52 protein-coding genes, 1 tRNA gene and 1 pseudogene (2 of these 54 running past the window's edge) are annotated in these 55908 nt (G+C 69.7%); 28 read left to right on the forward strand and 26 right to left on the reverse strand.

The genetic code is table 11. The annotated features are described in order from the left end of the window. Positions 1–1156 carry the 3' portion of a hypothetical protein gene (locus tag ACGFJ2_RS29855; protein WP_393473793.1) on the forward strand. It extends 140 nt beyond the left edge of the window, so the window shows 1156 of its 1296 coding nt (coding positions 141–1296); its start codon lies off the left edge, out of view; it ends in the stop codon at positions 1154–1156. Then, entirely contained in the window at positions 1153–2028 is an 876-nt protein-coding gene (locus tag ACGFJ2_RS29860; protein WP_393473796.1) for a Gfo/Idh/MocA family protein, read from the forward strand. The genes ACGFJ2_RS29855 and ACGFJ2_RS29860 overlap by 4 nt, the downstream gene beginning before the upstream one ends. On the opposite strand, the gene ACGFJ2_RS29865 is transcribed toward ACGFJ2_RS29860, so the two are convergent. The 4 genes from ACGFJ2_RS29865 to ACGFJ2_RS29880 form a co-directional block, all read right to left on the reverse strand. After that, a complete protein-coding gene (locus ACGFJ2_RS29865) occupies positions 2025–3092 on the reverse strand; it encodes an acyltransferase family protein (protein ID WP_393473799.1) in 1068 nt (355 codons plus the stop codon). The two genes, ACGFJ2_RS29860 and ACGFJ2_RS29865, sit on opposite strands and share 4 nt — an antisense overlap. A 73-nt stretch (positions 3093–3165) precedes the next feature. Beyond that, entirely contained in the window at positions 3166–4212 is a 1047-nt protein-coding gene (locus ACGFJ2_RS29870) for a 2-oxoacid:ferredoxin oxidoreductase subunit beta (protein WP_393473802.1), read from the reverse strand. Then, positions 4205–6049 carry a 2-oxoacid:acceptor oxidoreductase subunit alpha gene (locus ACGFJ2_RS29875; protein WP_393473805.1) on the reverse strand — a complete coding sequence of 615 codons (1845 nt, stop codon included), beginning with the start codon at positions 6047–6049 and terminating at the stop codon, positions 4205–4207. The genes ACGFJ2_RS29870 and ACGFJ2_RS29875 overlap by 8 nt, the downstream gene beginning before the upstream one ends. Positions 6050–6294: 245 nt before the next feature. Then, positions 6295–7779 carry a polysaccharide deacetylase family protein gene (locus ACGFJ2_RS29880; protein WP_393473808.1) on the reverse strand — a complete coding sequence of 495 codons (1485 nt, stop codon included), beginning with the start codon at positions 7777–7779 and terminating at the stop codon, positions 6295–6297. A gap of 85 nt (positions 7780–7864) precedes the next feature. Here ACGFJ2_RS29880 and ACGFJ2_RS29885 point away from each other — a divergent pair, with 85 nt between their 5' ends. The 5 genes from ACGFJ2_RS29885 (at position 7865) to ACGFJ2_RS29905 (ending at position 11498) form a co-directional block, all read left to right on the forward strand. Beyond that, positions 7865–8236 (forward strand): NADH-quinone oxidoreductase subunit A, encoded by a 372-nt coding sequence (locus ACGFJ2_RS29885; protein ID WP_357954877.1) that lies wholly within the window; start codon positions 7865–7867, stop codon positions 8234–8236. A gap of 88 nt (positions 8237–8324) precedes the next feature. Beyond that, positions 8325–8834, forward strand: a complete 510-nt coding sequence (locus ACGFJ2_RS29890) for an NADH-quinone oxidoreductase subunit B (RefSeq protein WP_393474000.1) — start codon at positions 8325–8327, stop codon at positions 8832–8834. Beyond that, on the forward strand, positions 8831–9364 hold the full coding sequence (locus tag ACGFJ2_RS29895) for an NADH-quinone oxidoreductase subunit C (protein WP_357954879.1): 534 nt from the start codon (positions 8831–8833) through the stop codon (positions 9362–9364). The genes ACGFJ2_RS29890 and ACGFJ2_RS29895 overlap by 4 nt, the downstream gene beginning before the upstream one ends. After that, positions 9357–10298 (forward strand): NADH-quinone oxidoreductase subunit H, encoded by a 942-nt coding sequence (locus ACGFJ2_RS29900; RefSeq protein ID WP_393473813.1) that lies wholly within the window; start codon positions 9357–9359, stop codon positions 10296–10298. The genes ACGFJ2_RS29895 and ACGFJ2_RS29900 overlap by 8 nt, the downstream gene beginning before the upstream one ends. 231 nt (positions 10299–10529) lie before the next feature. After that, the gene (locus ACGFJ2_RS29905) at positions 10530–11498 is read left to right on the forward strand and encodes a hypothetical protein (RefSeq protein ID WP_393473816.1); all 969 of its coding nucleotides are present in this window, start codon (positions 10530–10532) and stop codon (positions 11496–11498) included. A 100-nt stretch (positions 11499–11598) separates the two neighbouring features. Here the strand turns inward: ACGFJ2_RS29905 and ACGFJ2_RS29910 are convergent, their stop codons facing one another. Next, positions 11599–12798 carry a protein kinase gene (locus ACGFJ2_RS29910; RefSeq protein ID WP_358180609.1) on the reverse strand — a complete coding sequence of 400 codons (1200 nt, stop codon included), beginning with the start codon at positions 12796–12798 and terminating at the stop codon, positions 11599–11601. 208 nt (positions 12799–13006) lie between these two features. Between ACGFJ2_RS29910 and ACGFJ2_RS29915 the strand changes: the two genes are divergently transcribed. The 7 genes and pseudogenes from ACGFJ2_RS29915 to htpX all read left to right on the forward strand — a co-directional run bounded on the left by ACGFJ2_RS29915 (position 13007) and on the right by htpX (position 21433). Continuing rightward, positions 13007–13858, forward strand: a complete 852-nt coding sequence (locus ACGFJ2_RS29915; protein ID WP_393473819.1) for a 4Fe-4S binding protein — start codon at positions 13007–13009, stop codon at positions 13856–13858. Further along, the gene (locus ACGFJ2_RS29920) at positions 13855–14418 is read left to right on the forward strand and encodes an NADH-quinone oxidoreductase subunit J (protein WP_357954888.1); all 564 of its coding nucleotides are present in this window, start codon (positions 13855–13857) and stop codon (positions 14416–14418) included. The genes ACGFJ2_RS29915 and ACGFJ2_RS29920 overlap by 4 nt, the downstream gene beginning before the upstream one ends. Beyond that, positions 14418–14702, forward strand: a pseudogene (nuoK, locus tag ACGFJ2_RS29925) (NADH-quinone oxidoreductase subunit NuoK); the annotation flags it as partial. The gene ACGFJ2_RS29920 and the pseudogene nuoK, both read left to right, overlap by 1 nt. 239 nt (positions 14703–14941) lie before the next feature. Further along, a complete protein-coding gene (locus tag ACGFJ2_RS29930; RefSeq protein ID WP_393473822.1) occupies positions 14942–16849 on the forward strand; it encodes an NADH-quinone oxidoreductase subunit L in 1908 nt (635 codons plus the stop codon). After that, positions 16849–18576: a NuoM family protein gene (locus ACGFJ2_RS29935; protein ID WP_393474003.1), complete on the forward strand. Its 1728-nt coding sequence runs from the start codon at positions 16849–16851 to the stop codon at positions 18574–18576. The genes ACGFJ2_RS29930 and ACGFJ2_RS29935 overlap by 1 nt, the downstream gene beginning before the upstream one ends. Beyond that, the gene (locus tag ACGFJ2_RS29940) at positions 18573–20246 is read left to right on the forward strand and encodes an NADH-quinone oxidoreductase subunit N (RefSeq protein ID WP_393473825.1); all 1674 of its coding nucleotides are present in this window, start codon (positions 18573–18575) and stop codon (positions 20244–20246) included. The genes ACGFJ2_RS29935 and ACGFJ2_RS29940 overlap by 4 nt, the downstream gene beginning before the upstream one ends. Before the next feature lie 335 nt (positions 20247–20581). Then, on the forward strand, positions 20582–21433 hold the full coding sequence (htpX, locus tag ACGFJ2_RS29945) for a zinc metalloprotease HtpX (RefSeq protein WP_357954895.1): 852 nt from the start codon (positions 20582–20584) through the stop codon (positions 21431–21433). A 91-nt stretch (positions 21434–21524) separates the two neighbouring features. Here htpX and ACGFJ2_RS29950 read toward each other — a convergent pair whose 3' ends face one another. The 4 genes from ACGFJ2_RS29950 to ACGFJ2_RS29965 are packed head-to-tail and all read right to left on the reverse strand — an operon-like array spanning position 21525 to position 24064. Beyond that, a complete protein-coding gene (locus ACGFJ2_RS29950) occupies positions 21525–21734 on the reverse strand; it encodes a ferredoxin (RefSeq protein ID WP_393474006.1) in 210 nt (69 codons plus the stop codon). A 13-nt stretch (positions 21735–21747) separates the two neighbouring features. Further along, the gene (locus ACGFJ2_RS29955; protein ID WP_393473828.1) at positions 21748–22950 is read right to left on the reverse strand and encodes a cytochrome P450; all 1203 of its coding nucleotides are present in this window, start codon (positions 22948–22950) and stop codon (positions 21748–21750) included. Between the two features lie 54 nt (positions 22951–23004). Further along, positions 23005–23469, reverse strand: coding sequence for an NUDIX domain-containing protein (locus ACGFJ2_RS29960; protein ID WP_357954899.1), 465 nt, complete (start codon positions 23467–23469; stop codon positions 23005–23007). Positions 23470–23518: 49 nt separating this feature from the next. Continuing rightward, positions 23519–24064, reverse strand: a complete 546-nt coding sequence (locus ACGFJ2_RS29965) for a helix-turn-helix domain-containing protein (RefSeq protein WP_393473831.1) — start codon at positions 24062–24064, stop codon at positions 23519–23521. A gap of 60 nt (positions 24065–24124) precedes the next feature. Here ACGFJ2_RS29965 and ACGFJ2_RS29970 point away from each other — a divergent pair, with 60 nt between their 5' ends. Together ACGFJ2_RS29970 and ACGFJ2_RS29975 are read left to right on the forward strand one after the other, a co-directional pair. Continuing rightward, positions 24125–25414: an alpha/beta fold hydrolase gene (locus tag ACGFJ2_RS29970; RefSeq protein ID WP_393474009.1), complete on the forward strand. Its 1290-nt coding sequence runs from the start codon at positions 24125–24127 to the stop codon at positions 25412–25414. After that, positions 25411–26664: a serine hydrolase gene (locus ACGFJ2_RS29975; RefSeq protein ID WP_393473834.1), complete on the forward strand. Its 1254-nt coding sequence runs from the start codon at positions 25411–25413 to the stop codon at positions 26662–26664. Before ACGFJ2_RS29970 ends, ACGFJ2_RS29975 begins: the two co-directional genes overlap by 4 nt. 146 nt (positions 26665–26810) lie before the next feature. On the opposite strand, the gene ACGFJ2_RS29980 is transcribed toward ACGFJ2_RS29975, so the two are convergent. Then, positions 26811–27635 (reverse strand): glycerophosphodiester phosphodiesterase family protein, encoded by an 825-nt coding sequence (locus ACGFJ2_RS29980; RefSeq protein WP_358180629.1) that lies wholly within the window; start codon positions 27633–27635, stop codon positions 26811–26813. Between the two features lie 333 nt (positions 27636–27968). Continuing rightward, the gene (locus ACGFJ2_RS29985) at positions 27969–28466 is read right to left on the reverse strand and encodes a YajQ family cyclic di-GMP-binding protein (protein ID WP_357954907.1); all 498 of its coding nucleotides are present in this window, start codon (positions 28464–28466) and stop codon (positions 27969–27971) included. A gap of 651 nt (positions 28467–29117) precedes the next feature. Between ACGFJ2_RS29985 and ACGFJ2_RS29990 the strand changes: the two genes are divergently transcribed. Next, positions 29118–29199, forward strand: a tRNA-Tyr gene (locus tag ACGFJ2_RS29990). 454 nt (positions 29200–29653) lie between these two features. Here ACGFJ2_RS29990 and ACGFJ2_RS29995 read toward each other — a convergent pair. The 9 genes from ACGFJ2_RS29995 to ACGFJ2_RS30035 form a co-directional block, all read right to left on the reverse strand. Continuing rightward, the gene (locus tag ACGFJ2_RS29995) at positions 29654–30004 is read right to left on the reverse strand and encodes a hypothetical protein (RefSeq protein WP_393473837.1); all 351 of its coding nucleotides are present in this window, start codon (positions 30002–30004) and stop codon (positions 29654–29656) included. Further along, on the reverse strand, positions 30001–31560 hold the full coding sequence (locus ACGFJ2_RS30000; protein ID WP_393473840.1) for a Na+/H+ antiporter: 1560 nt from the start codon (positions 31558–31560) through the stop codon (positions 30001–30003). Before ACGFJ2_RS30000 ends, ACGFJ2_RS29995 begins: the two co-directional genes overlap by 4 nt. A 166-nt stretch (positions 31561–31726) precedes the next feature. Continuing rightward, positions 31727–32047: an Atu4866 domain-containing protein gene (locus tag ACGFJ2_RS30005; protein ID WP_358204391.1), complete on the reverse strand. Its 321-nt coding sequence runs from the start codon at positions 32045–32047 to the stop codon at positions 31727–31729. Between the two features lie 157 nt (positions 32048–32204). Further along, positions 32205–33581: an amidohydrolase family protein gene (locus ACGFJ2_RS30010; RefSeq protein ID WP_393473843.1), complete on the reverse strand. Its 1377-nt coding sequence runs from the start codon at positions 33579–33581 to the stop codon at positions 32205–32207. A 25-nt stretch (positions 33582–33606) separates the two neighbouring features. Continuing rightward, positions 33607–34176, reverse strand: coding sequence for a flavin reductase family protein (locus ACGFJ2_RS30015; RefSeq protein ID WP_358204401.1), 570 nt, complete (start codon positions 34174–34176; stop codon positions 33607–33609). Between the two features lie 70 nt (positions 34177–34246). Continuing rightward, positions 34247–35029, reverse strand: a complete 783-nt coding sequence (locus ACGFJ2_RS30020; RefSeq protein ID WP_358204408.1) for an SDR family oxidoreductase — start codon at positions 35027–35029, stop codon at positions 34247–34249. A 156-nt stretch (positions 35030–35185) separates the two neighbouring features. Further along, entirely contained in the window at positions 35186–36028 is an 843-nt protein-coding gene (locus ACGFJ2_RS30025) for an SDR family NAD(P)-dependent oxidoreductase (RefSeq protein WP_358204416.1), read from the reverse strand. A 187-nt stretch (positions 36029–36215) separates the two neighbouring features. Continuing rightward, the gene (locus ACGFJ2_RS30030) at positions 36216–37088 is read right to left on the reverse strand and encodes a helix-turn-helix transcriptional regulator (protein ID WP_358204422.1); all 873 of its coding nucleotides are present in this window, start codon (positions 37086–37088) and stop codon (positions 36216–36218) included. Between the two features lie 112 nt (positions 37089–37200). Further along, the gene (locus ACGFJ2_RS30035; RefSeq protein WP_393473849.1) at positions 37201–38133 is read right to left on the reverse strand and encodes an NADP-dependent oxidoreductase; all 933 of its coding nucleotides are present in this window, start codon (positions 38131–38133) and stop codon (positions 37201–37203) included. A 263-nt stretch (positions 38134–38396) separates the two neighbouring features. On the opposite strand from ACGFJ2_RS30035, the gene ACGFJ2_RS30040 reads away from it, so the two are divergent. The 5 genes from ACGFJ2_RS30040 to ACGFJ2_RS30060 all read left to right on the forward strand — a co-directional run bounded on the left by ACGFJ2_RS30040 (position 38397) and on the right by ACGFJ2_RS30060 (position 46268). Then, positions 38397–39338, forward strand: a complete 942-nt coding sequence (locus ACGFJ2_RS30040) for an NADP-dependent oxidoreductase (protein WP_393473852.1) — start codon at positions 38397–38399, stop codon at positions 39336–39338. Positions 39339–39418: 80 nt separating this feature from the next. After that, the gene (locus tag ACGFJ2_RS30045) at positions 39419–42124 is read left to right on the forward strand and encodes an AAA family ATPase (RefSeq protein WP_393473854.1); all 2706 of its coding nucleotides are present in this window, start codon (positions 39419–39421) and stop codon (positions 42122–42124) included. A 27-nt stretch (positions 42125–42151) separates the two neighbouring features. Beyond that, on the forward strand, positions 42152–44884 hold the full coding sequence (locus tag ACGFJ2_RS30050; protein WP_393473857.1) for an ATP-binding protein: 2733 nt from the start codon (positions 42152–42154) through the stop codon (positions 44882–44884). A gap of 106 nt (positions 44885–44990) precedes the next feature. Further along, positions 44991–45809 carry a helix-turn-helix domain-containing protein gene (locus ACGFJ2_RS30055; protein WP_393473860.1) on the forward strand — a complete coding sequence of 273 codons (819 nt, stop codon included), beginning with the start codon at positions 44991–44993 and terminating at the stop codon, positions 45807–45809. 48 nt (positions 45810–45857) lie between these two features. Continuing rightward, on the forward strand, positions 45858–46268 hold the full coding sequence (locus ACGFJ2_RS30060) for a hypothetical protein (protein ID WP_393473863.1): 411 nt from the start codon (positions 45858–45860) through the stop codon (positions 46266–46268). 151 nt (positions 46269–46419) lie between these two features. Here the strand turns inward: ACGFJ2_RS30060 and ACGFJ2_RS30065 are convergent, their stop codons facing one another. After that, positions 46420–47088, reverse strand: coding sequence for a Type 1 glutamine amidotransferase-like domain-containing protein (locus tag ACGFJ2_RS30065; protein WP_393473866.1), 669 nt, complete (start codon positions 47086–47088; stop codon positions 46420–46422). A gap of 246 nt (positions 47089–47334) precedes the next feature. Here ACGFJ2_RS30065 and ACGFJ2_RS30070 point away from each other — a divergent pair, with 246 nt between their 5' ends. Continuing rightward, a complete protein-coding gene (locus ACGFJ2_RS30070; RefSeq protein ID WP_358204486.1) occupies positions 47335–47760 on the forward strand; it encodes a hypothetical protein in 426 nt (141 codons plus the stop codon). 401 nt (positions 47761–48161) lie between these two features. On the opposite strand, the gene ACGFJ2_RS30075 is transcribed toward ACGFJ2_RS30070, so the two are convergent. Then, positions 48162–48317 carry a hypothetical protein gene (locus ACGFJ2_RS30075; RefSeq protein ID WP_357954921.1) on the reverse strand — a complete coding sequence of 52 codons (156 nt, stop codon included), beginning with the start codon at positions 48315–48317 and terminating at the stop codon, positions 48162–48164. A 221-nt stretch (positions 48318–48538) separates the two neighbouring features. Between ACGFJ2_RS30075 and ACGFJ2_RS30080 the strand changes: the two genes are divergently transcribed. Then, entirely contained in the window at positions 48539–50164 is a 1626-nt protein-coding gene (locus tag ACGFJ2_RS30080) for a hypothetical protein (RefSeq protein WP_393473870.1), read from the forward strand. 58 nt (positions 50165–50222) lie between these two features. On the opposite strand, the gene ACGFJ2_RS30085 is transcribed toward ACGFJ2_RS30080, so the two are convergent. Beyond that, positions 50223–50507, reverse strand: a complete 285-nt coding sequence (locus ACGFJ2_RS30085) for a DUF3027 domain-containing protein (RefSeq protein ID WP_357954925.1) — start codon at positions 50505–50507, stop codon at positions 50223–50225. 169 nt (positions 50508–50676) lie between these two features. Between ACGFJ2_RS30085 and ACGFJ2_RS30090 the strand changes: the two genes are divergently transcribed. Next, positions 50677–50835 (forward strand): hypothetical protein, encoded by a 159-nt coding sequence (locus ACGFJ2_RS30090; protein WP_393473874.1) that lies wholly within the window; start codon positions 50677–50679, stop codon positions 50833–50835. Positions 50836–50870: 35 nt separating this feature from the next. Here the strand turns inward: ACGFJ2_RS30090 and ACGFJ2_RS30095 are convergent, their stop codons facing one another. Next, positions 50871–51344 (reverse strand): GNAT family N-acetyltransferase, encoded by a 474-nt coding sequence (locus ACGFJ2_RS30095; RefSeq protein WP_357954929.1) that lies wholly within the window; start codon positions 51342–51344, stop codon positions 50871–50873. A 48-nt stretch (positions 51345–51392) separates the two neighbouring features. Here ACGFJ2_RS30095 and ACGFJ2_RS30100 point away from each other — a divergent pair, with 48 nt between their 5' ends. After that, positions 51393–52334 carry an RNA polymerase sigma-70 factor gene (locus ACGFJ2_RS30100; protein ID WP_357954931.1) on the forward strand — a complete coding sequence of 314 codons (942 nt, stop codon included), beginning with the start codon at positions 51393–51395 and terminating at the stop codon, positions 52332–52334. An 81-nt stretch (positions 52335–52415) separates the two neighbouring features. Continuing rightward, the gene (locus ACGFJ2_RS30105; protein ID WP_393473878.1) at positions 52416–53600 is read left to right on the forward strand and encodes an NAD(P)/FAD-dependent oxidoreductase; all 1185 of its coding nucleotides are present in this window, start codon (positions 52416–52418) and stop codon (positions 53598–53600) included. A 121-nt stretch (positions 53601–53721) separates the two neighbouring features. Here the strand turns inward: ACGFJ2_RS30105 and ACGFJ2_RS30110 are convergent, their stop codons facing one another. Both ACGFJ2_RS30110 and ACGFJ2_RS30115 read right to left on the reverse strand, forming a co-directional pair. Further along, positions 53722–54489, reverse strand: coding sequence for a DUF4184 family protein (locus ACGFJ2_RS30110; protein ID WP_393473881.1), 768 nt, complete (start codon positions 54487–54489; stop codon positions 53722–53724). A gap of 56 nt (positions 54490–54545) precedes the next feature. Beyond that, positions 54546–55304 (reverse strand): helix-turn-helix transcriptional regulator, encoded by a 759-nt coding sequence (locus ACGFJ2_RS30115; protein ID WP_358204525.1) that lies wholly within the window; start codon positions 55302–55304, stop codon positions 54546–54548. Between the two features lie 90 nt (positions 55305–55394). Between ACGFJ2_RS30115 and ACGFJ2_RS30120 the strand changes: the two genes are divergently transcribed. Next, positions 55395–55908, forward strand: the 5' portion of a protein-coding gene (locus ACGFJ2_RS30120) for a phytanoyl-CoA dioxygenase family protein (RefSeq protein ID WP_357954939.1). 293 nt of this gene lie beyond the right edge of the window; only the first 514 of its 807 coding nucleotides appear in the window; its start codon is at positions 55395–55397; the stop codon falls past the right edge of the window.

Consider the following 55908-nt stretch of genomic DNA (forward strand, 5'->3'; position numbering starts at 1 on the left):
CCCGGCCTATTACGCCAAGTTCAGCGCCCCGGCCGCCGCGGGCTGGACCGCTCCATCGTTCTTCCCCATCGGAGTCTGGTTCGAGTCCGTGGTCGAGGAACGCGACGTGCGGATGGATAAGGAGGCCGGGCTCAACACCTACGTCGAGCTGACGGCCAACAGCGACATGAGCCTGATCCGCGCCAACGGAATGTCGGCGATCACCAGCAAGCCGCTGGCGGGGTCGGGCAGCGAGACGGTCGGCTGGATGATCGCCGACGAGCCCGACATGTTCGCCGGGCCGGGTGACGGCGTCTGGAGCGGCAAGTACGGCGGCGAAGGCCAGGTGTGCCTGCCCGACAAGCCGCCCTGCGGCTACACGGCGATGCGCACACTGAAGGACAAGCTACCCAAGAACGACGGCCGCCTGCACTACGCCAACTACGGCAAGGGCATCGCCATGTGGGAGTCCGACGACGAGGCGAAGAAGTTCGTCAACAGCTACACCGACGTCATGTCCACCGACGTGTACTGGTACACCGACACCGGCATCTGCCCGGAGGCCGAGAACTTCATCAAGCTGCCGACCGACCGCTGCCCGCGGGCCGCCAACTACGGCATGGTCGTCGACCGGGGCAGAAAGCTCGACGCTCTGGACGGCAAGAGGCAACCGATCTACGCGTTCGTGGAGCTCGGCTGGCCGGGTTCCAACGGCCTGCGCGCGATCACCGGCGACGAGCTGGCCGGCGCGGTGATGAACTCCCTCATCCACGAGGCACGCGGCGTCATCTACTTCAACCACAGCTTCGCCGGGCCCTGCCCGAGCCAGCACGTGCTGCGCGAGCCGTGCGCCCAGGCGACGCGGACGGCCGTGACGGAGCTGAACCGGCGGATCCGCACCCTCGCGCCCGTCCTGAACACCCAGTCCTACGTCCACACCTTCGCGCCGGGACTCGACACCATGCTCAAGGACCTCGACGGCTCCTCCTACGTCTTCGCCATGCCCAAGGCGGGCGTCCAGCCGGGGCGCCAGACGCTGAAACTGCCCAAGGCGCTGGACTCGGCCTCCAGCGTGGAGGTCCTGTTCGAGAACAGGACACTCCCCGTGAAGGACGGCGGCTTCACCGACACCTTCGAGCGGGAGAACACCTACCACGTCTACAAGGTCACGGCATGAGCGCGCCGGTGAACGTGGGCCTGGTCGGCGCCGGGCCCTGGGCGCGCGACTTCCACGCCCCCGTCTTCGCCGCCGGGCCAGAGACCCGGCTGGCGGGCGTCTGGAGCAGGCGCGCCCCGGCCGCCCAGGCGCTGGCCGAGCGATTCGGCGTGCCCGCCTTCACCTCCTACGAACGGCTGCTGGAGCGGTGCGAGGCCGTGGTCTTCGCCGTCCCGCCCGACGTCCAGGCGGCCATGGCCGTCCAGGCGGCACGTCAGGGCCGGGCGCTGCTGCTGGAGAAGCCGATCGCGCTGACCGTACGCGACGCGCAGGCGCTCGCCGACGAGGTGGACGCCACGGGCGTGGCCACGCAACTCGTGCTGACCAACCGCTACCGTCCCGCCGTACGCGAGTTCCTCAAGCGGGCCCGCGACTTCCCGGCCATCGGTGCCCGCGCCATGCAGCTCACCGGCGAATTCCTGGACGACACCTTCGCCGACAGCCCGTGGCGCTCCCGCGCGGGCGTGCTCTACAACACCGGGCCGCACGGCCTGGACCTGCTCGACGCGGCGCTGGGCCGCATCACGGAGGTCAGGCCGGCCGGCAACCGGGCCGGCTTCCTGGCGCTGACCTGCCTGCACGAGAACGAGGTGATCAGCCAGCTGACGATCTGCGGCCGGGTCCCGCAGCGCCGCAGGACTCGCTATGAGCTGTACGGCCCGGAGGGCACGCTGGTGCTCGACTCCGAACACCTGCCGGAGGACTCGACGGAGACCAGAGCGACCCTGCGCTCCGAGTTCGCCACCGCCGTACGGACCGGCCGCTCACACGAGATCGACGTGCACCGGGGCCTGCACCTGCAGCGGCTCCTGGCGCAGGCGGAGCCGCGCTAAGAGGTCTCCGGCACCGCGACCGCGACCGGGGCGGGCTTGCGCTGCCGCAGGCGCAGCGCGGGCCGTTCGACCAGCCGCCAGCTGAGCGCGGCCAGCGGCAGCACGATGCCGACCGTGGCCAGCAACACGAGCGCGGGCGTCCGGAGCCCGTACTGGACCAGCACCTGCTGGGCGGGGAAGGCCAGCAGGTAGGTCCCGTACGACAGGTCGTAGGAGCCGGTGGGCCGGTGCAGCCACGTCGGCGCGCGGAAGGCGATGAGGAACGTGAGGCAGGTGACCGCCGCGATGGCCCCCAGATTGGCCACCGGCGTGCCCCACAGCAGCCACCACGCGAGCACCACGGGGACCGTCAGCCAGAGCGGCGGGACCCAGCGCAGCTCCCTGATCAGCATGCCGAGCGCGAAGAACGCCACGGGCTGCGCGGCGTACGCCGACACGACCAGGGGGATGAGCGGACCGGAGTAGCCGGTGAGGTGGATGACCGAGGCGGCGGCCAGCGCGAGCAGCACCAGCCCGACCAGGACCGTCCGGCGGCGCAGCAGCCCCAGCAGGCCCATGACCGCCACACCGACGTAGCAGAGCACCTCCACCCAGATCGTCCAGAGCGACCCGTTGACCGCGTCCGGATAGGGGAGCCCCTGGAAGACGCCGGGCAGCGCGTAGCTCACCGGCTGGATGAGCAGCCCTCTGGCGATGTAGCCCCAGGCACCGGAGCCGGAGAAGTACGAGGCGGCGGGCAGCGTACTCACCAAGGGCCCGAGCAGCAGGGCCGTGGCGACGACGACGAGCGCGTACGCGGGATAGATGCGCAATGCCCTGCGGAGCGTGTAGCGGCGGACCGACGGGTCGGACAGCCAGCTCGTGCTGATCAGGTAGCCGCTGATGAGGAAGAAGACCCCGACGCCTATGCCGCCGACCCCTATCCCGCTGTCGGGGGTCAGGGGTGTCCCGTGCCCGGTCAGCACCCAGCTGTGCTCGACGATGACCGCCAGCGCGCCCAGGAGGCGCAGCAGGTTGAAGGCGTTCAGCCGGGATTGACCAGGCCCGTTTTGCGCTTCGGCCACTCCGCAGCTCCCCCGCGAGTCCGATGCATCGGAGGTGTATCGGTTCGCGAAGGAGCTGCGTTACCCCACGGTTTCAGCCGATGCGCCAGGTGTCTCCACCCATGAGCAGATCGCTGAGGTCGCCGGCGCCCTTCTGCGCCACGGCCTCCTCCATCTGCTCGGCCATCAGCACGTCGTACGCGGGCCGGTCGATCGAGCGGAAGATGCCGATCGGCACGTGCTCGAACGCGGGCTCGTCCAGCCGTGACAGCGCGAAGGCCAGCGACGGGTCGGGGTGGTGCGCGTCGTGCACCAGGATCTGGTCGGCGCTCACCGAGGCGCGGTCGGCCACCTCGATGCCGCCGTTGGCCGCCCTGACGACCGCCTTCGACGCCGACACGATCGGCTGCCCGTGCTCCAGCCGCAGCGTGATGTCGTCGCGGATCTCCGGATCCTTGAGCTGTTCGAAGGCGTTGTCGTTGAAGATGTTGCAGTTCTGGTAGATCTCCACCAGCGAGGTGCCGCGGTGGGCGGTGGCCTCGCGCAGCACCGACTGCAGGTGCTTGCGGTCGGAGTCGATCGTCCTGGCCACGAACGACGCCTCGGCGCCGATGGCCAGCGAGATCGGGTTGAACGGCTTGTCCAGCGAGCCCATCGGCGTCGACTTGGTGATCTTGCCGACTTCCGAGGTGGGGGAGTACTGGCCCTTGGTCAGACCGTAGATCCTGTTGTTGAACAGCAGGATGTTGAGGTTGACGTTGCGGCGCAGCGCGTGGATCAGGTGGTTGCCGCCGATCGACAGCGCGTCGCCGTCACCCGTGATCACCCACACCGACAGGTCGGGCCGGCTCGCGGCGAGCCCGGTCGCGATCGCCGGCGCGCGGCCGTGGATCGAGTGGAAGCCGTAGGTGTTGAGGTAGTACGGGAAGCGGGAGGAGCAGCCGATCCCGGAGACGAACACGATGTTCTCGCGCTTGAGCCCGAGCTCCGGCAGGAAGCTCTGCACGGCGGCCAGGATCGCGTAGTCACCGCAACCGGGGCACCAGCGCACCTCCTGGTCGGACTTGAAGTCCTTCAGGCCCTGCTTGGTGTCCGTCTTGGGGACGAGCGAGAGGCCCTTCCCATTGATCAGCTCAGTCACTGTCGATCACGTCCTGGATGACTCCGGCCAGCTCCTCGGCCTTGAACGGAAGCCCGCGCACACGGTTGTAGCTGATGATGTCGACGAGGTAGCGCGCCCGCAGCAGCAGCGCGAGCTGGCCCAGGTTGATCTCGGGCAGCAGCACCTTGTCGTAGCTCTTGAGGATCTCGCCGGTGTTGGCGGGCAGGGGGTTGAGGTGGCGCAGGTGCGCCTGCGCGACCTTGCCGCCGCTCTTCCTGATGCGGCGTACGGCCGCCGCGATCGGGCCGTAGGTCGAACCCCAGCCCAGCACCAGCACCTTGGCGTCGCCGTCGGCGTCGTCGACCTGCAGGTCGGGCACGTCGACGCCGGCGATCTTGGCGGCCCGGGTCCTGACCATCAGGTCGTGGTTGTTCGGGTCGTAGCTGATGTTGCCCGTGCCGTCGGCCTTCTCGATGCCGCCGATCCGGTGCTCCAGGCCCGGCGTGCCGGGGATGGCCCACGGGCGGGCGAGCGTGTCGGTGTCGCGCTTGAACGGCAGGAACTCGCCGTCATCACCGTTGGGCGCCGTGGTGAATTCCTGGGAGATGTCGGGTAGTTCGGACACCTCCGGCAGGCGCCACGGCTCGGAGCCGTTGGCCAGGTAGCCGTCCGACAGCAGCATGACCGGAGTGCGGTACTTGACCGCGATCCGCGCCGCCTCGATGGCGGCGTCGAAGCAGTCGCTCGGCGACATCGGCGCCACGATCGGCAGCGGAGACTCGCCGTTGCGGCCGAACATGGCCATCAGCAGGTCGGTCTGCTCGGTCTTGGTCGGCATGCCGGTGCTCGGACCGGCCCGCTGCACGTCGACGATGAGCAGCGGCAGCTCCGTGGTGACCGCGAGGCCGACGGTCTCGGCCTTCAGCGCCACACCGGGCCCCGACGTCGTGGTCACGCCCAGCGCGCCGCCGAACGCCGCGCCCAGCGCCGCGCCGACACCCGCGATCTCGTCCTCCGCCTGGAAGGTGCGGACGCCGAACCGCTTGTGCTTGGACAGCTCGTGCAGGATGTCACTGGCCGGCGTGATCGGGTAGGAGCCGAGGAACAGCGGCAGCTTCGACTGCACGCTCGCGGCGATGAGGCCGTAGGCCAGGGCCTGGTTGCCCGAGATGTTGCGGTAGACACCGGGCGCCAGCTGGGCCGGCTTCACCTCATAGGAGACCGAGAACGCCTCGGTGGTCTCGCCGTAGTTCCAGCCCGCCTGGAAGGCCGCGATGTTGGCCTTGGCGATCTCCGGCTTCTTGGCGAACTTCTGCTCAAGGAACTTGATTGTGTGCTCGGTCGGCCGGTGGTACAGCCACGAGAGCAGGCCCAGCGCGAACATGTTCTTCGAACGCTCGGCGTCCTTCTTGGACAGGTCGAAGCCTTCGAGCGCCTTGACCGTCAGCGAGGTCAGCGCCACCGCGTGGACGCGCCACTCGTTGAGCGAGTCGTCCTCCAGCGGGTTGGCCGCGTAGCCGACCTTCTGCAGGTTGCGCTTGGTGAACTCGTCGATGTTGGCGATGATGTCGGCGCCACGGGGCAGGTCGCCCAGGTTGGCCTTGAGCGCCGCCGGGTTCATCGCGACGAGCACGTTGGGGGCGTCACCCGGCGTCAGGATGTCGTGGTCGGCGAAGTGCAGCTGAAAGCTCGACACACCGGGGAGGGTGCCTGCGGGGGCGCGGATCTCGGCGGGGAAGTTGGGCAGCGTCGACAGGTCGTTGCCGAACTCCGCGGTGCCCGCGGTGAAGCGGTCGCCCGTGAGCTGCATGCCGTCACCGGAGTCCCCGGCGAATCGGATGATCACGCGGTCGAGTTGCTGGACCTGCTTCGTCACAGCTCAGTCCTCCTCGACGCGCCGGTGGCTGTGGGCGCGTTCTCAGTTTCCATGCTAGATCCTCGCGAGGTTCAACACGTTTCCTCGCCACATAATGCGGGTAAACGCGGAGGCAATCAGGGGCTACCGGAGAACCACTAGGGGTGACACAGGCCGCCGGCGATTGTGCACAGGTCTACGTGCAGCCGTGCGAAGAGGACTGTTCGGGTCACGAGCGCCAACTATACGTCCCCCCAGGGCGTGGACTACGTCTGGGGGCGCTCTGGCGTGCTCGCCGACCCCGGCCGGTATAGGCGTCCTGCCTGCATCCTCGCTGTTCCATACAACTCTGGAACGGTGACGAGGGTGTAACCCTTCCCGCGCAATCTTTTGACGATGTCCGGGACCGCGTCCACGATCGTCTTGTTGACGTTGTGCATGAGCACGATGCTCCCGGCCCGCACCCGGCGGGTCACCCGGTCGGTGATCGTCTTGGCGTCGTCCACGCGCCCGTCGCCCGCGTCGACGTCCCAGCCGACGATGGCCAGGCCCATCTCTCCCGCCACGTCCGTGACGTCCTCGTTCACCATTCCGTAGGGAGCGCGCATCAGCGTGGGGCGCTCGCCGATGGTGGTCGTTATGGCGTCCTGGGTACGGCCGAGCGAATCGGCGATCTTGCTGGTCGGCAGCTGCGACAGGTCCCGGTGCGCCCAGGTGTGGTTGGCCACCAGGTGCCCCTCGGCACTCATCCTGCGCACCAGGTCCGGCCGGGCGGCGGCGTTGATACCGATGGTGAAGAAGGTGGCTCGCGCCTTTGCCTTGAGCAGCACGTCGAGCAGCCGGGGTGTGGCGGGGCCTGGACCGTCGTTGAAGGTCAGCGCGACGCACTTGGTCTGGGCGCAGTCGACCGAGCCCGCCTGGTTGCTGGCGGCCTCCGGGCTGGGCGTCGGGACCGTCTTCGGCACGGTCGCGGACGTCTGCTCGGCGGCCGTCCGTACGGCATGCTGAGCGGCCCGTCCGGTCGGCGACAGCAGGGGCTCCACCTGCCGGGCGGGTACGGCCACGGCCACGCGGCCGAGGGAACATGGCCCGACCTGGCAGTCGTCGAACTCCACCACCAGGTCCCCGTCATGGTTGAAGGCCATCGAGTCGAACTGCTCGCCGGTCAGCTCGTGGGCGGTCGTCGGGGTGCCGCGCTTGGCGAGCTGGCTCCTGACCAGGCGCGTGAGGTCATACAGCGCGCTCTGCGCGGCGAGCAGGCCCGTCGAGCCGGTCGCCTGGCCGGTCTTGCGGTCGTACCAGAGGGTCCGGGTGGAGTTGCTCCAGCCGTCGCCGAGGGACTCGCCGGTGCGCAGCCGTACCCCGACGATCTCGCCGGAGGCGGCGGTGAGCTGCCAGTCCATGTTCAGCTCGGGGCGGGGGCGCGGCGCGTCGAACCTGGTGGCCTCGCGGAAGCCGCGCAGCACCCGCTCGGCCTCGCCGCGCAGGGCCGCGTTGAGGCGGGGGGCGTCCGGCAGCTGGGGGTAGGTGATGTGCACATAGCGACCCGCGTTCTCGCCCTCGTCGCCGCCCAGGTTTCTGGTCCCCAGACCGTCCACGGTCGCCGGGTCGACGAAGTCGATCATGGTCGGCTCCGCCGGGACCATGACGTCGTGCTCGTGCTCAGGCTCGGGGGAGGCGGTTGCCAGCCCACCACCTGCCGCGGAGAGGACTAGCAGCGCGATTCCTCCGAAGAATCGCTTTTTGTGCATGGCCGACAGGCTATGGGGGAGATCGCGTGGTTTACCCCGTTTTGGGGTGATAGGGACGGAGCTTTGACTGGGTTACGATCAGGACATGGACGGCTACTTCGGGTCCTACGTGCTGGTCGCCGCGCTGCTGCTGATCGGCGTGGCCATCGTGGCCGGGGCCCTCCTGGCCAACCGCCTCCTGCGCCCGACCAGGCCGACGGCCGAGAAGCTGACCACGTACGAGTGCGGCGTCGACCCCGTCGGCGACGGCTGGGCCCAGTCGCAGGTGCGTTACTACGTCTTCACCTACCTGTACGTGGTCTTCGCCGTGGACGCCGTCTTCCTCTTCCCGTGGGCCACGGTCTTCGACGCGCCGGGATACGGGCTGACGACGCTCGTGGAGATGTTCGTCTTCCTGGGGTTCATCGCGCTCGGCATCCTCTATGCCTGGCGGAAGCGCGTACTCGCCTGGACTTAGGTTGTTTTTCGGTCGATCACCCGGGGACTCTCTACTCCTGGGGGAGATCGCGAGGGACAATGGTCGTATGGCAGCCACGGATCTCCCGATGCCCACAGTGGGGCCGATCTCGCGCTTGGCGCCCAAGCCGATGCGCTTCGTGCTCAACTGGGGGCGGCGATATTCGCTGTGGGTGTTCAACTTCGGGCTCGCCTGCTGCGCGATCGAGTTCATCGCGACCTCGATGAGCCGGCACGATTTCATCCGGTTCGGGGTGATCCCTTTCGCCAACGGGCCGCGCCAGGCCGACCTGATGATCGTCTCGGGCACCGTCACCGACAAGATGGCTCCCGCTGTGAAGCGTCTCTATGAGCAGATGCCCGATCCGAAGTACGTGATCTCGTTCGGTGCCTGCTCCAACACCGGCGGGCCCTATTGGGACTCCTACTGCGTCACCAATGGTGTCGACCAGATCATTCCCGTGGACGTCTATGTGCCCGGGTGCCCGCCCAGGCCGGAGGCGCTGCTGCACGGGATCATGAAGCTGCAGGAGAAGATCGCGGCGGAGCGGCTCAGCGACCGCTACGTGTGGTCCCGCTCGCACGAGGGAGAGTTGTGACCCTGGAAGAGCGGTTCGGTGAGCGAGTCTCGGTCTCCACCTCCTTCGGTGAGACCACCGTCGACGTCGCCACGGCGGACTGGATCGAGGTCCTGACCTTCCTCAGGGACTCCGGCCACACCTTCTTCGACTGGCTGACCGGGGTCGACGATCCGCCCGACGGGTTCTTCGTGGTCGCCCACGTCTACGACCCCGACTCGTGCGAACGCGTGCTCGTCCGCACCCGGGTGCCGCGCGCCGACCCGCGCCTGCCCTCGGCCGTGGGCGTCTACCGGGGTGCCAACTGGCACGAGCGCGAGACGTACGAGATGTTCGGGGTGCTCTTCGACGGCCACCCCTACCTGGTGCCGCTGTTGCTGCCCGACGGCTTCGAGGGGCATCCGCTGCGCAAGGACTTCATCCTCGCCGCCCGGGTGGCCAAGCCCTGGCCGGGAGCCAAGGAGCCGGGCGAATCGGGGCACGGCTCGCCGAGCCGGCGCAAGACGCTGCCGCCCGGCGTACCCGCCGACTGGGGGACACCCGATGCCTGACGTGGTGCTGCGCTTCGCCGCCATTCTCGTCGTGTTCCTCGTGCTGCCGCTGATCGTCGGGCAGACCGAGCACAAGGTCATGGCGCACATGCAGTCGCGCCTCGGGCCGATGTACGCGGGCGGCTTCCACGGCTGGGCGCAGCTCATCGCCGACGGGGTGAAGTTCGCGCAGAAGGAGGACGTCATCCCGGCCGCGGCCGACCGGCGCATCTTCATGATCGCCCCAGGTGTCGCGCTGGTGCCGTACCTGCTCGTACTGATCGCCATCCCCGTCGACCAGGGCCTCGTCGGCGTGGACCTCGACCTCGGGCTGTTCTTCGTACTCGCGGTGATGGGCATCGGGGTGCTCGGCTCGATCATGGCGGGGTGGGCGTCGGCCAACAAATACTCGGTGCTCGGCGGCATGCGGGCGGCCGCCCAGCTCATGTCGTACGAGCTGCCGCTGGTGCTGGCGGCCTCCTCGGTCGCGATGGCGGCGGGCACGCTGTCCATCCCGGGGATCGTGTCGGCGTGGCAGTGGTGGTGGCTGCCGTGGCAGGCCATCGGCGGCGTGGTGTTCTTCCTGGCCGGCCTGGCCGAGCTGCGCCGCCCGCCCTTCGACATGCCGATCGCCGAGTCCGAGATCATCATGGGCCCGATGACCGAATACACCGGGATGCGGTTCGCCCTGTTCATGCTCTCGGAGTATGTGGGGATCGTCGTGCTGTCGTTCCTGACCGCAGTGCTGTTTTTGGGCGGCTGGCACGGGCCGTTGCTGGCCGGGTGGGTGTGGACGCTGGTCAAGGTCTTCGTGCTGGCCTTTTTGGTGATTTGGCTGCGGGTGAGCTTTCCCCGGCTGCGCGAGGACCAACTGCAGAAGCTGGCCTGGGTGGTGCTGGTGCCGCTGGCGCTGGCGCAACTGGCGCTGACGGGTGTGGTGAAGGTCCTCACTTAGTGGGGCGGTGTCCACAAAGGTTTGCCGGGCATCGTTCTTCCGCTTCTCGAAGCGGTGTCCTTCTATCGGGCCTCTGCTCACGACGGTCGTGTGACGAAACACCCGGGGACCATTGTGGTCGCCGGATTAGTCGTTTGGGGCCGTCACGTGGGCGTTTCCCGTGCTCGAAACTTTACCTCCGACTTATCCGTCTTATGTGAATAGGGGGCTAGGGGGAGGACGACGATCGTCATGGACGTTCAGCTTCGACCGGTAGCGGGGGCGCACCCCGGAGCACGCTGTCCCAAGACCGCCATCTCGTGGGACGGTGACGCACTGGCGGTCACCGACGCCGCATCCGGCCAATCCTTACAGCTGAGGCCTGCGACGCTCTACTGCTACAGCTACGACCAGGCGTTCCTCGTGTCGTCCAAAAAGCCCAAGACCCACGCGGTCCAGGGCTTGGCCGCGCTCGACGAAGACGGCCTGGTGCTCCTCGACCTGCCGGGCGAATGGTACTTCCCACACTTGACCGACTTCGTGGTGAGGACCGGCATCCCGCTGGTCGACGCCCGCCACCACCCCTCGGAGCGGGTACGCGCCGTGCTCGCCGCCCGCGCCCCCGGCTGGCGTCGCCTCCACGGCCAGCCTCCACCAGCGCTGCTCAGGTACCGCAAACCGGTGAGCATCGGCGTCGGCGTCGCCGGACTGGCCGCGATGGTGTACCTCGCGTCGACCGGCATGTGGATGGCCTGGCGCGGCATCTCGGCGGTCGGCCGGATGCTCTTGGACGTCGTGGAGGCCAAGTGGCTGGCGGTGGGCTTCAGCCCCCTACTGCTCGTCGTACGTCCGGTGTCGGCTCGCATTCAGCGCTGGCGTGCTGATCGTGGCCTGATCCTCGGCTCCGGCACGGGGGCGTACATCAGTGTTACGCCATACGAGAAGCTGGAGATCCACCAGGGTAAAGCTCAGCTGCCGAAGATACGGATCGGTGAGGGGCTGGCGGACGCGGTGAGCTTGCTGCTCTACCACTACGACGGTTTGTCAGGCCTTGTAATCCTGAATAAGCGGGAAGACGCTGTGCACCATCTCCCAGGGTCATGGCTGCCCGACGCGGCCAATCGTTTCGCGCGCCGGCACGGGCTGAGGCTGGCTGTGCATGCGGTGTCGCGTGAGGAGTACATCGCCCTGACCCTCAACTCCCGGGACGCGACACCCTGATCATGTCGGCGGCCCATGCCTCACATGCCCCGGAAGTCGTCTTCGCCCGCTCGGCCCTGTTCGTCCCTGGTGGAGGCGGGTCAGGCCCAGGCGGATCGGGTCAGTGGACGATGGCCAGCATCACGTCGGACGCGGACGGTCGGTCGTCGGGGCTCTTGTGGAGGCAGGCGCCCGCGATGGCGCGGAGGGCGGGCGGTAACGGCGACAGGTCCGGATGGAAGGTGAGCACCCGGTTGAACACCGCGGGCACCGTGTCCTCCCCGAACGCCGGCCGTCCCGTCGCCGCGAACATCATCGTCACAGCCCAGCTGAACACGTCGGACGGCGGCCCCACCGGTGCCCCCGACAGTTGCTCGGGCGACATGTAAGGCGGGGTGCCGACCATCTTGCCCGAGGTCACCGTCATCTGGTCGAGCGCCCGCGCGATCCCGAAGTCGATCACTCGCGGTCCGTCCGATCCGATCAGTACGTTGCTCGGCTTGAAGTCGCGGTGGACAACCCCCGCCTTGTGGATGGCGGCGAGTGCCCCGGCTGTGGATAACGCCAGCCGCGTAAGGCTGTCCTCGTCGCGCGGGCCGTACTTGCGTACGAGATGTTCGAGCGACGGACCCTCGACGTATTCGCTGACGATGTAGGCGTGCTGACCCGTGATGCTGACGTCGAGCACCCGGGCCGTGGAGAACGTCGCCACCCGCCGCGCCGCGTCCACCTCCCTGGCGAACCTGGCCCGCGCCACCTCGTCCACGAGGTCGTGCAGGACCTTGACCGCGACGCGTACGCCGTTGGGCGCCATCGCCAGATAGACCGCGCCCTGCCCGCCCCGCCCGAGCGGCTGGAGCACCCGGTAGTGCCCGATCCACTCGGGCTCGTGCGGTCGGCGCTGGTGGCTCGGGGCGGTGGTGCGCTGGTGCAGATCGAAGGGCGGGGGAGTGTTCCGGTGCAGGTGGGGAGGCTGGTAGACAGGTCTGTTGAGGCGGGCCCTGACCATCTTGGGTACGAGGATGCCCGAGTGGATGACCCCGCCCAGCCAGCTGATCACCAGCCCGAACGAGACCAACCCCGACAGCGGGTCAGGGATCTCGTCGAACTCCGCGTAGCTCATGGCCGCCAGCAAGAACGAGCCGATGCAGATGGCATAGAAGCCCGCCGCGACGACGTGCCACGTGCTCCGCAGCCAGTAGGCCGCGAACCCGATCGTGAACGGCGTCGCCAGCCCACACGTCAGCAGCGGCAGCACCGCCCACACGATGGCCGCCGCCCACGCTCCGCCGCTGGGACGAGGCGGCTGGCTGTACGACATGGCGGGAAGACTATCGCGCAGGACTTTCACATATCGGGTGTGGACACATCTTGTGGATAACCTCCGGTCTGCCTGTGGATAGCTGTGGAAAACTTGGGGACAACGGGCCTGGAGCGTTCACCTGCGCGGTCAAGTGCGACATGATGTTGATATGGCGCGGATACCGGGAGTCGGCCTCGCGAAGGGCCTATCGGTCACTCTTCGTCACATGCTGCGCAAATCCGTGACCCAGCAGTATCCCGAGGTCAAGCCCGCCCTCCCGCCGCGCAGCCGTGGCGTCATCGCCCTGGTCGAGGAGAACTGCACCTCCTGCATGCTCTGCGCGCGCGAGTGCCCCGACTGGTGCATCTACATCGACTCGCACAAGGAGACCCTCCCGGCCCCTGAGGGTGGACGTCCCCGCCAGCGGAACGTACTCGACCGGTTCGCCATCGACTTCGCCCTGTGCATGTACTGCGGGATCTGCATCGAGGTGTGCCCGTTCGACGCGCTGTTCTGGTCGCCCGAGTTCGAGTACGCCGAGGGTGACATTCGGAACCTTCTGCACGAGAAGGATCGGCTCTCGACCTGGGCTCCCACGGTTCCGCCTCCTCCTGCCCACGACCCTGGCGCCGAGCCACCGAAGGAACTCACCGCTGCCCGCCGCCCGGCCCGTGACCCGTCCGCCGCCCGCCCTGGCACGGCGGGCCCGGCCGCGGACCGCACCGATAAAGCTTCTGGCCCCGCATCTGGCGTAGGTTCTGGCCCCGCATCCGGAGCGGCTTCTGGCGCTGCTTCCAGTACCGCTGCTTCCAGTACCGCATCCGGACCTGCCGCCGATACCGCCTCCGGACCGGCTCCCGGCGCTGAATCCGGCGTCGAATCCGGCCCGTCATCCACAGGTCGGCCATCTGCCGAAGAGTTTTCCACAGGCACGGGCCAACCGTCGTCGCCGCCCGGCCGCGGGGAGCAGACTTCTGGCACGAGCCGACGCGGGCGCAGGATGGCCGATCCTCGATCCATCCGCCCGCCCGGGCGGCTCGACCCTGAAAAGACAAGGGAGTCCGAGGAGGATTCGTGACCGAGGCGGTGCCCTCCTATCTGTCACCCACCGGGCAAGAGATCGTCTTCTTGCTGCTGGGTGCGGTGGCGGTCGGATCCGCGCTGCTCGTCGTCACGACCAGGCAACTGGTCCACGCCGCCCTCTGGCTGGTCGTCTCGTTCGGCGCCCTCGCCGGCGGCTACCTGGTGCTGACCGCCGAGTTCGTGGCCTGGGTCCAGGTGCTCATCTATGTGGGCGCGGTGGTGGTCCTGCTGCTGTTCGGGATCATGCTGACCCGTGCTCCGATCGGCCGCTCCGCCGATCTCGACAGCGGCAACCGGTGGGTGGCGGCCGTGGTGGCGGTGGCGACGGCGGCCGTCCTGGTCACCGTGGTGATCGACGGCTTCCGTACGGCGTACACACCGCTGAAACCCGGCGCCGGCGCGGCGAAGGAACTGGGCGCCAGCGTGTTCAGCACGTGGGTGCTGCCTTTCGAGGCGCTCTCGGTGCTGTTGCTGGCCGCGCTGATCGGTGCCATCGTGCTGTCCCGCACGGATATACCCGGGGGTCCGCCACCTGAGCAGACCGGGGGTTCTTAGTGCACATCGTCTACCCGGCGGTCGTCTCCGCGCTTCTGTTCTCCGTCGGCGTCTACGGGGTGCTCGCCCGGCGCAACACGATCCTCGTGCTGATGTCGGTCGAGCTGATGCTCAACGCCGTCAACCTCAACCTGGTCGCGTTCGACGTGTGGCTGGGCGATCGATTGCACAGCGGCCAGGTGCTCACGCTGTTCATCATCGTGATCGCCGCCGCCGAGGTCGGGCTGGGGCTCGCGATCGTGCTGTCCCTCTACCGCAACCGCCGTACGGTCGACATCGACCAGCTCCGCGACCTGTCCGAACCCGGCACGTCGGACACCCCGGCGGACCCGGGGGGTAGGTCGGGCGACCAAGCAGACTCCGGCATGCCGGGCGATCCCGCAGATCCCAGCACGTCGGATGACCCGCCGACACGTCGGCTGGGTGAGCCCGCGGTGGCGGAGGACCCGACCACGACACCAGAGCCTGCGGCGGCGGGGGACTCGGCCACGAAAGCCGAGCCCGCCAAGCGAGGGGGCGCGTCGTGACGGTCTTCCCGCTCCTGGCCGTCGTCCTGCCGTTCGTCGCGGCCTTCGCCGGCCTGCTGCTTTCGCGCTGGCCGCGCCGGCGCCCGGAAAGCAGACCGGGTTCAGGGGGCTCAGCGGCCAACACGCGGGCGGCGTGCATCGCGGTGCTGCCCACGGCCGCCGCCGCGGTCTTGGCGCTCTGGCTGGCCTGGGCACCCGGCTTCGCCTTCCTCGAAGGCGCGACACCGGGTCCGGCCGTCGGCCGCACCTACGGCACCATCGGCACCGGCGCCGTCCCGATCTCGCTGACCCTCCAGGCCGACGACCTGTCCGCCATCCTCGGCGTTCTGGTGACCCTCGTGGCGCTGGCCGTACAGGTCTATTCGGTCGGCTACCTCCACGACGACCCGCGCTATCCCTCCTACAGCGCCTTCATCAGCCTGTTCACCAGCGCGATGCTGCTGGTCGTCTACGCCGGCGACCTCCTCGTCCTCTACGTGGGCTGGGAGATCATGGGCCTGTGCTCCTACCTGCTCATCGGCCACTGGTGGGAGGACAAGAGCAACTCGCGGGCGGCCATCAAGGCGTTCCTGGTCACCCGGCTCGGCGACGTCGGCTTCCTGTTCGGCATCTTCGTGCTCGGTGGCGCCGCGGGCAGCTTCCGGATATCGGAGGTGCTGGCGAAGGTGCCCGAGATGTCCACGGGCACGCTGGTGACCGCCACCATGCTGCTGCTGGCCGGGGTGGCGGGCAAGAGCGCACAGGTTCCGCTGCACACCTGGCTGCCTGACGCGATGGCGGGCCCGACCCCCATCAGCGCGCTGATCCACGCCGCCACCATGGTGGCCGCCGGGATCTTCATCGTGGCGCGGCTCTTCCCCGCGTTCCAGGGCGCCCGTCCCACGCTCGACGTGCTGGCCGTCATGGCCGCCCTCGGCATGCTGGGCGCCGCCCTGGCCGCGCTCGCACAGGACGACCTGAAACGCGTGCTCGCCTACTCGACGATCAGCCAGCTCTCCTACATGGCCGGCGGGCTGGCGGCGGGCTCCGGCAGCGCGGCGATCTTCCACCTCCTCACGCACGGCGCGTTCAAGGCGCTGCTGTTCCTGTGCGCCGGCGCGGTCATCCACCACGTCGGCTCCAACCTGATGAGCCAGATGGGCGGGCTGAGACGGGCGCTGCCGGTCACGTTCGTCACGATGACGATCGGGTTCGCCGCCCTCGCGGGGCTGCCTCCGGCCAGCGGCTTCTTCAGCAAGGACGAGCTCCTGCTGGCCATGGACCCCGCGCTGCCGGGTAGCGGTCTGACGGATGCCGCCGCCCTGCTGCTGTACGGCTGCGCGCTCGCGACCGTCGCCGTCACCGGGGCATACGCGACCAGAGCCTGGCTACGCACCTTCTTCGGCGCGGCGAGAGTCGTGGCGCTCCCCGAGCCCGAGCCCGGCACGGCCCACGTGATCGACATCCGCGAGGCGCCGCGGACCATGCTCGTGCCCATCGTGCTCCTCTCGGTTCCCGCCGTGCTTCTCGGGTTCGCCGGTGGGCTTCATGTGGAGCTCGGCGTGGCGGCCGTCAGCGTCGTGCTCGCGCTGCTCGGCGGCGGGGTGGTGTACGCGTTCTGGCGCAGCGACCCCCTCGCCGACCCGGCCCGGCTGCTCGGCCCCCTGCGCGTGCCGTGCGAGCGGGCGTTCTACGTGGACGGCGTCTACGCCGCCCTGTTCGTCCGGCCTGTCCTGGCGCTGGCCAGGCTCGTGGTCAGGACGGACGACGTGGTCGTGGACGGGGCGGTGCGCGGCTCGGGGCGGTCCGCGCGAGGGCTGTCCGGGCTGCTGCGGCTCGCCCAGAACGGCAACGTCCAGCTCTATGTGAGCGGCGTGCTCGCCGGGGTCCTCCTGATCGTAGTGGGGGCGGTGGTGTTCACATGATGAGCTGGCTCCCTGTCGTGCTGCTGGCGGTGCCTCTGCTCGGCGCGTTGCTCCTGCTGGTGTCGCCCACCGTGTTGCGTCCCTGGCTGCGGGTCTACGGGCTGGTCGTGTCGGGTGTCGCGCTGGTGCTGGCCGTGGTGATGGTGGCGACGTTCGACTACGGGCAGGCGGCGCGGCCGCAGTTCGCCGTCGACCGGGAATGGATCTCCGGGCTGGGGCTCCACTTCCACCTGGCCGTCGACGGCATCTCGTTGCCGCTGATCGCGCTGACCGCGCTCCTGACGTTCCTCTGCTTCGTCTACCTGAGCTGGGGAGACGCGCGCGGCCCCGGCCAGCTGCTGCGACCGAGAGCCGGGGGTGCGCGGCCGCGGGCGCTGGTGTTCACGCTGCTCGTGCTCGAAGTCGGCATGATCGGTACGTTCCTCGCGCTCGACCTGCTGCTGTTCTTCGTGTTCTTCGAGATCGTGCTGATCCCGATGTACTTCCTGATCGCCATCTGGGGCGGCAAGGGCCGCCGGGGCGCGTCGATCAAGTTCATCCTCTACACGCTGCTCGGCTCGGTCGTGATGCTGCTCGGCCTGCTGCTCGTCTGGGCGCGCACCGGCACGCTCGACATCGTCGCCCTCGGCCAGGCACACGGCGCGGGCATGCCCAGAGCCGTACAGATCCTCGCGTTCGTGGCGATCGGCGTCGGGCTGGCGGTCAAGACGCCTATGTGGCCGCTGCACACCTGGCTCCCCGACGCGCACACCGAAGCGCCCACCGTCGGCTCGGTGCTGCTGGCCGGCGTGCTACTGAAGATGGGCACGTACGGCTTCGCCAGGATCGCCATCCCCGTCCTGCCCGAAGGGGCGGCGGCGGTGGCGCCGTGGCTGGGGGCGTTCGCCGTCGTCGGCATCGTCTACGGTGCCCTGGCCTGCCTCGCGCAGCGCGATCTCAAGCGCATGATCGCCTACTCCTCCGTGGGCCACATGGGCTTCGTCCTGCTGGGCTTCGCCACGCTGACCACCGTGGGCATCAACGGCGCCCTGTTCGCGAACGTCGCCCACGGCCTCATCACCGGCCTGCTGTTCTTCCTCGCCGGCGCGATCAAGGAGCGCTACGGCACGGCCGACATGCGCGCACTCGGCGGCGGCATACTGGCCACACTTCCCCACCTGGGGTCGGTGCTGACCTTCGCGGCCATCGCCTCGCTCGGGGTGCCGGGTCTGGCCGGGTTCTGGGGGGAGATGCTGTCCCTCTTCGGCGCCTTCCAGCCGGCGGGCGGGTTGCCTCGGGGGCTGTTCCTGACGTTCATGGTGATCGGCGGGCTGGGCGCGGTGCTGACGGCGGCGTACTTCCTCGTCATGCTGTCCCGGGTGACACACGGGCGCCCCGAACGCGCCCAGGCGGTCCCGGCCGCCGCCCCCTCGGGCGCTTCTGGCGTGGGCGGCCGGCCATCCGACGCGTCTGCGTGGCCGGACAGCGAGCGGTCTGGGTGGGCGGGTGAGTCGCCCGACAGTGAGCAGGCTGCATGGGCAGGCGAGTCGCCGGATAGTAAGCGGGTCGCGGGGGCGATCAAGGGCGAGGGTGGCGTCGGCGGGCGGGTGTCGCGGGACATCCAGGGGTACGAGTTCGCCGCCTGGGTGCCGTTGATCGTGCTGATCCTGCTGTTCGGGCTCTGGCCGAAACTGCTCCTCTCGCTCACCACACCTGCCGTACAGACCCTGCTGGGGGCCCTGTCATGATCCAGCAGATCGACTACTCGGTCATCGCGGTGCCCCTGGTCCTCGCGCTGGTGGCCGGGCTTGTGCTGATGCTCGACGCGTTCCTCCCCAGCGGGGGACGTACCAGGACCGGGCTCGGTCTGGTCAGTCTGGCGGGCGTCGTCGTCGCCCTGGGGTTCGTCGTGGCGCAGGCCGTACGAGGTGACGGCGCACGGGCGACCTTCTGCGTTCCCGACAGCCTCGCCACCGCGGCGGGCCCCGGAAGTGAGCCGGCGTGCTCGTTCGTGGTCGACCGGTTCACGCTGATCTTCGCCGGGCTGGTGCTGGTCGCGGGCGTCGTGGTCGTGCTGATGTCGATGACCCAGCTGGCCGGGGGCGGCATTCCGGCGGGTGAGTGGTATTTCCTGCTGCTCTGTACGCTGGTCGGCGCGGTGTCCCTGCCCGCCTCGCGTGACCTGATCATGCTGGTGGTGGCACTGGAGCTGGTCTCGCTGCCGGTCTTCGCCCTCACCGCGCTCAAACGCTACGACGGGCGCTCCTCCGAGGCGGCGGTCAAGCTCTTCCTGGTCTCGGTCGTGTCGACGGCCGTGATGCTGTTCGGGGTCTCGCTGCTGTACGGGATCGCGGGGACGGTCTACCTGTCCCGTCTCGCCTCGGTGTTCAGCGGGAAGGCCCCCGCGCCGGGTGTGGGTGCGCCGGAGACATACTCGTCGCTGCTGGCGGCCGGTCACGGGCTACCGGGCGTGGTCACGGTCGGGCTGGTGCTCGTCGTGGCGGGCTTCGCGTTCAAGATCGCTGTGGTGCCGTTCCACGCCTGGGCGGCGGACGTCTACCAGGGCGCGCCGATCCCGGTCGCCGCGCTGCTCTCGGTGATCTCGAAGGCGGCCGGGTTCGCGGGCCTGATCCTCGTTCTGGTCACGGCGCTGCCCGGCCAGGCGTCGACCTGGTCGCCCATCATCGCGGTCGTCGCGGCGCTCACCATGACGGTCGGCAACCTCCTGGCCATGCGCCAACGCTCCGCCGTACGTCTGCTTGCCTGGTCCTCGGTCGCCCAGTCGGGCTACATCCTGGCCCCGCTCGCGGTGACGGCCCAGACCGGGGCGATGACCGCCGCCTCTAGCCTTACCGTCGGTGCGGGTGCGGCGGGTGCGGCGGGTGCGGCGGGTGCGGCGGGTGCGGCGGGTGCGGCTGGCACTGCCGGTGATGTCGCCGGGGCGGTCGGGGCATCCGTGGCGTACCTCGTCATCTACGCGGCCATGAACCTGGGCGCCTTCGCGGTCGTCATGCTGATGTCGCGGACGACCGCGCGCAACGAGCTGGACGACTACCGTGGCCTCGCCTTCCGCAGTCCGGTGGCGGCGATCGCGCTGGCGTTCTGCCTGATCTGCCTGGCCGGTCTGCCACCGGGGCTGGCGGGGCTGTTCGCCAAGGTGGTGGTGTTCCGGGAGATCATCGAGGGTGGGGCCGGGTGGCTCGCGGTGGTCATGGCCGTCAACACCGTGATCGGTCTGTACTACTACGTGGTCTGGACGGCCCGGCTGTTCACCCCGGCCGAACCCGCGCCCTCCGGGGTTCGCAGGGCGCTTCCCGCCGCCTGGGTGGCCGTCGGGATCGCTGTGGTGGTGGCGCTGCTGTTCTCGGTCGCACCGCAGCTGGTGCTGGGGATGACGTCGCTGTCCGCCTCCGGGTGAGCATGCGGGTGGGACACATCCGCCTCCGGGTGAGCCAGCGGATGGGGCGCATCTCCCTCCGGAAGAGCTGGCGGATGGGGCGCATCTCCCTCCGGAAGAGCAGGCGGACGGGGCGTAGTTCCGACGCGCTGAGCCAGCGGATGGGGCGCGGTTCTGACGCGCTGAGCCAGCGGATAGGGCGCATCCCCCTTCGGAAGAGTTGGCGGATGGGGGCGGTTCCGACCCTCTGAGCTGGCGGTTCGGTCGTGCTGTGCCCTGCGGCGGGCACCACAGGGAACGATGAACCGGGGGATCGTCGTTGGACCAGGTGAACCCACACCGCGAAGGGGGGAACCTTGCACCACAACGGTCTGCGCACCGCCATTCTGCTGGGCGGCCTATCTGCGTTGATACTCGCGGTGGGAGGGTGGCTGGGCGGCGGCACCGGGCTGCAGCTAGCGTTCGTGCTCGCCATGGCGAGCAGCGGTATCGCCTACTTCTTCTCCGACCGGATCGCCCTGTCGGCGATGCGGGCGCGGCAGGTCAGCGAAGTCGAGCAGCCGATGCTGTACCGGATCGTACGGGAGCTCTCCAACGAAGCCCGGCAGCCGATGCCGCGCCTGTACATCTCGCCCACCGTGCAGCCGAACGCCTTCGCGACCGGCCGGAGCCCGCGCCAGGCGGCGGTCTGCGTGACGTACGGGCTCACGCAGCTGCTCAACCCGGACGAGATGCGCGGAGTCCTTGGCCACGAGCTGTCCCATGTGTACAACCGAGACATCCTGGTCTCGTCGGTAGCCGGCGCCCTGGCCACGATGATCACTTGGCTCAGCTACGTGGCCGTGTTCTTCGGCGGGTCCGATGACGATGAGGGGCCCGGGTTCGTGGGGGCGCTGCTCATGATGGTTCTCGGACCGGTGGCGGCGGGGATGGTGCAGATGGCGATCTCCAGGACGCGGGAGTTCCAGGCGGACGAGTCCGGCGCTCGGCTGACGGGCGATCCGCTGGCGCTGGCTTCGGCGCTGCGCAAGATCGAGATGGGCGCGCGCCGACTGCCGCTGCCGGAGAACAGCCGCCTCACCTCGGCTTCCCACATGATGATCGCCAACCCGTTCAGCGGGTCCGGGTTCGGGCGGCTGTTCTCCACCCACCCGCCCACTTCCGAGCGGGTCGCCCGGTTGGAGCGCATGGCGGGCTACCGCCGCTAATCCGCCGCACCGAGGGCTAATCCGCCACACCGATGGCTCGTACAGCTGGGCGGACCACAGGGACTCGTACAGCTGGACGGCAGGGGTGTGACTACGCCGTCACGTCGGACTCGGACAGTTGGATCGCGGCGGCCGGGCACACGCTCGCCGCCTCCCGTACGGCCTGATGCAGGCGCGCATCCGGCGTGTCGTCGAGCAGCAGGACGACCCCGTCATCCTCATCCTGGTCGAACACCTCCGGCGCGATCATCGCGCACTGCCCCGCTCCGCAGCACTTGTCCCGATCCACCGCCACCCTCATGATCATCCCCCGGTCACCACCTGACGGGCACCTGCTGAAGCCCGCCGATGAGCAGCCCTTCGCGGCGGGCCAGCTCCCGAGCGGGAACCGCCAGCTCCAGCGACGGCAGCCGCCGCAGCAGCACGGCCAGAACGGTCTGCAACTCGGTACGCGCCAGCGCCTGCCCCAAGCAGGAGTACGGCCCGACGCCGAAGGCCAGATGGACGTTGGGCGAGCGACCCAGGTCCATGTCGCCGGCCTGCGCGAAGGCGTCCTCGTCGTGGTTGGCCGAGGCCAGGCTGCAGACCACCGTGGTCCCGGCCGGCAGCGTCGTACCGGCGACCTCGACCTCCTCGGTGAGGTAGCGCGGCATCCCGAAACCAGGGTTCGCGTCGAAGCGCAGGATCTCCTCGACCGCCGAGCGGATGAGGGACGGGTCCGCCAGCAGGCGTTCCCACTGCCGCCGGTCGGCCAGGAGCATGGCCACCATTTTGCCGATCATGTTCGCGGTGGTCTCGTGCCCGGCGACCAGCAGGCCCTGGCAGGTGCCCAGGACGACGGGTTCCGTCATCAGGCCGTCCTCCTCGACGAGGGCCAGGAGGGCGCTGATCAGATCGTCGCCCGGCTCGGCCTTCTTGGCGGCGATGTGCGCCGTGAGGTACTCGTTGAAGTCGGCCTGCGCGGCGTCGATCTCCTTCTGCTCGAACTTCGTCATGTTAAGGAGCGTGTCGGACCAGTACGGGAACCGGAAACGATCCTCATCGGGCACCCCGAGCAGGTCGCAGATCACCCATACCGGAAGCGGGAACCCCAGCCCGGAGACAAGATCGGCCGGCGCCCCCTGCTCCACCATCGCGTCGATCAACTGCTCGCTCATCGCCACCATCCGCGGCTGCATGGCCATGACGCGCTTGACCGTGAACGCCTTGCCGACCAGCCGCCGCCACTGCTGGTGCCCCTCGCCGACCGAGGTGGCCATGCCCGTCCTGCGCTTGGCGAACGATCCGCCGGAGGCGTCGGCGCTGACCCTGGCGGCGTCGGGAGCGTCCAGGTGCCGGGTGAACCGCGGGTCTGACAGCACCTGCTTGACGTCCTCGTAGCGAGTGAGCAGCGTCGCCTCATCGCCGCTGGCCAGCCGGACCCGGGCTACCGGGCAGCCCTCGCGCATGCTCGCCCATTCCTCAGGCGGCTCCAGAGCGGTGGGATTGCGGAACGGGTAATCGGGCGCGCCACTCACGGTGACCTCCTGATGGCCGATATGACCGCATTTAAAACAATTGCCTTATGGTCGTCAAGCAGCCGAGTTGATCTTGCGCAGGATGGTGGCGAGGTCCTCGGGGAAGAAGACCTCGTCAGTGGCCTCCAGTTCCTCGGGGCTCCACCAGCGGTGACCCAGCGTGGTGGCCTTCTCGATCTCCTCCATGTGCTCGTACGAGATGTCCGTGCCCTCGGCCACCCGGACCGCGAAGAACGTCTGGTCCTGGGTGACGGCGTACTCGGCGAAGAAGAACTCGATCGTGCTCGTGCCGTACGGACCGGTGAGCCGGTCGGCCCCGGCCCGGATCCCGACCTCCTCGTGCAGCTCGCGCAGAGCGGCCTCCTGGAGCGTCTCCCCGTCCTCGGCGGCGCCACCGATGGTGAACCAGAACGGCTCATCGGGCCGGGCGGGATCGAACCCGTGGAGCAGGAGCACCCTGCCCTGTTCGTCGATGGGCAGGGCACGGGCCGTGAACCGGCGCAGGGGGATTTTCGTCACGTCATTGGAGCCTATGCGGGCGTTCTCCGGCTTGCGGTGGGCCGGCGCTTCACTCGGAGTCGCCAGATGGCTGTTCGAGAGGGAAGAAGAGGGGGCTGAGCAGGTATTGCGCGCGGTCCGGCGTCGGCTGGTTGGCCAGCAGGGGCAGGAGTACGCGACGCAGCCCGCTGATCATCTCTTCCAGTTCGTCGCGGTTGAGCCAGATGGCGTGCTGCCGGTAGCCGACGAGATCCGCGACCGGGTCGGCGTTCTCGCGGTCGAGGTAGGCGTTGAACTCGGCGACCAGGACCGCCATCGAGGTGGCGAAGACGCGCCGGTGGTCGTCGGGCGACAGCGCCGCGAGCGCGTCGGCGTCGACGGTGACCCGGTCGAGGCGTAGGCGGTAGTGGCGTTCCACCGCGCCACGCACCCTCCTCTCGTCGGCCACCTCCAGGATTCCGCCGGACGCGAGCAGGTCGACGTGCCGATAGACCATGGCTTTCGAGACGTCGGGGATCCGGGCGCACAGCTGAGTGGTGGTGAGTGAGCGCCCGCCGCGCATCGCGTGCACGATCCGCAGTCGTACCGGATGTGCCAGTAGCTCCAAGGATTCCATCCGCACAACGATCTCATGCTGTGCTACCGTTCGCAAAACAGTAGAAAGGTTGGTGTCGTGATGATGGTGGAAATGGGCCCGGCGGCCGCCGCCACGGCGGTCGTCGAAATGGCGGAGAATGGGCACTTCGCGGACATCGAGCGGTTATTTGCCCCGCCGCTGCGAGCGGTGGTGTCCGCTGAGGCGCTGCGCGCCGAGTGGGAGGGCCTGATCTCCAGGATCGGGCCGATCTCGGCGTTGGGGACACCGGTGAGCGAGCCGGTCAAGGCGGGGCTGACCCGGGTGAGCGTGCCGGTGACGTGCGAGCGGGGCGGGTTGACGGTGGTCATGTCGGTCGACGAGACCGGCCTGCTGCAGGGTCTGCGGCTCGCGCCCCCGCTCACCGAGCAATGGACGCCGCCGCCGTACGCGCGTCGTAAGAGTTTCGACGAGCACGAGGTCACCGTGGGCTCCGACGCGCTGGCCGTACCCGGGACATTGAGCCTGCCGCGCGGGCGCGGCCCCTGGCCCGGCGTGGTGCTGCTCAGCGGCGGCGGACCGTTCGACCGGGACGAGACCAGCGGCCCCAACAAACCGCTCAAGGACCTGGCCTGGGGGCTGGCCAGTCGTGGCGTGGCGGTGCTGCGCTTCGACAAGGTGACCTACACCCACGCCGGTCAGTCCGACTTCACGATGACCGACGAGTACGTCCCGCACGCCGTCGCCGCCATCCACCTGCTGCAGCGCCACTCGAACGTGGATGCCGCCCGGGTGTACGTCGCCGGCCACAGCATGGGCGGCAAGGTAGCCCCGCGAGTCGCGGCCGCCGAGCCGTCCGTGGCCGGTCTGGTGCTGCTGGCCGGTGACGCCCAGCCGATGCACCAGGCCGCCGTGCGCGTCGTCAGTTACCTCGCCTCCCTGGACCCCGGCGCGCAGGCCGCCGCCGAGATGATCACGCGGCAGGCCGCGATGGTCGACAGCCCCGACCTGTCGCCCGACACGCCCGCCGCCGACCTGCCGTTCGGCTTTTCGGGGGCGTACTGGCTGGATCTGCGCGGCTATGACCCGGTGGCGACCGCGGCGGCGTTGAACAAGCCGATGCTCATCCTGCAGGGCGGCCGCGACTACCAGGTGACCGTCGCCGACGACCTCGCCCGCTGGCAAGCAGGCCTCGCCCACCGGGCGGACGTCACGATCCGCGTCCACGACGCCGACAACCACCTGTTCTTCTCCGGCTCAGGCCCGTCCACTCCCGCGGAATACGAGTCGCCGCAGCACGTCGACGCGGCCGTCGTCGCCGACATCGCCGATTGGCTGGCACCTCGCGCTGACCACACCGACTCGACATTTGGACGAGGGGCACGGCAATGATCGAAGAAACCGCGGCGGATACTTCCTCCAAGACCGCCGAAGAACAGCTGAACTGGCTGCTGGGCGCGTCAGCCCGAGCTCCGCTGCCGGACGATGAGATCCGTCAGCGCCTGGCACCGGCCCTGCTGGACGCGAGCGGCGGGCCGGACGGACTCAACGCCGCGCTGGCCGGGGTGGGCAGGCTCGCGGCAGGCCAGATCCGCACGACGCGACCGGATCTGGCCCAGGCGGAGGTGCGTGGTCCTACTGCCGACTACCTCCTCACGGTGCATGTGGACGGGGCAGGGCTCGTGGACAACCTCCGCCTGACCCCGGACGAAGGCGAGCCGACCTCGTGGACGCAGATCGATACGCGGCTGGCCGAGCTGGGAACACGCGTGTCCTTCGCCGCTGCGGAGATCGAGCCGGACGGACAGTGCCGGATCGCCCACGGCCTCGCCGCCGACACGCAACGGCCGATCGGCTCGGCGTTCAAGCTGTACGTACTGGGCGCGCTCGCCCAAGCCGTCGCAGAGAAGCGAGCCGCGTGGGACGAAGAGCTGGCGATCCGCGAGGACTGGAAGAGCCTGCCCTCGGGCACACTGCAGGACCGCCCGGCCGGCACCACCCTCCCGCTGGCGGCGTTCGCCGACCACATGATCTCGATCAGCGACAACACCGCCACCGACCACCTGATCCACCACCTGGGCAGGGAGGCTGTGGTGCGCCAGCTGTCGCTGTTCGGCCACCGGCAGCCCCAGGAGAACATCCCGTTCCTCACCACCAAGGCGCTCTTCCAGCTCAAGGCCGCCCCGGATGCGGCTCGGGCACAGCAGTACCTGGCCCTGCCGCGACACGAGCGCGCCGCCGCGTTACGGGAATTGGAACGGCGGCCCCTGCCCGACATACGAAAGACCTGGCCCCAACCGAACAACATCGACCAGATCGAATGGTTCGCCTCGCCGGCCGACATCTGCCACGCGTACGCGGGCCTGCTGCGGCTTGACCAGCCCGAGATCCACCACGCGCTGTCACTCAACGACGACGGGCTCAACCTGGACGCGGCCCAGTTCCCGGCAGTGTGGTACAAGGGCGGTAGCGAGCCTGGCGTCGTGACCATGCACTACCTCGCCCGCACGGCCGACGGCCGCGCTCTGGCCACCAGCCTCATGGTGTCCGACCCCACCACCGCACCCGACACGATGGACGTGGCGACCAAAGGCCAGTCCATCATCCGAGGCGCGTTCCACCTCCTGTCCCTGGCACGGTGAACACCTCTCCCGCAGAGATCCCGTCATGCCCACCGCTCACCGCACGGATGCCGCTGCGCCGCATTGATCGCGTGTTCTTGGCCGCGGTGATGTGAACGAGCATGGTCATGGTGACGCCCCTGACGAGTCGGCCGGCCGATGACCAGCTATTGGCACTTCCCCTTGAGCCACGCGCTGAGCTGGGAGGTGTAGTCGGTCGCCACCCGCTTGGTCGACCGATCGAGCGCGGCCTGCCACGCGCTCTCGTTCAGCTTCCACGAGGGCGGCGGTTCCTCCCATTTGGTCACCTCCGGCCAAATGGGCCCGCCGGTCAGCACCCGCGCCAGGCCCGCGGCGGTGACGCGTCTCTTGAGCTCGGCCGCGATACCGGCATCATGGGAGTACAGGATGATCTCCTGCGACCCGTATCGCTCCTTGACCGGATCCAGGACTTCGGCCCACGCCCGCGACTTGATCGTGGCGTCGGCGCCGAGCAGGAACTGCCGCGTCTCGGGCTTGATCTCGACCAGCCCGATCATGCCGTCGGTCTTCATGGCGGCCAGCCACTCGCGGAAGGTGGAGACGGTCTCACCTTTGAAGATGCCCCGGTTGATCGTCCGCCCCTTGAGCGCGGTGTCGCCGGCGGCCCACCAGATGTCGGTGATGTTCTTCTTGGCGCCGCTCAGGCCCCAGGTGGAGGTGTTGTGCCACATGACGGCCTTCGTACCGTCTTTGGTGAGCTGCAGATCCGCCTCGACCCCTGCCGCACCCCAGCCCTTGTACTTCCGGATGGCGGTGGGGTTGTTGGGCTGGCGTACCTGATCCCGGTTCCAGGTATCGGCGCCGTTAGCGCCGCTGGGGTAGCCGCCATGCCCGAATATCTGCGGACACGGCGGTAACGCGGCGCTCGCCTGGGCGGCGGGACTGCCCGCAGGAAGTACGGCGGCCAGCACACCCACAGCCAGACCGGCCACAACACGCGATAACGCCAAGACCCTCACCTTTCGCTCGCCCAATTACGCCAACCCTGGCATATCTGGATCACTGCGAGGCCTCGGATACGGCGCCCGGCGGCCTGGCGAGGCGGTGAGTCGGGCATCGAGCGTCGTCGGGGCCCGCCAGCACTGGTAGACCTCCACCACGTCACCAGGGCGCTTCAGCGCAGACCGTGCGGCTCACCCTCGCTCAGCACACATGTAGGGGCGGCGTTTATGGAGGGCGGAGGCCCGAGGCACAGGAGAAAACGCGTGCCCTTGTGGACAGCGCGCTCGGCCGTGTGCCCCGGATATGCCCTGCGCGATCTCTGACGTACAGCGGGGCGCCCGCTACCGGTAGTTCACGAACTGCAGGGCGATGTCCAGATCCTTGCCCTTGAGCAGGGACATGACCTCCTGGAGATCGTCCTTCTTCTTCGAACTGACCCGAAGTTCCTCACCCTGGATCTGCGCCTTGACACCCTTGGGTCCCTCGTCGCGGATCAGCTTGGAAATCTTCTTGGCGTTCTCCTGGTCGATGCCCTCCTTGAGCGAGACCAGCATGCGATATTCCTTGCCGGACAGCTTGGGCTCGTCCGCGTCGATGATCTTCAGGGAGAGGCCTCGCTTGACCACCTTCTCCTTGAACACGTCGAGCGCGGCCCCGGCCCGCTCCTCGCTGTTGGCCTTGATCTCGATACTCTGCCCGGACCAGCTGATGCTGGCCCCGGTGCCCTTGAAGTCGAAGCGGTGTCCGATCTCCTTGACCGTCTGGTTCAGCGCGTTGTCGACCTCCTGGCGGTCGATCTTGCTGACGATGTCGAAAGATGAATCGGCCAAAACGCACATCCTCTCGCTGCGTAAGCATTAGGCGGTATCCGGTTCCAGATCTTGCGGACCTCGAAAACGCGCCCTCTGCGAACGCGGACCCCAGCGTACGAGCCTAGCCAGCATCGGCGCGTCGTGCAGGGCGCCGGGCCTTGATCCACCCGCCATACCGAAGGATCATCGGCGTCGCCTCCCGATTAGGGCGCTTTTCGATGGTGTTGATGGGGATTGCGCGGGTGCCTGGGGCCGGCGCCGACTGTCACCTACTGGCGCGCGAAGCTCATCCACACCGTACGAGCCCTGGGAGCGCTGGCTGGCCAGCACGAACGTGACCACATTCAAACAGACGAGCCGCAGCACGACCGGATCGGGCCGGACCCTCCGCCTTCTCGAAACCCGTTTGCTCAGGTCAGAGACATCATTCCGGGTGATCACCTGCTCGTCTTCGAGGTAGGCCAGAGCCAGACCCCGCTCTGCGACCTCCTCGGCGCCTGGCAAGCCGTTACCGCAGGTCAAGGACGCGGTCCCGCTCAAAGGGACGGTTCGGTCGATGGTGGGGCGAATACCGTTTCGGTGGAGCAGGTAGGCGGGATCCGGCGTGGGACAAACCGGTGTCACGTGTACCTCGGAAGTCCGCTATTCTTCTGATGTCGCCGCGAGAGCGGATGGCACGGCAGGTTGCCCGAGTGGCCAAAGGGAGCGGTCTGTAAAACCGTCGGCTCAGCCTACGCAAGTTCGAACCTTGCACCTGCCACACCAGCGGGAAGAGGCCCGTCACCAGCGCAAACGCGGTGACGGGCCTCTCGCTTTGTGTCCGGCTGTCCGCGGGTGACACCGGCGCTCTACGGTTGATCGTTCTCTAGCGATCTTGGTTGATGGGTCGCAGCGCCTGGGATGTGTCTGCGGCGACACTGGCTCCCTCGACGCGCGCGTCTACCGTCAGAAGGAACGTCACAGAGCCCTCAGGAAACGACTCAAGCACCTTGGGACGGCAGCGCAGCTACTCCGACAGCACAGTCGCCGCCCTCTACGCGCTGGCGGAGGGTACGTGCTACTGGCCTGACCCTCCGTGCGATCAGCGAATCGTGAAGATGATCGATGGCATTCCGAACTCAACGTAGAGAAAGCCCACATCTACGCAGCTAATCCCGGCGGTCCTTGGGAGCATGACGACCTGGGCCCGGAAGAGCTGGATGACTTCCCCAACATCATCCTGATGCCGCCCACACCACCGAAGGATCGACGGGCGCAGACGAGATCTCTATCCGCCGCAGGTGTTGCAGGAATGGAAGCGCCGGCGGGAGGGCCTGGGACTGATGGTTCTGGAAGGCTTGGGGAGGCTTACGCAGGAGCGGCTGCCGGACGTCGCTGATGGAGAGTTGGGCGGTGGCCGCGGCCGGACTGCTGCTGGGTCTGCTGGCTGCCGCCGGGGCGCTTACGGCCGCGCTGACCGTCACCAGCAGCATCACCGGAGTCGCGACGGTGGCCGTTTTCTGGCCGCTGGCGGGCACGATGGTGGCGGGTGTCTTCCTGACGGCCGGGGTGACGAACGTGCTCACGACCCGTGCGGCGCTGCGTCGACCCGGAGTTGTTCGGCGTCCAGCCGGGATTGCAAGCGACGTAGGACGATGTCGTCGATGTGGCGGCGATCGCGGAGCTGGATCAGGGTGGCGCGCTGGACCTGGAGCAGGGCGAGCTTCAGCTGCCGGGCGTGCTCCGCCGCTTTCGCCTGGCCGTGGCGTCCGGGACCGGCGAGCTCGCGGGCGAGCGCGTCGGCGATGTGGGCGGGTGTGCCGAGGCGGGCGGCCTGCTCGGGAAGGGCGGTCAGGGCCGCGCGGGTGATCTCGCGGACGGCCAGGCGCTCCTCCTGGGCCTGGGTGGGGTCGGCGGGCAGGCGGGCCCAGCGGATGAGGGCGGGCAGCGGCGGTCCGAGCAGGACCAGGCTGGTCAGGATGACGATGGTGGTGATGAACACGATGGCGTCGCGGTCTTGAACGGGTAGTCCTTGCGCGGTGAGGGCGGGCACCGACAGGGCTGCGGCCAGGGAGATGGCGCCGCGCATGCCGGCCCAGGCGAGCGGCAGCCGGTGCCGGGCCGCGATGCGTCGTTCGCGCTGGCTGGGCCGCCGGTCGAGGAGCCGTACCAGGTAGGGGACGGTGTAGAACCACAGCAGCCGCACGCCGATGACCACGGCGCTCACCGCCAGGGCGAGCAGGAGCGCGTGCGGCAGCGCGAAGGACGACAGGCCGCGCACCGCGGCCGGGAGCTGCATGCCGACCAGGACGAACAGCGCTCCGTTGATGAGGAACGTGGTGACCTCCCAGAAGGAGACGGCCTGCAGCCGGGCGGCCGGCGGGATGAGCCGGGGGCCGGCCTGGCTGAGGGCCAGGCCGCAGGTGACGACCGCCAGGACGCCGGAGGCGTGTAGGAGTTCGGCGGGAAGGAAGGCGGCGTAGGGGGTCAGGACGCTCAGGCCGCTGTTGAGCATGGGGTCGCGCCAGCGGCGGCGGATGACAACGATGACCCCGGCGACGGCGAGCCCGGCGGCGATGCCGCCAGCGTAGGAGACGATGACGCGCAGCGTGGTGCCGCTCCAGGAGAACGGCACACCTTCCACGGCCGCTTCGAGCGCGACCGCGAGCAGCACCAGCGCGGTGGCGTCGTTGATCAGGGATTCGGCGCGCAGCATGGTGACCGTACGGCGGGGCAGACCGCGGGCCACCGCCGCCACGGCCACCGCGTCGGTGGGGCCGAGCACCGCGCCCAGCACGAACGCCAGGGGCCAGGACAGACCGGCGGCGTGGGCCAGAACCGCCACCGCCGCGGTGGTGAGCACGACCAGGCCGGTGGCCTGCAGGGTGATGGAGCGCAAATTGGCCCGGATCTCGCGCAGCGAGGTCGTCAAGGACTCGTAGTACAGCAGGGCCGGCAGGAACAGGAACAGCACGACCTCCGGCGGCAGCGGGATGTCGCCGAAGTGGGGCAGCAGCCCGATCAGGGCCCCGCCGGCCAGCAGCAGCATGGGCTCGCTGAGCCGCAATCTCCTGGCGATCCAGGTCAGGGCCAGCACGGCCGTCACCACGACGACCACGATCTCGATGCTTCGGTGGCTCATCGGCGGGGTTTCCTCAAGGGTTGCTACTGGAAGGGCATAAGACGGACGAGGCGGCCGGGAATGGCGTCCTCCACGTACCAGACGCTGCCGTCGCCGGCCACGGCGACGTCCCGGATCCGGCTGCCCATGGCCCAGCGTTCGGCTTCGCGGTACGGGTCGGGCGCGGTCAGGTTTCGCGGTAGAGCACCAGGTGCTCGTGGTAGAGCACGCCGTCTCGCACGTCGCCGGTGGCGGTGAAGCCCAGGTCGTCGTGGTAGTCGAGGTGGGTGCCGGTGACGGTGTAGCGGCCGGTGTAGGCAAGCTTGCGGCCGTCGCGTTCCTCTTCGTAGCGGCCGGTGGCGAGGAGTTCCTGGCGGATCCGGCCGTCGGCGGTGACCCACATGCCGACGTACGGGTGAGGGGCGGATTTCGAGCGGCCGTCGCTCGCGGCGGCGCAGGCGAGCAGCGTAGTGAACAGTCCGAGGAGGTGCAGGGTGTTTCTGAACACGGACGGGCTCCTTGCCAGTGAGAGGTGATGGGCATGGCGGGCCGGCCGAGGCGAGCGGCCGGGGCCGGTGACGGGGGAGGGCGGTTGCCGGCGCGTGCGGGCCGGCTGGGCAGGCCAGGCCGATCCCGCTGATCGCGCCGGCGACGGTGCGGCCGGGTCAGGGCCGGTCGGCGGAGCCGGAGGCGCGCAGGACGCGGTCGCGGGAGGCGCGCACGTCCTCGCGCAGCGCGGCCAGGTCGACGTCGAGGACGGCGCCGGCCCACTTGCGGACCTGACCGGCGATGAAGACGCCGTCGATGTTGCGGGCGTCGGAGCCGAGGACGAGAGTGCCGATGGGGTCGTTGAGCGGCATGTTATTGAGGTCGTCGGCGCGTACGACGAGCACGTCGGCCTGCTTGCCCGGGGTGAGGGAGCCGGTGACGCCGCCCAGGCCGATGCTGGCGGCGCCCTGCAGGGTGGCGAAGTCGAGCACGTCGGCCACGCCGATCCGGGCGGGCTGGTCGCCGGTGCCATAGGCGGCGTTGACGGCGCGCATGCGCTGGATGGCGTGCAGGGCGCGCATCTGCGTGAACATGTCGCTGGCGAGCGCGACTTCGACGTCGATGCTCAACCCCGGCCGGATGCCGACCGCGAGCGCCTCGTCGATGGCCGGGATCGCGCTCTCCAGGCCGATCTGGGCGTCGGAGGTGGGGGCGAGCGCGACGTTGGCGCCGGTGTCGGCCATCGCCTGCCAGGCTTGCGGGGTCAGGCCGGTGCAGTGGATGAGGGAGATGTCCGGGCTGAGCAGGCCCTGCTTGGCCCAGCCGAGGATGGCCTCGGAGGAGGACTGGCCGAAGACGGCGTCGATGCTGACGCCGATGCCGAGGTCGCGGGCGGTGCGGGCGAGGTGTTCGCCGTAGGCGAGGTCGGGGCCGGCGACCTCGTCGGTGGCCAGGGCGGCCAGGCGCAGGGTGAGCAGCCCGCCGACGGCGAAGTAGGTGTCGTGCAGGCGGGTCAGGTCGGCGGGCCACTGGCCGTCCCAGTCGCCGAAGTGGGGGCGCATTGAGGCGTGCACGCCGCGGATGCCGGTGTCGGCCAGCGCGCGGATGGCGGCGTCAGAGTGGGCGGCGGTGCGGGAGTTGTGGGAGAAGTCGAGCATGGTGGTGATGCCGCTGTCGATGGCGGTCAGCGCGGCCAGGCGAGTGCCGATGTACATGTCCTGCGGCTGGTAGGCGGGGGCGATGCCGGCCAGGGTGGAAGTGACGTACTCACCGAGGTCGTTGACGTCCGGCATGATGCGGCGCAGCTGCGCCTCCCAGGCGTGGCGGTGGGTGTCGACGAAACCGGGGGCCAGGACGGCGCCGGTGACGTCGATGACCAGCGCGTCGCCGGCCTGCAGGTCCACGCCGACGGCGGCGATCCGGTCGCCTTCGATGAGCAGGTCGGCGCGGGGCAGGACGCCCAGCTCCGGGTCCATGGTGACGATGGCGGCTCCGGTGAGCAGGATGCGGCGGCCGGGGTCGGCGCTGCGCAGCTGGTCCAGGGTGGCGTTCATGGGGCTTCCTTCGAGGTGGGAAGGGTCAGTCGTGGGTGAGGTACTGCCACTTGGTCATGCGGTGGCGCAGGTCCACGGTGGCGGCGTTGGCGGAGAAGGTGCCGTCGCCGCGGTGGTGGAACTCGCCCGCGCCGCGCCGGCCCGGATCGATCCAGGCCCGCTCGGCGCGCAGGATCCACAGGTGGTGGTCGTCGGCGAGCCGGTCGTCGGCGACCGTGCATTCGAGGTTGGCGAAGCACTCGGCCACCAGTGGCGCGTCCACGGTGGCGGCGGGCACGGGAGTGAAGCCGAAGCGGCTCCACTTGTCGGCGTCGCGGCCGGAGGTGTTGCCGACGTCGACCACCTGCTCGGCCAGGTCGATGGACGGGATTGCCAGCACGCACTGCCCGCTCTCGCGCAGGGCGGTGTAACTGTGGTCCCACGGGCCGACGATGAGGCCGATGAGCGGCGGCTCGTGCGAGACGGGCATGTTGAAGCCGTTGGTCATCAAGTTGGCCCGCCGGCCGTCGAAGGTGGACACGAGCAGGACGGGCCCGGGTTCGATGAGCCGGTGCACCTGCTCCAGCGGATACGGGATCAAGTCGGCGCGATTCATGACGTGCTCCTTGGGCTCCTTGGGGAGAGGCCGGCCCGGCTCCTCGCAGGGAGCCGGGCAGGAGGCCAGGTCAGACGGCCTGCGCGGTGGGCAGGATGGTGATCTCGGTGAGGTTCACGTGGCGGGGCGAGGCGGCGATGAACGCCACCGTCTCGGCCACATCCGCCGACTGCAGCGGGTCGATCTCGGTGAGCAGCCCCTCCATGAGGGCGCTGGCGTCGGGGTCGGTGACGTGGCTGGGCAACTCGGTGTCGACCATGCCGGGCTCGATGGTGGCCACCCGGATGTTCTTGGGGCCGAGTTCGACGCGCAGCAGCCGGGTGAGGTGGCTGATGTACGCCTTGGTGCCGGAGTAGACGGAGAACTTCTCCAGGATCCGGGTGGCCGCGATCGAGGAGGTGGTGATCAGGTCCGCGGACCGGCCGGCCTCGGCGGCGGCGGTAAGGTGCGGCAGGAAGGCGCCGATGACGTTCATGACGCCGGTGATGTTCAGGTCGATCTGGCGCTGCCAGTCATCCTGGCGCAGGTCGGTGATCGGCGAGATGAGCTGGACGCCGGCGTTGTTGACCACCAGGTCGGCGGTGCCGAGCCGGTGGGCGACCTGCGCGGCCGCGTTCGCGACGGCTTCCCGGCTGGTGACGTCGACGGCGATGGCGATCGCGGTGCCGCCGGCGGCGCTGATGGCGGCGGTCAGGTCGTCGAGCTTGTCCTTGCGCCGGGCCAGCACGGCCACGCTCGCGCCGAGTTCGGCCAGGCGCAGGGCGGTGGCGGCGCCGATGCCGCTGGAGGCGCCCGAGACGACGGCCACGCGGCCGGCCAGCGGGGTTCCGGTGAGCAGAGCAGCAGTAGACATGGCAAAGGCTTCTTTCGTGTGCGTGTGTGCGGTGCCCGCGGTCAGCGGCGGGCCAGAAGATGTGCGGGTAAGGAGGGCAGGCGCCAGCGCCGGCGCCGTTCGCAGGATCCCTCCGCGAAGGTGGAGCCGCGGTCGCCTGTAGCGGCGGGCTGTTGGTCAGGCTGCGGCGTCGTCGTGGGCGGTGGCGGCGGACTTGGCTCGCCAGGGGGCCACGTCCCGCTCGATCTGGTCCAGCTTGACCTGCAGCCGCTCCAGCGTGTCGGGGCCCAGGTACAGGTGCGAGGGCAAGCTGTCCTGGCCGGTGACCTCGTAGATCAGTGCCGCGCCCTTGACCGGGTCGCCGAGCTGGGTGTGGTTGGCGGTGCCCGCCCAGTCGAGGGTCACATGGGCCGGGGTGCCGTCGTAGGCGTCGATCCGTCCGGCGGCGACTGACAGGGAGCTGGCGTCCAGGAAGTCGGTGCGCAGGACGCCCGGCTCGACCACCATCGATTGGATGCCGAACGGCTCCAGCTCCTTCGACAGCGCCTCGCTGACGCCCGCCACGGCGAACTTCGAGGCGCTGTACAGGCTCACCCCAGGCTCGCCCTCGAACCCCGATCGCGAGCCGATGTGCAAGAGCTTGCCGGAGCCCTGGCGGCGCATGACGGGCAGGACGGCGCGGGTCATGTCGATGAGGGCGAAGACGTTCAGGTCGAACAGCGAACGTGCCTCGGCGTCGCTGATCTCCTCCAGCGCGCCGAGCAGGCCGCGGCCGGCGTTGTTGACCAGCACGTCGATCCGGCCGAATCGGTCGACGGCGGCCTGGACGGCGGCCGGGATGGCCGCGCTGTCGGTGACGTCCAGGGCGACGGTGAGTACGTTGCCGGCCTTGGCGAGGTCGTCCGGCACGCGGGCCGGGTTGCGGACCGCGATGACGACGTTGTCGCCCTTGGCGAGGGCGGTGCGGGCGATCTCGGCGCCGAGCCCGCGGGATGCTCCGGTGATGAACCAGGTGGCCATGACGGTGTCCTTCGTTCCGTTCCGTTTGGCTGACATGTAAAGTTTGCCCAGGTCAGCGAGGTGGAAGAAGGTCGCGGAATTCCTGGGAGTGTCATACCTAGGAACCGCGCCGTGCGGCGTAACGGCCGCGCACGGAAAGAGGCCGGGGCGTGGCCCCGGCCTCTTGGCATGGTCGTGTCGTGGTGGGTCAGTCGGCTCGTGCTGTCAGCGCCTGATCCGCGTCCTGCATCGCCCTGGACAGTGCGTCGTCGGCGCGGGCACGCAGCCGTTCGAACGCCTGTGCGGTGGGCGAGGCGGGCTCGGCCTGATACACGACGAGCTGCTGGTGCGGCGCCCCGTTGACGGTGAACGCCGAGAACAGGATGTGCAGGTCGCCCACGACCGGATGGCGCAGGTGCTTGCCCTCCTGGGTCTTGGGCTTGACGTCATGACGGCCCCACAGCTCGGCGAACTCGTCACTGGCGGCCGACAGGTCCGCCACGACCTCGGCGATGCGCGGATTGTCGGGGTCATGGCCGTAGGCGGCGCGGATCTCCGCCACGCACGAGTGCGCCGCCCGCTCCCACTCCTGGTAGAACTCCCGTCCGGCCGGGTCGGCGAACACCATGCGGGCCAGGTTGTCGGGCGGGTGAAAGCCCTCGTGCAGGGCGGCGGCCATGGGGTTGCAGGCCAGGATGTCCAGCGCGGGGCCGAGCGCGAAGGCGGGCGAGGTGGACCAGCCGTCCATCAGCTGCAGCAGTTGCGGACTGACGGTGGTGTCCTGCGCGCGCCGCCAGCTACGCGCCTCCGGCGGCTGCACCAGCCGCCACAGGTGTTCGGTGGCGGCCGCGTCCAGGCGCAGCGCCTGCGCGACCGCGTCGACGACCTGCGGGGAAGGGCTGGACTCGCGGCCCTGCTCCAGCCGCACGTAGTAGTCGCTGCTCATGCCGGCCAGCATCGCCACCTCCTCGCGGCGCAGGCCCTTGACCCGGCGGCGGCCGTACTCGGGCAAGCCGATGTCCTGCGGCTTGAGCGCTTCGCGGCGGGCGCGCAGGAAGTCGCCCAGCGGGGTCCCGGTCACGCCGCGTCCCCGGCCGGAGCCTTGATCGGGCTCTTGATCGGCGCGGCCTGCATGACCGTACCGAGCGTGCTCGTGCGGGCTGTCATGTCCGTCCTTTCAACGTGCGGAACCGTCAGAAGGTGATGGTCACCTTCCCCTGGCTGTGCTGCGTGGCCAAGTCGATGAGCGCCTGGGGGGCGTCGGCGAACTCGTAGGTGGCACCGATCACGACCCGCAGAGCGCCGCGTGCCGCCTGCTCGGCGAGGGCGTCCAGCCTTCCTGGCACGGGGACGGTGCCGGTGTAGATGGCCTGCACGCCGCGGGCAAAGCTGGACGGGCCGCCGAGTGGAGACACCAGCCGGCCACCCACGCGGGCGGCGTCAGCGCTGCGTTCGAGCCGGGGCCCGGCGTTGGCGAGGTCGATCACGACGTCGGCGCCGTCCGGGAACAGGTTCAGCAGTTGAGGCGCGACCTCCGCCGCAGTGTGGTCGATCACCGCGCCGGCGCCGAGGCCACGCAGGAAGGCGAACTGCCCGGCGCGACCGGTGGCGATGACGCGGGCTCCGGCCTGCGTGGCCAGTTGGACGGCGTAGGAGCCGAGGCCGCCGGCGGCGCCGACGATGAGAACGGTCATGCCCGGGCCGAGCGCGGCGGCCTCGATGAGAGCCGCGGCCGTCAACGCGCCCGTCGGCAGCGCCGCCGCCCGCTGCGGGTCGAGGCCGTCGGGCCGTCGCGCGCTGGCGGGCCCGGTGTCGACGATGACGTATTCGGCTAGCGCGCCGGAGCGGACGCCGTTCCAGGCCAGGACGGGCTCGCCGACCGCGAACCGGGTGGCCCCCTCGCCCAGCCGGGTCACCACGCCCGTGATGTCGACGCCGGGCACGAACGGGTGCGTGACCGGGATGGCCGCACGCATCGCGCCCGTGACCAGCTTGACGTCGATCGGATTCAGCGCCGCGGCCTCGGCGCGGACGAGCACCTGTCCCGGCTCCGGGACCGGAACGGGCACATCGGCGAAGGACAACTCCTCAAGAGGCCCGTACGCGCGGGAGACTAGCGCCCTCACCTGCTGCTCCTGTCCTTCGCCGTCACCGCTACAGCCTCTCTGACCAGGGGCGATACCGGCATCGGCGAGAATTACTCATATAGCGATGAACGCCGCATTCGTTGAGTAACTTCCGCCGAGGCGGGCGCCGGGCGCGCCGCGCAATCCTGATCTCCCGATCCACCCCCTGTTGGGAGGCCCCCATGCCCGGTGATGCCTGCCGCGTCACGCCACGATGGCGGCGCCCGGCGAGAGGACCCATCGTGATGAACGGAGACGTGCGCGTGCCCCGAGCAGTCAGATTCAGCAGCTACGGCGGCCCGGAGGTGCTGGAGGTCGTCCAGGTGCCCCGGCCGTCGCCAGGCCCCGGCCAGGTGCTGGTCCAGGTGAACGTCGCCCCCGTCAACCCCGGCGAGATCGGCATCCGCGAGGGTGTCTTCGCGGACCTGTGGCCGGCGGCATTCCCCGAAGGGCAGGGCAACGACCTGGCCGGCCAGGTCGTGGAGGTGGGCCAGGACGTGACGGGCTTCGCGCCAGGTGATGAGGTCATCGGCTACGCCCCGCGCCGCGCCCAGGCCGACTACGTGGTCCACGACGCCGCCACCCTGGCCCGCAAGCCCGCAGTGCTGTGCTGGGAGGAGGCGGCCCCGCTCTCGGCGGTGGGCGTGACCGCCTGGGCGGGCGTCGAAGCCGTGCGGCCCCAGTCGGGAGAGACCGTGGTGGTCTCGGCCGCGGCGGGTGGCGTCGGCGTCCTGGCCGCCCAGCTGGCCCGCCTGCGCGGCGCCACCGTGGTCGGCACCGTGGGTCCGCACAACCTCGACTTCGCCCGATCGCTGGGCATCACACCGGTGCTGCACGGCCCCGGTCTGGCCGAACGGCTGCGCGCGGCGGCCCCGAACGGGGTGGACGCCTTCATCGACACCTTCGGCGCGGGCAACGTGCAGGTCGCCATCGACCTCGGCGTGCCGCCGCAGCGCATCAACACCATCGCCGACGGCGCGGCTGTGCGCCGTTACGGCGTGCGCAGCCAGGCCCAGGAGGACGCCTTCTCACCCGGGCTGGTGGAACGGCTCGCGGCCCTGGTCGCCGAGCGGCGGCTCAGCGTGCCGATCCACGCCGTCTACCCGTTGGAACGGGTCCGCGACGCTTACGTCGAGCTGGCCCGGCGGCACACGCGCGGCAAGATCGTCCTTAGCCTCGTCCTGTCCCCGGAAGGCCACCCGTAGGCTGACTGAGCTGCTCACACAACACGAACGACACAGGCATGTGACAAGGGCGGGTAAACCCGCGGGTAGGGTCGGCCTCGATGAACGACCCGAGCCCCACTCGCGCCGCCCCGGTGCTGTACGGACGCCGGCACGAGAGCGAGAAGCTCGACCGGCTGCTGGAGCACGCCCGCGGCGGTCGTGGTGGCGCGGTCCTGCTGTACGGGCCCGCGGGGGTTGGCAAGAGCGCCCTGCTGGGGCACCTGCGGACTCGGGCCGTGGGCTTTCGCGTCCTGCAGGCCGCCGGTGCCGAGTCCGAGAGCCGTCTGCGTTTCGCCGCAGTCCATCAGCTGTTCGCCCCGCTGCTGAGCGACCTCGGCCGGATGCCGCCGTACCTGCGCGCCACCGTCGAGGCCGCCTTCGCCGCCGGCGACGGGGAAGGCGAGCCCGCCTGGTTCACGATGGGGCTCGCCCTGCGCGCGCTCGCGCAGCAGAGCACCGCGGGCCGGCCGCTGCTGTGCTTGGTGGACGACGCTCACTGGCTCGACCGGCCCTCCGCCCAGGCCCTCGACCTGATGGCGCGGGGACTGTCATCGGCCGGTGTCGCCGTAACGCTCGCGCTGCGCGAGCCGGCGGATCGGCCCGAGATCGAGGAGCTACCCCGGCTGCGCCTCGGCCCCCTGACCGAGAGCACGGCAGGCGCGCTGTTCGATGCTCACACCCTGGTACCCGTCGACAGGCGGGTGCGCCGCAGGATCCTCGCCGAGGCCAGGGGCATCCCGCGCGCGCTGTTGCAGGCCCCGTCCCCGGCGGTCACGGCGGGCGGTTTCATGCCCGTCGCACATCCGGCCGTGGGCAATGACCGCGACTTGCCTGCCGCTGTCACGGCGCTGAGCGCGGCCGGCCGCATGCTGCTGCTGGTCGCGGCGGCCGACCCCACCGGCGATCGAGCGCTGCTGTGGCGCGCCGCCGGCGAGCTGGGCCTGGATGTGGCCGACGGCCAGGAGGTGCAGGACACGGGGCTGCTGGAGCTGTCGAACCCGGTGCGATTCGCGGACCCGGCTCTACGCGCCGCGGTCTATCGCGGCGCGGACGCGCCGGCCAGGCGCCGGGCGCATCACGCCCTCGCCGAGGCCACCGGCTCTCGCGCGGACGCCGACCGCCGGGCCTGGCACCGAGCCTTGGGTGCACTTGGCCCTGACGAGCAGGTCGCCACAGAACTGCAGGCCCGCGCTGGGCAGGCGGGATGCAACGGCGGCGCGGCGGCCGCCGCCGCGTTCCTGGAACTGTCCGCCTCGCTCACCGCCGACCCGCGCCGCCGCGCGGGTCGCGCGCTGGCCGCCGCCGAGGCCAAGCGGGAGATCGGCGCCGACGACGAGGCGCTGGCGCTGGCGAGCCTGCTGGACGCGGGCCCGGCGGAGCGGATCCGCGCCACGACTGTGCGCGCCCGGATCCGATATGCGGCCGATCGGGGCGAGGCCACCCTCGACACGCTCCTGGGCGCCGTCGCCGCCGATCTGCCCCAAGCGCGCGCCTGCCTGCTCGAAGCGCTCGCCGTGACGATCATGATCGGCCGCGACGCCTCAGTGCGCCAGCGCCGAGCCGTGGCTGAGGCCGTCGCGGTGCTGCCCGCCCCGCCGCAGCCCATCGACGAGTTCCTGGCAGCGATCGCCGCCCTGCTCGTGGCTGGTTCCGACCAGGCCATGCCCCTGCTGCGGCACGCGCTGGAGGCAGGCCCGGCAGTGCGGGGGCCACTGCCGGCGATCGCGACGGTGGAGGTCTGGGACTTCCCACGCTGGCAGCAGATCGCAGAGGCCCGGGTGCGCGCCGCCACCAGCAGCGGTGCGCTGGCCGAGCTGCGCTCGGCGCTGGACGACCTCGCGGTGGCCCGCCTCTACACCGGGGACCTGGCCGTCGCCGACCGGTACGTCCGCGACGGTCAGGCCATCGCCGCGGCCATCGGCGCCGTCTCGATCACGCCAGGAGCGCTGCTGTGTGCCGCGTGGCGCGGGGACGAGTCCGCCCTGACGCGTCTGCGACGACGCATCTCGGCCGAGGACGTCCCGGCCAAGGACGGCAGGCGGGGCGCGTTCGCCGAACTCGCGCATGCGGTGCTGCTGAACGGCCAATGCCACTACGACATGGCCTGCCAGGCGCTGACCGCTGCCATTGAGCAGACCGAGCCCGGCCTGTGGCCGCTGGCGGCGATGGAGTTCGTCGAAGCGACCGCCAGGGGTGGCCGGCCGGACCTGGCGGCGCCGGCAGCCAGCCGCGTCCGCGAGCACGCCGCTGCGGCGGGCACCGGCTGGGCAGTCGGGCTGACGTCGTGGTGCCAGGCGTTGCTGAGTGACGGCTCCGCCGCCGAGCCTTCCTATCGGGACGCCGTCCGGGCGTTGTCCTCCGACGGGCCGCACCCGTCCGCCTTCCTGGCGCGCGCCCACTTGTCGTACGGCGAATGGCTGCGCAGGCAGGGCCGCAGGACCGACGCCGGCGAGCAACTGCGCACCGCCCACGCCCTGTTCACCTCGATGGGCGCCGAGGCCTTCGCCGGGCGCGCGGAACGGGAGCTGGCCGCGGGCAGCGCGCCCCCGCCCGGGCACGGTCTGGTCCTGCTGACACCGCAGGAGGAGAGCATCGCCCGGCTGGCCGCCGCGGGCACCACGTCGAAGGAGATCGGCCGGCGGCTGTTCCTCAGCCCGCGCACCGTGGACGCCCACCTGCGCAGCGTCTTCACCAAGCTCGACATCACCTCCCGCAGACAGCTGAGGGAGACGGCGTTCGGAGCAGGGCACCCCCCGCAGCAGTAATTCAATCTTGAACTACTATCGGGTTCGATGAGCGAGTACACCACGCATACCGGTCCTGACCTGCCGTTTTTTCGCCTGGCGCGCCGTGAGATGCCGCACGTGTCCCGGCTACTGGAGCAGGCGCGGCAAGGCGCCGGCACGGCACTGGTCGTCCACGGAGAGGCCGGGCTGGGCAAGACCGTTCTGCTGGACAGCGTGGTGCCGGCCGCCGTGCCGGGCAGCACGATCCTGCGCGCCGCGGGCGCGGAGTTCGAGCAGGAGCTGGCCTTCACCGCGCTGCACCGGCTCTGCCTGCCCCTGCTCGGCCTGACCGGCCGACTGCCCACACCGCAGCGGGCGGCGCTGCAGGCGGCATTCGACCTGGGTGAAGGGTCGGCTCCGGAGCCGCTCGTCATCGGGCTCGCCGTGCTCGGCCTGCTGGCGGAGGCGGCCACCAGCGCACCGGTGGTCTGCGTCCTGGACGACGCCCAGTGGCTGGACGCGGGCTCGGCCCAGGCGCTGGCCTTCGTCGCCCGCCGCGTTCAGGCCGAGCCCGTTACCCTGCTGTTCGCCATGCGCGACCCGGACGCCGTACCCGCCTTGGCCGCCCTTCCCCGCCTGCCGCTGTCCCCGCTCACCGAGCAGGAGGCCGCCTCCCTGCTGGCCGCATTGCCGCACGCCCCGCTGGACGCGGAAATCCGCCGCCGGCTCATCGCCGAAGCGCGCGGCAACCCGCTCGCCCTGCTGGAGCTGCCCCGAGACCTCGACCCCGCCGGCTACCCCAGCTACCTCGACGCGCCCGTGACCGACCTGGTCGAGCAGAGCTTCCAGCACCGCTTCAGCACGCTGCCCGAGCGCACCAGGCGGCTGCTGATGCTGGCCGCCGCCGAACCCCTCGGCGACACCGGCGTGCTGCGGCGCGCCGCGGAGTCGGACGGGCTCACCCTGTCCGACGTCGAACCCGCCGAAAGCACCGAGCTGGTGCAGGTCGGTGCGGATGTCCGCTTCCGCCACCCGCTGGTCCGATCGGCGATCTATCGGCTCGCCACCGAAACCCAGCGCCGCCACGCCCATCGCGCCCTGGCCCGCGCGTTCGACCCCGAACACCGCCCCGACCGGCGCATCTGGCATCTGGCCCATGCCGCGGACAAGCCCGACGAACACCTTGCCGGTGAGCTGGAGCGCTTGGCCGGCCGGGCCCGGCGCCGTGGCGGTGTGGCGGCCGCCGCCGCGTTCCTCGAACGCGCCACCGAGCTGACCCCGGATCCCGCCGCACGAGCCGAGCGCGCGCTGGCCGCCGCCCAGGCCAAACACGAGGCAGGGGCCTCCGAGCAGACCGGCGCTCTCCTCACGGTCGCCGACGCCGGCCCCCTTACCGACGCCGGGCGGGCCCGCCTGTTGCGGCTGCGCGGACAGATCGCCTTCTCGCTGCGCCGCGACGACGACGCCCCCGTGCTGCTGTTGGAAGCGGCCGAGCAGATGGCGCCGCTGGACGCGGCCCTGGCCAGGCATACCGCGCTGGACGCTCTGTGGGCCGCCACCGGAGCCGAACGCAACGGCGACGCGCACGGCATCAAGGCCGTGGCCGCCGCCGTGCTGCATGGCCCCGCCGCACCGCCGATGCCACAACCCGCCGACCTGCTGCTGGACGGCCTGGCCACGTTGTTCACCCAGGGCCAGCGCGCCGCCGGGCCGCTGCTGCGCGCGGCCGTCGACGGCTTCCGCCAAGCCGATGATCCGGGCTGGCTGCCTGTCGCCTGTCGCGCGGCCTGGGACCTGTGGGACGAGGTCGCGCTCGACGATCTGGCGACCCGCTGCGTCGAGCTCGCGCGGGAGGCGGGGGCGCTGACGTTCCTGCCGCTGGCGCTCAACTTCCAGGCTGTGGCGGCCACCTACGCCGGTCGCTTCACCGCCGCCTCGGCCATGACCGAGCAGGCGCACGCCCTCACCGAGGCCATCGCCGGAGCTTTCGTCCCCTACGCGGCCATCGTGCTGGCCGCCCACCAGGGCGACCGAGGCCGAGCCCGCGCGCTGTTCGAGCAGAGCATGCGCGCGGCCGCCGACGGCGCCGGCGGGTTCGTCACGATCGTCGAGTACGCCACCTCCGTCCTGCACAACGGGCTCGGCGAACACGCAGCGGCGCTCGCACCCGCCCGCCAGGCCGCCGGCCGCACCCGCCTGTTCTGGAGCGCCGCCGCGCTGCCCGAGCTGATCGAGGCCGCCGCCCGCACCGGACGGCTCGATCTGGCCGGACCCGCCCTGGACGAGCTCGCTGAGCTGACCGAGGCCGCCGGAACCGGCTGGGGGCTCGGCGTGCTGGCCCGCTGCCGCGCCCTGCTCAGCGACACCCCGGACAAGCTGTACGAGGAGGCCATCGACCGCCTCGCCGGCACCCGGGTCGCCGTCCAGCTGGCCCGTACGCACCTGCTGCACGGCGAGTGGCTCGCCCGCTCCGGCGCACGGCCACGAGCCCGCGCGAGCCTGCATGAGGCTCACCGCATGTTCGACGGTATGGGCGCCACCGCCTTCGCCACGCGCGCCGCCCGGGCGCTGCGCGACCTCGGGGATCGGCCGGTCAGCTCCGCCAGCTCCCCCCTGGACGCCCTGACCTCGCAGGAGGCCCACATCGCCCGTCTCGTGGCCACCGGCAGAACCTCCCGTGAAGTGGCCGCCGACCTGTTCCTCAGCCCGCGCACGATCGACAACCACCTGCGCAACATCTACCGCAAACTCGGCATCGGCTCCCGCCGTCATCTGCGTGAGCTCGACCTCAGCACCTGACCGGCGCGGCTCGCGTCGTTCATCTGGGGTCGTTCACCGGGGGTCGTTCAACCTGGGAGTGATGCACCCAGGCAGCCGGTCCAGCGTTTGCCTAACCTCGGATGTCATGGACAGTGATCGCAACGACCCGCTGGGGAGGTTTCTGCGAGAGCGCCGCGCGCTCGTGCGGCCCGAGCAGGCCGGTCTGCCCGCGGACGGCCGCCGGCAGGTTCCCGGGCTGCGCCGGGACGAGGTCGCCCACCTGGCCGGCCTCAGCGTCGGCTACTACGCCCGGCTCGAACAGGGCCGCGAGCACCCCACCCGCCAGACGGTGGAAAGCCTGGCCCGGGCGCTGCGCCTGGACGAGCATGCCCTAGTGGAGCTGTATCGGCTGGCCCGGCCCACCGCCGGGCGCCGCCGGCCCAGCCGCGTCGAGCGCGTCGCACCCGAGGTGCTGGCCCTGCTCAACGACTGGACGGTGGCCCCGGCCTTCATCCTGGGCTGGTCCGGCGACGTGCTGGTCCGCAACCCGCTGGCGAACGTGCTGCACAACCGCTTCGTCCTCGGCGACAACCTGCTGCGCATGATCTTCCTCGACCCGGCAGGACGGCAGTTCTTCCGTGACTGGACCAGCACCGCCCGGGCGGCCGTCCACGACCTGCGCCAAGTGGCCCGTCAGACCCCGGACGACCACCACCTGCGTGAACTCGTCGGCGAGCTGGCGATCATCAGCCACGACTTCCGCCGGCTGTGGGCCGCCCCCGAGCCGCGCGGCGCGCTCACCCCCGGCACCCGCTTCCACCACCCCGACGTCGGCGACCTGCACCTGCGCACCGAGATTTTCCCCATCGCCAGCAGGCCCGGCCTGCGGCTCATCGCCCACCCGGCCGAGCCGGACTCGCCCTCGGCCCAAGCCCTGGCCCTGCTGGGCACGCTGGCCACCTGATGGGCACCTCGGACGTCTCCCCGCGGGCCGCCCGCCTCGGCGATCGTCGTGCGCCGCCCCGACCGGCTGGCCGCTAACCCGCTGCTCCGTACTCGGCTCCTCGCCGAGACGGGGACAGGCGAGGACACCGATCGGCTGAGGCGCCTGCTGACCAGCGCGATCGACGCGCTGGCCGACGACCCACACACCACCGAACTGCACCGTGCGCTGGCCACCGCGTACCTGCACGCCGCCCCCACCAAGGGGCCGGCGCCGAACCGCTGCCTGCAAGCCGTACTCCGTGACCCGCGTCGCGCGCTGCAGTTGAGCCGGTCGGCCGTGTCCAGCGGAGGCATGGTCACGGTGCCTCACGATCGCTCCTCGTGCCCTGAAGGGCCATGCGTACAGCAGTCATGTGCCCCCAGATGCATGTCCACGGGATACGCGGGATGGATCTTCAGGTGGATCCTGAGACGATAGCCGTATGGCCAAGTCAGAGGCATGACGCGGGCGAGAACATCGGTCCGCTGTAAAACCGTCGGCTCAGCCTGCGCAAGGCGGATGGCCGCAGCGCACGCGATCTGCGGCCTGAGTAGGCGCCTCGCCCACTCAGGCGGTTGGGCGTCGGTGGCTAGGAGGAGAAGAACCTCCAGCGCCTCTCGGAGACGACCTCGACGGTGCCGTCGGTCACCTTGATGGCCGTCTGGTCGTCGATGGCGTACGCCGGACCCGCGATGTCGGCGGCCCATCTCTCGGCGTCGGCCATGGTGTTTCCCGGCATGAGCTCGTGTCCCAGGTGCGGGAAGATCGAGAAGTCGACGACCCCTAGGGTGCGGTCGCTTCCGGTGGGCGGCGTCCATTCGACGAAGTAGTCACCGATCCGGGGGGTCATCACCATGCTTCCGGCGCTCACCCCCACCCAGACCGTCTCGGACAGCGATGGCAGGAGATCCGCCAGCCCGGACTGCCGCATCCAGTGGCACAGGTACGTCGCCTCGCCACCGTCCACCAAGAGGACGTCGGCCTCCTGGACCCAGGGGACCCAGCGGTCCTTGCCGATACTGGGCAGTGCGGTGAGCTCGAGGACGCCCACCGACTTCCAGCCCAGGTCGCACATGGGTGCCGGGGTTTGTCCGGCGATGAAGCGCCAGGCTGAGGCCGGCGTGCACATGGGGTGGCCATACTCCGCCGTAGGGATGCAGAGGGCGCTGGAGTCGGCGATCGGCTTGCCCAGCAGATCGACCAGCGCATCGCGGATGCCCGCGTTCGTGACGCCTCCGGAGGTGAGAAGAAGCTTCAAGATGTCTCCCGATTCGAGTGCGATGGAGCGGTGTGACGTGTAGACGTGGGACCACCGCGAGACTCATCGCTGCTGGGAGCAAACGCCTGGTAGATCAGTCTCCAACCCTTCGCTCTCCAGGTCCTCACAGCCTGGACGGCGCTGGCGACAAGCTGCTTGACGGGCTGACAACCTCGATTTTACAGAGTATTGGGATGGCCGATACGGTTGATTCGGTCAAGATCTTTGCTCTTATGAGGTTGAAGCATGAAGAAGCTCACATCCGTTCTGCTTGGCTCCGCCGCCGCGACGGCCATGCTGCTGACACCGGCGACCGCAGGCTCCGCGCAGGCAGGCACCGCACGGACGAGTACGGAGACCGCCAGTACGAAGGCCATCGCCGCGTCGGCTCAAGCCGGGGTCGAGCGCGACAGCATCAGTTGCTCCCGGCCCAGAGGCAAGTGGGCCAACTACTCGTGGGGTGAGGGCAACACGAGCGTGACCATCTACTTCAACAACCACTGCAGCCACAAGGTCAGCGCCAAGATCATGTTCGTGAGGAAGGGCTCGGTCGGCGACAAGGCGGCCAAGTACCGTTGCATGACGGTCAACGCCCACACCAAGGGCAAGAAGAAGTTCTACGCCGCTGCCTACAAGCCGTATTCCGTGACCCGCGTCGCCCGCTGCAGCTGAGCCGGCCGCCCGCGTCCAGCGGGGCATGACAGAGCCATGCTCACGGCGCCTTAGTCTACGCAATTTCGAACCTTGCACCTGCCACGCGCAGTTCAGAGGCCCTACGGGGCCTCTTCTGCGTTTCAGGGGCGGGCAGCTCTGAGCGGCTGTTCGTCGCTGATTCCGGCTGAACGCCTCGATCTACGACCAAGTGGCGGCCCTCTTGCTTCCGTTACCGGCGATTCACTCACGCTCGGTTGACCCTGGCGGCGCCGGCGGCTCCCGCCTCGCGTACTGCCTGGTGGGACTGGATGGGATGCGCCTCGGTCAATGGTTAGCTCTACGATCGGTACGGAGTGGTCGCGGCCGGGGGCGCACTTCATACGCCGTCGCATCAGCTTCTGCGCCAGGGCCTAAAGCAGTCAGTTGCGCCGGGTGCCAACTAGATCGGCCAACACTTCGATGTACATGTAATCGTCGTCCGACGTATCTTCGTTGCACAGCGCGATGATGAGGCCCTGCTCAACCAGGGCGCAGCCAACGCCGTCACTTTCGCTTTCTTCCAGGCCGCTGACCACGAACTGTGGGAAAAGGAAACAGAGCCACTGACTGGGCACACTCCCTGTACGGTGGTGCCGCGCTAAGATCGCGTCCCGTGCTTTCGGTTAATTTATGGCGGATTATCAGGATTGGATTAGTCGGTCTGGTCCTTGCGGCGGCTGTCGCGGGCCTAGTGCTCGGCGACGCCTGGCTTTGGGCGGCAGTCGAATGGTCGCCGCCGGCCTACGCGGAGTTCTACATGCGCGGCGGGTTCGACACCCCGACGACTGTGGTGCTGCTCGTGGCCGCCCTGGTGAAGGCCGCGCTCCTGTGGCTGATCCTGCGTGCCCCCGCACCCGGACCGCTGAACCGCCGGGCAAAGGCGCTGCGCCGGCTGCTGTATCTCGCGGTCGCGTACAGCCTCGTGCTGTGGTTCCCGATCGCGCTGCTCCCCGACGCGGTCAACATGGCATTCCAGCTCGCGCTGTGGACCGCGATCGACGTCCTCTACCTGCTCGTTATCCGCTGGCGGTCCCGCATGCTGCGGGCGGCGGCCGGAGCGATGTTCGCGGTTGAGTTGGCGGGGATGGCCAACGTACTGCTCGACGATCTCGACCTCCCCGAGCTTGGATCGGGCGGCGTCTTCGAACTGGGCTTGATGCTGAGCGGAGTGGCGGCGACCATCATCACGATTGTCGGGCAGCGGCGCGACGGCCGGTGGAGCCGCGGCACGCAGGTCGCCGGGTTGTTGTCGCTGGGTGTCTACACGCAGGCGATGCCGTTCAACGTACTCGCCGGCGGCAATATAGCGTTGCCGATCATGATGGACGCGGTGGGGCTCGTCAGCACCGTGTGGATCGCGGCGACCGCCCGTGAACTGCCCGCTGAGGACCGCCTGGCAGACCCTCCGGCCGCACGGCAGCGCGTGATCCGCGTCGCGGTGGCGGCCGTGACCGTACTGCCGATCATCGCACTGATCCAGCCGGAGCAGGCCGCGCACCTCACCTACACCGGCCGGTCGATGGGCTGCTACGACCGGCCGAGCTTCGGCGACCTGAAACCCGCGGAACGCGACGCCGCGTTCCTGTGCCGAGCGCGGAGCAGAGACGGCGGAGTCCCGCCCATGTTCCCTGACAGCGTGCCGGATCAGGCGATCCTCGCGTACGGGCGGGCTCTGTGCCGTACAGAGGACCGCGACGAGCAGAAGGCGATTCTGACGCGGGCCGGGAGCGCGCGGCCCGCCTGGGGCGTGGACCCGTGGGACCTCGTCTACGTGTGCCCGGAGATCGTCGGTGCGACAAATCCCGAGCTGCTGCGGTCGACCACGGAGACGGAGGCGGCGAACGCCGCCTACATCGCCGAGAAGAACGCGAAGTGCCGCGACCCGTGGCCTCGGACGAAGGGTGTCGTCCAGGGTACGGCCAACTACTTCCTGTTCGTCGACGGCGATCCCGGCTATCTGGTCCAAGATCCCAAAGACGCAGCGGCCGAGGAGGCGGCGGAGCAGGCGATGGACAAGGTCTACGACGACGACAGCAACCTCATCGGGGTGGCCGGCAGCGCGGTGCTCATCGGGCACGTCGAAGACGTCTCTGACCTGTGCCTTACCGTGAAGGCCTTCCGCACCGCACCGCCGCAGCGGACGGCCGGGTGGGATCAGGTCAGCGAGGTGCCGATCGTCAGCCGCAGCGGCCGGCTCACTGTGCCGTATATGGGCGAGGGCGGAGAGGTGGGCGCGGGCGCCCCGATGCCGAACCTGGCGATCGCGGGGAAGGGCCGCTACCGGCTCCGTGTCTACGTGCGGGTCGAAGATGCGGGGGAGGAGCAGCACCTGGTCGTCGTGTTCCCGGGTGCGTCGAAGAAGAGGCTTGAGCTGAAGCCGTGAGCGGTGGCGGGGCGCACACTCTCCTCGGTCGGAGCTTCATGCCGCCTGACCGGGGCTGCTACCCGAACGAGCCGTCCTCGCGGTCGACGAACCGCACGCAGCCGTCATGCTCGAAACGCACCCGCCCGTCAAACGACGAGGCGGGGTTGGTGCAGGCCCCATAGTCCAAACCGAGCTGACCGCTCAACGCGATCCAGAAACGGCATCCTCCGCACTGGGAGTAGTACCACTCGTCCAGGTAATCGGCCTGGGCGGTGGAGCGATTCAACGAGGCACCCCATCGCGCATGGCACTGATCATTGTGATCTGGATCGTTACCCGTCCAAGGCTCACCAGCGGCCATTCTCGGTGCCTCCGTCTAAATCCGAGACCGTCAGCTCCGGCGATTGCCCGGGGGCTCGTATTCTTCCAGCTGCAATAGGGAGAGCGTTTCTACGGGCACCCTACCGAGCGAAGGGATCAGCGAGTTGACGCTGTCGACAGCCGACCTCACTGCATCGGATCATGAAGCCATGTCAGAACAGATCCCCGCCCACCTTGACGGCATCGGCCAGGGCTGGCATCCGCTGCTGCAACGCCTGCACGAGGAACTGCTGGCCGTAAGCCCCGGCTACAGCGTCCAACGCCCCTGGATCAAAACCCTGTGCGACGATTGCGACGCCTGTCGCTGAGACTGTGAGCGTTTTCGCGGCAGCCACCCCTGCCATTACGAGGGCTTCGTCAGGTCCAGCACGCCGACCGTCTGGCCCCCGCTCTTCTCACCTGTGAGCTGAAACCCGAGCTTCTGGTAGAAGCCTTCGGGGCTGCCCGCTCCCGGTTCCCACGTCACATACATCTGCGTGCCACCACGACGCCTGACTTCGCCCGCCACTGATTCGACGGCGAAGCGGCCGACTCCCTGCCCTTGTGCGTCGGGTGTGACGTTGAGGCGCCACAAGCCGGACCGGAAGTCGACTCCCTTGCCGTCCCAGTCGATATCGAAGAAGGCCATGAGGAAGCCGACCGGACGGTCGCCGTCGAGGATGAGGCGTGGCCAGGCCACGTTCGGGTGGACGTACGCCTCGGCCAGCGACTTCACCACAGGTGAGACGAAGTGTTCTTGTTCGGGGCGGACTTTCACGGCAATGGCCGTCTCAAAGTTGGCGGGGGTGATAGGCGCGAGGCGGAGGCTTTTAGGCATGCGAGAACCATATGAGTTGGTCACGCATGAAGAGTTAGGATTCGGGCCATGCCTCTAACGGTGATTGACGTGGACCGGTTCGAGCTGTCGAGGCCCCGTCTGGAGGCTATCGCCTACCGTCTCCTCGGCTCCGCTGACGAGGCAGAGGACGCCGTGCAGGAGACCTTCCTGCGCTGGCAGGCCGCCGACGTCGACCGCGTCGAGGTCCCCGAGGCTTGGCTGACGAAGGTGCTCACCAACCTGTGTCTCAACCAACTCACCTCCGCGCGGGCGCGCCGCGAGACCTACGTGGGCCAATGGCTTCCCGAGCCGCTGCTCGCCGGGGACCGGATGCTCGGCCCGGCCGACACCGCCGAGCAGCGCGAATCGGTCTCGTACGCGGTCCTCACCCTCATGGAGCGCCTGTCCCCCAACGAACGGGCCGTGTACGTGCTGCGGGAGGCCTTCGACTACCCGCACCGGGAGATCGCCGAGATCCTCGACATCACCGAGGCGGCCAGCCAGCAGATCTTTCACCGCGCCAAGAAGCATGTCGCGTACGGCAAAGCCCGCACCGAGATCGACGAGGCCGCCGCCCGGCGGATCGTCGAGGAGTTCCTCGCGGCCGCCACCAGTGGTCAGACCGATGAGCTCGTACGCCTGCTCACCAAGGACGCCATCTCCATCGGCGACGGCGGAGGGAAGGTTCCGGCACGTACCAAGGCGTTCGAGGGAGCCGTCGCGGTCGCGAAGTTCGTGTGGGGCCTGTTCAAGCCCGCCGAGGCCAAGCGCGCCGTCGTCGGCGGCTCGCCCGAGATATACGCCTGGACCGCCAATGGCGAACCCGCCGTTGTGGCCGTCGTGGAAGGCCGGGTCGTCGCCATCATGTGCCTGGAGGTCACCGCCGAGGGCATCACCGCCTGCCGTACCCAGGCGAACCCCGACAAGCTCGAACGCGCGACCGAGCAATGGGCGGCGGCCGGCCACGGGGAGCCCCTGCTCGTGATGTGACGTGTCTCACAACGCGTTCCTGTCAGGAAACAGCGGGCCATCCGGTTCAAGTGGCACATCCGAACCGGACAGGAGCCTGAAATGCAGCATCGCGTCATCGTTCTCGGAGCCGGATACGCCGGAGCCAGCGCCGCCGGCCGCCTCGCCAAGCGGTTGCGCCGCGAGGACGTCGCCATCACCCTCGTCACCGCCGAGCCCGACTTCGTCGAACGCGTCCGCAATCACCAGCTTGCGACCGGCCAGGACCTCAGGCCCCGGCCGCTCAGCGAGATCTTCGCCGGCACCGGCGTCGAACTGAGGCTCGCGAAGGTCACCGGCGTCGACGTCGACCGCAAGACCGTCGCCATCACCGGTGCGAACGGTGCCGAAGAACTGGAGTACGACACCCTCGTGTACGCCCTGGGCAGCGACTGGAACAGCCAGGGCGTACTCGGGACCGCCGAGCACGCCTACCAGATCGCCAGCCGTACCGGAGCGCTCCGGCTACGCGAGCGCCTGGCGGGCCTCGACGCCGGGCAGGCCGTGGTGGTGGTCGGTGGCGGCCTCACCGGCGTGGAGGCCGTCACCGAGATCGCCGAGGCCCGCCCGGACCTCAACGTCGCCCTGGCCGTCAGCGGCGGCGTCGGCGACTGGCTCTCACCCAAGGGGCGCGAGCACGTAAGGAAGGTCTTCGGCAGGCTCGGCATCACCGCGTACGAGCACGCCGTCATCAGCGGCGTCGAAGCCGACCACGTCACCACCGCCGACGGCAAGGTCATCCCCGCCGCGGTCACCGTATGGACCGCCGGTTTCGCGGTCCACCCGATCGCGAAGGCGACTTCCCTGGAGGTCTCCGGCACCGGCCAGATCGTGGTCGACCGGACCATGCGCTCGGTCTCACACCCCGATGTGTACGCCGTCGGCGACGCGGCCATGGCGATGGGCGCCGGAGACAAGCCGCTACGGATGTCGTGCGCCTCCGGCATCCCCACCGCCTGGCTGGCCGCCGACGCCATCGCGGCGCGCCTGACCGGCCGGAAGGTCCCGAACAAGACGATCGGCTACTTCAACCTGTGCGTCTCACTGGGCCGCAAGGAGGGCCTGATCCAGTACGTCACGGCCGACGACCGTGCCAAGCAGGCGGTCCTGACCGGCCGACTGGCCGCCGCGTACAAGGAACTGGTCTGCAAGAGCGCCGCATGGAGCGTCGCCAACCCGACACTTGGGCTGCCGACCCGGCCCAACCGCGTTACGCGTGAGCAGACGCTGATGCGGGAGACCGCATGAACATCGTTGTGGACGACCTTTCCGGCCCGCGGTTCGGGCGGGTCGACGGCGGACGGCTGGAAGGTCGTCGGTTGATGTGGCATTTGGGCGCGTGCCCGTTGTCTGCCTCATGGGGCGCCGATCACGGTGGTGGCTTCGGCCTCGATGAGTTCCTGCAGTATGCGCTGCTCACCACGTTCCGCCCATGCCAGACGAGTACGTAGCACGCAAGTATCACAGCGGCCCCGTCGGCGCCTCCCAGGAGGATGCTCCGAACCAGGTCGTAGCCGCTCACCGCGGCGCGGTCGGTCACCGCTCCGGCGGCGGCGCCGGCGATCGCGGCCACCGTGACCATGGCCAGCACCGCGCCGCGCACCCGGCCCGCCACCCCGGGCAGCCGTTCCGGCCGGACCGGGGTCCGCCGATACCAGAGCGCGAACCATCCGGCCAGGGCTACCAGACCACCTGCCGAACTGGCGTACATGAGCACGTTGAACACACGATGCGGGCCGACGACCGGTAGTCGCAGCACCTGCCAGTGCGCCACCGCGAACCCGCCGACCTGCGTGAACCCGTCCCAGACCAGGTGCGTGGCCATCCCGGCGACAAGCGCCGCCACCACCGTCACGGGCGCCGGCCGCGGCGCGACGGGCAGCCGGGCGCGCAGCCCGGCCGGGGCCAACGCGACCAGCGGCGCCCGGAGCACCTGGTGAAACAGCACCAGCAGCACCGCGCCCGACGGCACCCCCAGCAGCAGCACCCCCCACCATGCGTGCGTGCTCGCCGACGAGAACGGCAGCGGCAGGTAGTACGGCAGATCAGGTATCACCGCCCCGACCGCCAGCGCCGACGGCGGTAACCACCGCCGCACTGGCAGGATCGCGGCGACATGGCTCAGGGTGAACGGCACACGCCATTATCGGCACTCGCCGTCCGGACGGTGATCTATATCGATATCTCAGTGGATCATCGCCGCGCGCGCAGGACGCGGGGAGAGGCACCCAGCTCACGGCGGCACGCCTTGTTGAACGCCTGCAGGTCCGCGATCCCCACTGCCGCGGCGATCGCCGGGATCGCCAGCGTCGACTCGCGCAGCAAGTGCAGCGCCCGCGACAGCCGGCGGCGGCGGATGTAGGCGACCACCGTGTCACCGCTCTGGGCGCGAAACAGCCGGGTGAGGTGGTTGTGCGAAACCCCGGCGGCCCTGGCGACGTCCGGTACGGTCAGCGGTGCGGCCAGGTTCGCCTCGATGTACTCGATCGCCGCGGCCACCACGGCGGGCCGGCTGCCGACCACGGGCAGGCTTGCCACCCGCCAGAGCACCGACCACACCTCGGCCGATGCCCTGGCCGGGGTGCCGGGGACGGCCGCGATGGCCTGGCGCAGCGCGGCGCCGATGACCGGGGCCTGGTCGCCGGCGTCCCGCATGACCGTCACGGTGCGGCGCTCGTCCTCGCCGGGCAGGCGGAAGTGTGCGTACAGGTGCTCTGATCTGCCCCGATAGTGGTAGTGCACCTCGGCGCCAGGCGGGATCAGGCTCACGTGTCCCGGCTTGATGGCGTGCGTGGTGTTGTCCAGGACGAGTTCGGCCGCGTAGCCGTACAGGTGGAGTTGCCACAGGTCGGGCAGCCGAAACACGTCGTGGAGGCCGACGACGCCGTGCACGCCCACTCCCGCCCCGGCCACCACGGGCGGCTCCGAGAGCGCGATCGTCAGGTGACGCACAGCGCATGTCTACCCCAATGGGGGAAAATCAACCAGTAGATGAGGATTACAACCCACGACACGGCGAGTGTCCGATTCTAGCTTTGAGGCATGAGAACCACTTTGCTCACCTCCGCGCAGGTGGCCGGCTTCGTGGCCGCCGGTTACCTGCGGCTCGACGGAGTCGTCCCGGACGAGCTCAACGACCAGGCGATCGACGTACTGGAGGCGGGAATCCCGCGCCTGCCGTACGGGACCCCGATCGACAAGGCATTCCCCGAGGGGACGTTCGCGCGCCGCCTCATCGAGCTGCCCCAGGTCGCCGGGGCCTTGCACTCCCTCGTCGGGCCCGGCCCGACCGTCGACCACCATGCCGTGCACATCCGCGAGCCGTACAACGGACAGGCCCAGCCGCTGCACGCCGACGCCATCATCGACACCCGCGTGGACGCCTTCGACGTGCAGCTCATGTACTACCCCCGCGAGGTCACCGCGGACATGGGCGGCACCCTCGTGGTGCCCGGCAGCCACCTGCGCCGCGTCAACGAGAGCGACACCGGCCGCTACCAGAACCTGCTCGGCCAGACCCGGCTGACCTGCCCCGCCGGGACGGTGATGCTGCTGC

It is taken from the genome of Nonomuraea sp. NPDC049028, from assembly GCF_043197735.1.
Lineage (GTDB): Bacteria > Actinomycetota > Actinomycetes > Streptosporangiales > Streptosporangiaceae > Nonomuraea.

Excerpts from the sequence above, each read along its gene's own strand:
- ACGFJ2_RS29860 (WP_393473796.1), top strand. The coding sequence starts at position 1,153 with ATGAGCGCGCCGGTGAACGTGGGCCTGGTCGGCGCCGGGCCCTGGGCG.
- ACGFJ2_RS29880 (WP_393473808.1), bottom strand. The coding sequence starts at position 7,779 with ATGCACAAAAAGCGATTCTTCGGAGGAATCGCGCTGCTAGTCCTCTCC.
- ACGFJ2_RS29885 (WP_357954877.1), top strand. The coding sequence starts at position 7,865 with ATGGACGGCTACTTCGGGTCCTACGTGCTGGTCGCCGCGCTGCTGCTG.
- ACGFJ2_RS29890 (WP_393474000.1), top strand. The coding sequence starts at position 8,325 with ATGCCCACAGTGGGGCCGATCTCGCGCTTGGCGCCCAAGCCGATGCGC.
- ACGFJ2_RS29900 (WP_393473813.1), top strand. The coding sequence starts at position 9,357 with ATGCCTGACGTGGTGCTGCGCTTCGCCGCCATTCTCGTCGTGTTCCTC.
- ACGFJ2_RS29905 (WP_393473816.1), top strand. The coding sequence starts at position 10,530 with ATGGACGTTCAGCTTCGACCGGTAGCGGGGGCGCACCCCGGAGCACGC.
- ACGFJ2_RS29910 (WP_358180609.1), bottom strand. The coding sequence starts at position 12,798 with ATGTCGTACAGCCAGCCGCCTCGTCCCAGCGGCGGAGCGTGGGCGGCG.
- ACGFJ2_RS29915 (WP_393473819.1), top strand. The coding sequence starts at position 13,007 with ATGCTGCGCAAATCCGTGACCCAGCAGTATCCCGAGGTCAAGCCCGCC.
- ACGFJ2_RS29935 (WP_393474003.1), top strand. The coding sequence starts at position 16,849 with ATGAGCTGGCTCCCTGTCGTGCTGCTGGCGGTGCCTCTGCTCGGCGCG.
- ACGFJ2_RS29940 (WP_393473825.1), top strand. The coding sequence starts at position 18,573 with ATGATCCAGCAGATCGACTACTCGGTCATCGCGGTGCCCCTGGTCCTC.
- ACGFJ2_RS29950 (WP_393474006.1), bottom strand. The coding sequence starts at position 21,734 with ATGAGGGTGGCGGTGGATCGGGACAAGTGCTGCGGAGCGGGGCAGTGC.
- ACGFJ2_RS29965 (WP_393473831.1), bottom strand. The coding sequence starts at position 24,064 with ATGGAATCCTTGGAGCTACTGGCACATCCGGTACGACTGCGGATCGTG.
- ACGFJ2_RS29970 (WP_393474009.1), top strand. The coding sequence starts at position 24,125 with ATGATGGTGGAAATGGGCCCGGCGGCCGCCGCCACGGCGGTCGTCGAA.
- ACGFJ2_RS29975 (WP_393473834.1), top strand. The coding sequence starts at position 25,411 with ATGATCGAAGAAACCGCGGCGGATACTTCCTCCAAGACCGCCGAAGAA.
- ACGFJ2_RS29985 (WP_357954907.1), bottom strand. The coding sequence starts at position 28,466 with ATGTGCGTTTTGGCCGATTCATCTTTCGACATCGTCAGCAAGATCGAC.
- ACGFJ2_RS30000 (WP_393473840.1), bottom strand. The coding sequence starts at position 31,560 with ATGAGCCACCGAAGCATCGAGATCGTGGTCGTCGTGGTGACGGCCGTG.
- ACGFJ2_RS30010 (WP_393473843.1), bottom strand. The coding sequence starts at position 33,581 with ATGAACGCCACCCTGGACCAGCTGCGCAGCGCCGACCCCGGCCGCCGC.
- ACGFJ2_RS30015 (WP_358204401.1), bottom strand. The coding sequence starts at position 34,176 with ATGAATCGCGCCGACTTGATCCCGTATCCGCTGGAGCAGGTGCACCGG.
- ACGFJ2_RS30020 (WP_358204408.1), bottom strand. The coding sequence starts at position 35,029 with ATGTCTACTGCTGCTCTGCTCACCGGAACCCCGCTGGCCGGCCGCGTG.
- ACGFJ2_RS30025 (WP_358204416.1), bottom strand. The coding sequence starts at position 36,028 with ATGGCCACCTGGTTCATCACCGGAGCATCCCGCGGGCTCGGCGCCGAG.
- ACGFJ2_RS30045 (WP_393473854.1), top strand. The coding sequence starts at position 39,419 with ATGAACGACCCGAGCCCCACTCGCGCCGCCCCGGTGCTGTACGGACGC.
- ACGFJ2_RS30050 (WP_393473857.1), top strand. The coding sequence starts at position 42,152 with ATGAGCGAGTACACCACGCATACCGGTCCTGACCTGCCGTTTTTTCGC.
- ACGFJ2_RS30055 (WP_393473860.1), top strand. The coding sequence starts at position 44,991 with ATGGACAGTGATCGCAACGACCCGCTGGGGAGGTTTCTGCGAGAGCGC.
- ACGFJ2_RS30070 (WP_358204486.1), top strand. The coding sequence starts at position 47,335 with ATGAAGAAGCTCACATCCGTTCTGCTTGGCTCCGCCGCCGCGACGGCC.
- ACGFJ2_RS30080 (WP_393473870.1), top strand. The coding sequence starts at position 48,539 with ATGCGCGGCGGGTTCGACACCCCGACGACTGTGGTGCTGCTCGTGGCC.
- ACGFJ2_RS30085 (WP_357954925.1), bottom strand. The coding sequence starts at position 50,507 with ATGGCCGCTGGTGAGCCTTGGACGGGTAACGATCCAGATCACAATGAT.
- ACGFJ2_RS30090 (WP_393473874.1), top strand. The coding sequence starts at position 50,677 with ATGTCAGAACAGATCCCCGCCCACCTTGACGGCATCGGCCAGGGCTGG.
- ACGFJ2_RS30095 (WP_357954929.1), bottom strand. The coding sequence starts at position 51,344 with ATGCCTAAAAGCCTCCGCCTCGCGCCTATCACCCCCGCCAACTTTGAG.
- ACGFJ2_RS30100 (WP_357954931.1), top strand. The coding sequence starts at position 51,393 with ATGCCTCTAACGGTGATTGACGTGGACCGGTTCGAGCTGTCGAGGCCC.
- ACGFJ2_RS30105 (WP_393473878.1), top strand. The coding sequence starts at position 52,416 with ATGCAGCATCGCGTCATCGTTCTCGGAGCCGGATACGCCGGAGCCAGC.